General features: G+C 51.1%; 54 protein-coding genes and 3 tRNA genes (1 of these 57 only partly in view). 16 read left to right on the top strand and 41 right to left on the bottom strand.

The window, feature by feature from the left end; all coding sequences use genetic code 11:
• Positions 1–11 precede the first annotated feature (11 nt).
• The 8 genes from cvpA to pdxB all read right to left on the bottom strand — a co-directional run bounded on the left by cvpA (position 12) and on the right by pdxB (position 7,863).
• Positions 12–500, bottom strand: coding sequence for a colicin V production protein (cvpA, locus tag D9736_RS00770; RefSeq protein ID WP_000262113.1), 489 nt, complete (start codon positions 498–500; stop codon positions 12–14).
• 529 nt (positions 501–1,029) lie between these two features.
• Positions 1,030–1,692: a cell division protein DedD gene (dedD, locus tag D9736_RS00765; RefSeq protein ID WP_130207256.1), complete on the bottom strand. Its 663-nt coding sequence runs from the start codon at positions 1,690–1,692 to the stop codon at positions 1,030–1,032.
• Entirely contained in the window at positions 1,682–2,950 is a 1,269-nt protein-coding gene (folC, locus tag D9736_RS00760) for a bifunctional tetrahydrofolate synthase/dihydrofolate synthase (protein ID WP_130257457.1), read from the bottom strand. Before folC ends, dedD begins: the two co-directional genes overlap by 11 nt.
• Positions 2,951–3,023: 73 nt before the next feature.
• Positions 3,024–3,938 carry an acetyl-CoA carboxylase, carboxyltransferase subunit beta gene (gene accD, locus D9736_RS00755; protein ID WP_064526523.1) on the bottom strand — a complete coding sequence of 305 codons (915 nt, stop codon included), beginning with the start codon at positions 3,936–3,938 and terminating at the stop codon, positions 3,024–3,026.
• Positions 3,939–4,093: 155 nt separating this feature from the next.
• On the bottom strand, positions 4,094–4,753 hold the full coding sequence (locus D9736_RS00750) for a DedA family protein (protein ID WP_000364330.1): 660 nt from the start codon (positions 4,751–4,753) through the stop codon (positions 4,094–4,096).
• An 82-nt stretch (positions 4,754–4,835) separates the two neighbouring features.
• Positions 4,836–5,648, bottom strand: a complete 813-nt coding sequence (gene truA / locus D9736_RS00745; RefSeq protein WP_001283597.1) for a tRNA pseudouridine(38-40) synthase TruA — start codon at positions 5,646–5,648, stop codon at positions 4,836–4,838.
• Positions 5,648–6,661, bottom strand: coding sequence for an aspartate-semialdehyde dehydrogenase (locus D9736_RS00740; RefSeq protein WP_130257456.1), 1,014 nt, complete (start codon positions 6,659–6,661; stop codon positions 5,648–5,650). Before D9736_RS00740 ends, truA begins: the two co-directional genes overlap by 1 nt.
• A 65-nt stretch (positions 6,662–6,726) precedes the next feature.
• Complete coding sequence (pdxB, locus tag D9736_RS00735; RefSeq protein ID WP_130257455.1) at positions 6,727–7,863, bottom strand: 4-phosphoerythronate dehydrogenase PdxB; 1,137 nt, start codon at positions 7,861–7,863, stop codon at positions 6,727–6,729.
• A 99-nt stretch (positions 7,864–7,962) separates the two neighbouring features.
• On the opposite strand from pdxB, the gene flk reads away from it, so the two are divergent.
• Positions 7,963–8,955: a flagella biosynthesis regulator Flk gene (flk, locus tag D9736_RS00730; protein ID WP_130216936.1), complete on the top strand. Its 993-nt coding sequence runs from the start codon at positions 7,963–7,965 to the stop codon at positions 8,953–8,955.
• On the opposite strand, the gene D9736_RS00725 is transcribed toward flk, so the two are convergent.
• A complete protein-coding gene (locus D9736_RS00725; RefSeq protein ID WP_130207268.1) occupies positions 8,952–10,130 on the bottom strand; it encodes an MFS transporter in 1,179 nt (392 codons plus the stop codon). The genes flk and D9736_RS00725 overlap by 4 nt on opposite strands.
• A gap of 265 nt (positions 10,131–10,395) precedes the next feature.
• A complete protein-coding gene (fabB, locus tag D9736_RS00720) occupies positions 10,396–11,616 on the bottom strand; it encodes a beta-ketoacyl-ACP synthase I (RefSeq protein ID WP_000817178.1) in 1,221 nt (406 codons plus the stop codon).
• A gap of 158 nt (positions 11,617–11,774) precedes the next feature.
• On the opposite strand from fabB, the gene mnmC reads away from it, so the two are divergent.
• Positions 11,775–13,781, top strand: a complete 2,007-nt coding sequence (mnmC, locus tag D9736_RS00715) for a bifunctional tRNA (5-methylaminomethyl-2-thiouridine)(34)-methyltransferase MnmD/FAD-dependent 5-carboxymethylaminomethyl-2-thiouridine(34) oxidoreductase MnmC (RefSeq protein ID WP_130257454.1) — start codon at positions 11,775–11,777, stop codon at positions 13,779–13,781.
• A 308-nt stretch (positions 13,782–14,089) separates the two neighbouring features.
• Here the strand turns inward: mnmC and D9736_RS00710 are convergent, their stop codons facing one another.
• The 6 genes from D9736_RS00710 to prmB are packed head-to-tail and all read right to left on the bottom strand — an operon-like array spanning position 14,090 to position 18,639.
• Positions 14,090–14,368, bottom strand: coding sequence for a YfcL family protein (locus D9736_RS00710; protein ID WP_000559761.1), 279 nt, complete (start codon positions 14,366–14,368; stop codon positions 14,090–14,092).
• Positions 14,369–14,401: 33 nt separating this feature from the next.
• Positions 14,402–14,950, bottom strand: a complete 549-nt coding sequence (epmC, locus tag D9736_RS00705; RefSeq protein ID WP_130257453.1) for an elongation factor P hydroxylase — start codon at positions 14,948–14,950, stop codon at positions 14,402–14,404.
• A complete protein-coding gene (locus D9736_RS00700; protein ID WP_064526496.1) occupies positions 14,950–15,759 on the bottom strand; it encodes a sulfite exporter TauE/SafE family protein in 810 nt (269 codons plus the stop codon). The genes epmC and D9736_RS00700 overlap by 1 nt, the downstream gene beginning before the upstream one ends.
• Positions 15,759–16,583 carry a penicillin-insensitive murein endopeptidase gene (gene mepA, locus D9736_RS00695; protein ID WP_130207274.1) on the bottom strand — a complete coding sequence of 275 codons (825 nt, stop codon included), beginning with the start codon at positions 16,581–16,583 and terminating at the stop codon, positions 15,759–15,761. Before mepA ends, D9736_RS00700 begins: the two co-directional genes overlap by 1 nt.
• A gap of 3 nt (positions 16,584–16,586) precedes the next feature.
• Complete coding sequence (gene aroC / locus D9736_RS00690; RefSeq protein ID WP_001353064.1) at positions 16,587–17,672, bottom strand: chorismate synthase; 1,086 nt, start codon at positions 17,670–17,672, stop codon at positions 16,587–16,589.
• A gap of 34 nt (positions 17,673–17,706) precedes the next feature.
• Complete coding sequence (gene prmB / locus D9736_RS00685; protein ID WP_130257452.1) at positions 17,707–18,639, bottom strand: 50S ribosomal protein L3 N(5)-glutamine methyltransferase; 933 nt, start codon at positions 18,637–18,639, stop codon at positions 17,707–17,709.
• A gap of 165 nt (positions 18,640–18,804) precedes the next feature.
• On the opposite strand from prmB, the gene smrB reads away from it, so the two are divergent.
• On the top strand, positions 18,805–19,356 hold the full coding sequence (gene smrB, locus D9736_RS00680; protein ID WP_000730816.1) for an endonuclease SmrB: 552 nt from the start codon (positions 18,805–18,807) through the stop codon (positions 19,354–19,356).
• Between the two features lie 44 nt (positions 19,357–19,400).
• Here smrB and D9736_RS00675 read toward each other — a convergent pair whose 3' ends face one another.
• The 11 genes from D9736_RS00675 to D9736_RS00625 form a co-directional block, all read right to left on the bottom strand.
• Entirely contained in the window at positions 19,401–20,222 is an 822-nt protein-coding gene (locus D9736_RS00675) for a StfH/YfcO family fimbrial adhesin (RefSeq protein ID WP_130221954.1), read from the bottom strand.
• Between the two features lies 1 nt (position 20,223).
• Positions 20,224–20,709, bottom strand: coding sequence for a fimbrial protein (locus D9736_RS00670; protein ID WP_240779317.1), 486 nt, complete (start codon positions 20,707–20,709; stop codon positions 20,224–20,226).
• Between the two features lie 41 nt (positions 20,710–20,750).
• The gene (locus D9736_RS00665) at positions 20,751–21,230 is read right to left on the bottom strand and encodes a fimbrial protein (protein WP_130257451.1); all 480 of its coding nucleotides are present in this window, start codon (positions 21,228–21,230) and stop codon (positions 20,751–20,753) included.
• Entirely contained in the window at positions 21,227–21,724 is a 498-nt protein-coding gene (locus D9736_RS00660) for a fimbrial protein (protein WP_130257450.1), read from the bottom strand. The genes D9736_RS00665 and D9736_RS00660 overlap by 4 nt, the downstream gene beginning before the upstream one ends.
• Positions 21,725–21,739: 15 nt before the next feature.
• The gene (locus D9736_RS00655; protein WP_240779316.1) at positions 21,740–22,441 is read right to left on the bottom strand and encodes a fimbria/pilus periplasmic chaperone; all 702 of its coding nucleotides are present in this window, start codon (positions 22,439–22,441) and stop codon (positions 21,740–21,742) included.
• Positions 22,442–22,511: 70 nt separating this feature from the next.
• Positions 22,512–25,148, bottom strand: a complete 2,637-nt coding sequence (locus D9736_RS00650; RefSeq protein ID WP_130257448.1) for a fimbrial biogenesis outer membrane usher protein — start codon at positions 25,146–25,148, stop codon at positions 22,512–22,514.
• 82 nt (positions 25,149–25,230) lie between these two features.
• The gene (locus D9736_RS00645; RefSeq protein WP_130257447.1) at positions 25,231–25,797 is read right to left on the bottom strand and encodes a fimbrial protein; all 567 of its coding nucleotides are present in this window, start codon (positions 25,795–25,797) and stop codon (positions 25,231–25,233) included.
• Between the two features lie 632 nt (positions 25,798–26,429).
• Positions 26,430–26,915, bottom strand: coding sequence for a phosphohistidine phosphatase SixA (gene sixA, locus D9736_RS00640; RefSeq protein WP_130216911.1), 486 nt, complete (start codon positions 26,913–26,915; stop codon positions 26,430–26,432).
• 202 nt (positions 26,916–27,117) lie between these two features.
• Positions 27,118–29,262 (bottom strand): fatty acid oxidation complex subunit alpha FadJ, encoded by a 2,145-nt coding sequence (gene fadJ / locus D9736_RS00635; protein WP_130257446.1) that lies wholly within the window; start codon positions 29,260–29,262, stop codon positions 27,118–27,120.
• A complete protein-coding gene (gene fadI, locus D9736_RS00630) occupies positions 29,262–30,572 on the bottom strand; it encodes an acetyl-CoA C-acyltransferase FadI (RefSeq protein WP_130257445.1) in 1,311 nt (436 codons plus the stop codon). The genes fadJ and fadI overlap by 1 nt, the downstream gene beginning before the upstream one ends.
• A gap of 181 nt (positions 30,573–30,753) precedes the next feature.
• Positions 30,754–31,038, bottom strand: a complete 285-nt coding sequence (locus D9736_RS00625; protein ID WP_130257444.1) for a YfcZ/YiiS family protein — start codon at positions 31,036–31,038, stop codon at positions 30,754–30,756.
• A gap of 371 nt (positions 31,039–31,409) precedes the next feature.
• On the opposite strand from D9736_RS00625, the gene fadL reads away from it, so the two are divergent.
• Complete coding sequence (gene fadL / locus D9736_RS00620) at positions 31,410–32,750, top strand: long-chain fatty acid transporter FadL (RefSeq protein WP_024212665.1); 1,341 nt, start codon at positions 31,410–31,412, stop codon at positions 32,748–32,750.
• A 61-nt stretch (positions 32,751–32,811) separates the two neighbouring features.
• On the opposite strand, the gene mlaA is transcribed toward fadL, so the two are convergent.
• Together mlaA and D9736_RS23445 are read right to left on the bottom strand one after the other, a co-directional pair.
• Entirely contained in the window at positions 32,812–33,567 is a 756-nt protein-coding gene (gene mlaA / locus D9736_RS00615) for a phospholipid-binding lipoprotein MlaA (protein ID WP_130207304.1), read from the bottom strand.
• A gap of 26 nt (positions 33,568–33,593) precedes the next feature.
• Positions 33,594–33,782, bottom strand: coding sequence for a hypothetical protein (locus D9736_RS23445; protein WP_130207306.1), 189 nt, complete (start codon positions 33,780–33,782; stop codon positions 33,594–33,596).
• A 78-nt stretch (positions 33,783–33,860) separates the two neighbouring features.
• Here D9736_RS23445 and D9736_RS00605 point away from each other — a divergent pair, with 78 nt between their 5' ends.
• Both D9736_RS00605 and D9736_RS00600 read left to right on the top strand, forming a co-directional pair.
• A complete protein-coding gene (locus D9736_RS00605; RefSeq protein WP_130207308.1) occupies positions 33,861–34,793 on the top strand; it encodes a formate/nitrite transporter family protein in 933 nt (310 codons plus the stop codon).
• Positions 34,794–34,868: 75 nt separating this feature from the next.
• Positions 34,869–34,943: transfer RNA gene (locus tag D9736_RS00600), tRNA-Arg, on the top strand.
• A gap of 14 nt (positions 34,944–34,957) precedes the next feature.
• Here the strand turns inward: D9736_RS00600 and D9736_RS00595 are convergent.
• The gene (locus D9736_RS00595) at positions 34,958–35,200 is read right to left on the bottom strand and encodes a YfdY family protein (RefSeq protein ID WP_130216891.1); all 243 of its coding nucleotides are present in this window, start codon (positions 35,198–35,200) and stop codon (positions 34,958–34,960) included.
• 351 nt (positions 35,201–35,551) lie between these two features.
• On the opposite strand from D9736_RS00595, the gene lpxP reads away from it, so the two are divergent.
• Together lpxP and ypdK are read left to right on the top strand one after the other, a co-directional pair.
• Complete coding sequence (gene lpxP, locus D9736_RS00590; RefSeq protein WP_064526419.1) at positions 35,552–36,472, top strand: kdo(2)-lipid IV(A) palmitoleoyltransferase; 921 nt, start codon at positions 35,552–35,554, stop codon at positions 36,470–36,472.
• Positions 36,473–36,794: 322 nt separating this feature from the next.
• On the top strand, positions 36,795–36,866 hold the full coding sequence (gene ypdK / locus D9736_RS00585) for a membrane protein YpdK (RefSeq protein ID WP_010723117.1): 72 nt from the start codon (positions 36,795–36,797) through the stop codon (positions 36,864–36,866).
• Positions 36,867–36,930: 64 nt separating this feature from the next.
• Here the strand turns inward: ypdK and alaC are convergent, their stop codons facing one another.
• Entirely contained in the window at positions 36,931–38,169 is a 1,239-nt protein-coding gene (gene alaC / locus D9736_RS00580) for an alanine transaminase (RefSeq protein WP_000785951.1), read from the bottom strand.
• A gap of 375 nt (positions 38,170–38,544) precedes the next feature.
• Here alaC and ypdA point away from each other — a divergent pair, with 375 nt between their 5' ends.
• The 3 genes from ypdA to D9736_RS00565 are packed head-to-tail and all read left to right on the top strand — an operon-like array spanning position 38,545 to position 41,861.
• Positions 38,545–40,242, top strand: coding sequence for a two-component system sensor histidine kinase YpdA (gene ypdA, locus D9736_RS00575; RefSeq protein ID WP_130207334.1), 1,698 nt, complete (start codon positions 38,545–38,547; stop codon positions 40,240–40,242).
• Between the two features lie 14 nt (positions 40,243–40,256).
• Positions 40,257–40,991 carry a two-component system response regulator YpdB gene (ypdB, locus tag D9736_RS00570; RefSeq protein ID WP_130257443.1) on the top strand — a complete coding sequence of 245 codons (735 nt, stop codon included), beginning with the start codon at positions 40,257–40,259 and terminating at the stop codon, positions 40,989–40,991.
• Between the two features lie 12 nt (positions 40,992–41,003).
• Positions 41,004–41,861: an AraC family transcriptional regulator gene (locus tag D9736_RS00565; RefSeq protein WP_130257442.1), complete on the top strand. Its 858-nt coding sequence runs from the start codon at positions 41,004–41,006 to the stop codon at positions 41,859–41,861.
• A 2-nt stretch (positions 41,862–41,863) separates the two neighbouring features.
• Here D9736_RS00565 and ptsP read toward each other — a convergent pair whose 3' ends face one another.
• The 6 genes from ptsP to glk form a co-directional block, all read right to left on the bottom strand.
• Positions 41,864–44,359, bottom strand: coding sequence for a phosphoenolpyruvate--protein phosphotransferase (ptsP, locus tag D9736_RS00560; RefSeq protein WP_130257441.1), 2,496 nt, complete (start codon positions 44,357–44,359; stop codon positions 41,864–41,866).
• A 24-nt stretch (positions 44,360–44,383) separates the two neighbouring features.
• A complete protein-coding gene (ypdE, locus tag D9736_RS00555; protein WP_130257440.1) occupies positions 44,384–45,421 on the bottom strand; it encodes an aminopeptidase in 1,038 nt (345 codons plus the stop codon).
• Positions 45,421–46,506, bottom strand: coding sequence for an aminopeptidase (ypdF, locus tag D9736_RS00550; protein ID WP_130257439.1), 1,086 nt, complete (start codon positions 46,504–46,506; stop codon positions 45,421–45,423). Before ypdF ends, ypdE begins: the two co-directional genes overlap by 1 nt.
• A 15-nt stretch (positions 46,507–46,521) precedes the next feature.
• Positions 46,522–47,769 carry a PTS fructose transporter subunit IIC gene (locus D9736_RS00545; RefSeq protein ID WP_130257438.1) on the bottom strand — a complete coding sequence of 416 codons (1,248 nt, stop codon included), beginning with the start codon at positions 47,767–47,769 and terminating at the stop codon, positions 46,522–46,524.
• 21 nt (positions 47,770–47,790) lie between these two features.
• On the bottom strand, positions 47,791–48,117 hold the full coding sequence (locus D9736_RS00540; RefSeq protein ID WP_000038455.1) for a PTS fructose transporter subunit IIB: 327 nt from the start codon (positions 48,115–48,117) through the stop codon (positions 47,791–47,793).
• A gap of 218 nt (positions 48,118–48,335) precedes the next feature.
• Positions 48,336–49,301 (bottom strand): glucokinase, encoded by a 966-nt coding sequence (gene glk, locus D9736_RS00535; RefSeq protein ID WP_130216883.1) that lies wholly within the window; start codon positions 49,299–49,301, stop codon positions 48,336–48,338.
• Positions 49,302–49,505: 204 nt separating this feature from the next.
• On the opposite strand from glk, the gene D9736_RS00530 reads away from it, so the two are divergent.
• Both D9736_RS00530 and ypeC read left to right on the top strand, forming a co-directional pair.
• Positions 49,506–50,762, top strand: a complete 1,257-nt coding sequence (locus D9736_RS00530; protein ID WP_130257437.1) for an ion channel protein — start codon at positions 49,506–49,508, stop codon at positions 50,760–50,762.
• 114 nt (positions 50,763–50,876) lie between these two features.
• Entirely contained in the window at positions 50,877–51,203 is a 327-nt protein-coding gene (ypeC, locus tag D9736_RS00525) for a DUF2502 domain-containing protein YpeC (RefSeq protein ID WP_130216879.1), read from the top strand.
• Between the two features lie 240 nt (positions 51,204–51,443).
• Here the strand turns inward: ypeC and D9736_RS00520 are convergent, their stop codons facing one another.
• Complete coding sequence (locus D9736_RS00520; RefSeq protein ID WP_130257436.1) at positions 51,444–52,682, bottom strand: Nramp family divalent metal transporter; 1,239 nt, start codon at positions 52,680–52,682, stop codon at positions 51,444–51,446.
• Positions 52,683–53,017: 335 nt separating this feature from the next.
• On the opposite strand from D9736_RS00520, the gene nupC reads away from it, so the two are divergent.
• Positions 53,018–54,220 (top strand): nucleoside permease NupC, encoded by a 1,203-nt coding sequence (gene nupC / locus D9736_RS00515; protein WP_064526382.1) that lies wholly within the window; start codon positions 53,018–53,020, stop codon positions 54,218–54,220.
• Between the two features lie 227 nt (positions 54,221–54,447).
• Here nupC and D9736_RS00510 read toward each other — a convergent pair whose 3' ends face one another.
• The 3 genes from D9736_RS00510 to D9736_RS00495 all read right to left on the bottom strand — a co-directional run bounded on the left by D9736_RS00510 (position 54,448) and on the right by D9736_RS00495 (position 57,036).
• On the bottom strand, positions 54,448–56,637 hold the full coding sequence (locus D9736_RS00510; protein ID WP_130257435.1) for a sensor domain-containing phosphodiesterase: 2,190 nt from the start codon (positions 56,635–56,637) through the stop codon (positions 54,448–54,450).
• 208 nt (positions 56,638–56,845) lie between these two features.
• A tRNA-Ala gene (locus tag D9736_RS00500) sits at positions 56,846–56,921 on the bottom strand.
• A 39-nt stretch (positions 56,922–56,960) separates the two neighbouring features.
• Positions 56,961–57,036, bottom strand: a tRNA-Ala gene (locus tag D9736_RS00495).
• Positions 57,037–57,256: 220 nt separating this feature from the next.
• Here D9736_RS00495 and D9736_RS00490 point away from each other — a divergent pair.
• On the top strand, positions 57,257–57,616 hold the full coding sequence (locus D9736_RS00490) for a YfeC-like transcriptional regulator (protein WP_130207360.1): 360 nt from the start codon (positions 57,257–57,259) through the stop codon (positions 57,614–57,616).
• Position 57,617: 1 nt separating this feature from the next.
• Positions 57,618–57,671, top strand: the 5' end (the start) of a protein-coding gene (locus D9736_RS00485) for a YfeC-like transcriptional regulator (protein ID WP_130257433.1). The gene runs 339 nt beyond the window's last position; the window shows 54 of its 393 coding nt (coding positions 1–54); its start codon is at positions 57,618–57,620; the stop codon falls past the right edge of the window.

The raw sequence follows: 57,671 nt of genomic DNA, 5'->3' as shown, positions 1-57,671 counted from the left end.
TCTCAGAGCACTTACGCCCTGGGCAAGAAACTTGACGAGCTTTGCAGATAATCAAAAAACCATCTGATGATAAAACTGAACTGCGGGATCAGCTGTGATTTGCTCCAGTCTTCGCTTTTCGACACTCCAGTAAAGGAGTCGAGAAAGAAGAGAATGGCAGCAACAATCAACACACCGCGCAACGCACCGAAACAGACGCCCAGCACCCGATCGGTGCCTGACAACCCCGTTTTCTCCACCAGCTGGCCTATCACGAAGTTCACGATAGCACCAACGATCAGGGTAGCGATAAACAGTACCGCGATGGCAATCCCATTTCGAACCAGTTCGTCTTCAAAGCCCGTAAACCAGACTGACAGGTAAGTGTAGTAATGACTGGCGACAAAGAAAGCACAGCCCCATGTCACCAGCGATAACGCTTCACGAACAAAGCCGCGGATCAGGCTAACCAGAGAGGAAAAAGCAATCACCGCGATTATGGCGTAATCAATCCAGACCATATGTGTCCCACGATTTCGCCCTGTCATCCTGTTCGGGGCGCATTCTAACAGAAAAAGAAAACGTTTGCGTAGGGATTTCCTTCCCGCGCATCAATAAAAATGGCGCTGAAAAAAAATTCAACGCCATCGACTTTTTATGCCTTTGCGGCATCGGGCAACCATTGTCGGATGCGGCGTGAACGCCTTATCCGACCTACGGTTCTGCTCCAGCACAGGCCTGATAAGACATACTGGCGTCGCATCAGGCAACGGCTGTCGGATGCGGCGTGAACGCCTTATCCGACCGACAGTTCTACCCCTGCGTAGGCCTGATAAGACGCGCTGGCGTCGCATCAGGTAACGGCTGTCGGATGCGGCGTGAACGCCTTATCCGACCGACAGTTCTACCCCTGCGTAGACCTGATAAGACGCGCTAGCGTCGCATCAGGTAACGGCTGTCGGATGCGGCGTGAACGCCTTATCCGACCTACAGTTCTGCTCCAGCACAGGCCTGATAAGACATGCTGGCGTCGCATCAGGTAAAACCGTATTAATTCGGCGTGTAGCCCATAACCACGCCGCTCAAACCAGAGATCTGCTTCAGTTCGCCAAGCGATCCTTTCAGCTTATCTTTTGAGGCATCTGGCCCAACCAGAATACGGGTGATTTTACCCTGCACTGGCGTCGACGGCGAAGTATAAACCCGATATCCCGCGCCACGCAGCTTACCGACAATCTCATTCACTTTATCGGCATTTTTCAGCGCGCCCAGTTGCACAACATAGGCTTTACCCGTCGGCGCTGCCTTTTCTTCAACAACCGGTTTCGGTTCTGGCTTCGGCGGGGGCGGCACTTCAACCTTCGGCTTAGGCGGATCCACCGGTTTCGGTTTCGGTGGAGCGACCGGTGCAGGCTCAGGTTCAAACACGGTATTATTGGCCGCAATGGTTGTCGGGTCGAGCGAAGGCGCTGCGGCATCACCTGCCCGCACCTCTTCTGCCGCGCCTTCTGGCGGCTGTGTCGGCAACGCCTGAGTGGCGGCTGGCATCATATCTGGTTCGTCACGATCGCCCGCTTTCGGCACCAGCGGGATCGCTGCAAACTCATCCTGATAATGTTTTTTCTGCCCATCAAGCAATCCTGGAAGCACAATAACTCCCAGAGCTACCAGCACAATAGTGCCAACTAACCGATTCTGAAACTTACTCGCCACCGCTTCTCCTCGCGTCAATCACTTCCATGACATGTGCGACCGTATGGAACGAACCACACACCAGCACGGTATCTTCCGGTTTAGCGTCCGCCATTGCGGCTTCCCATGCCTGCGCAACGCTATCGAATGGTTTGCCGTTCCCCAGATGCTCAAGCAGTTGTGCTGCCGTGGCACCGCGCGGCCCTTCCAGTGGCGCACAATACCAGTCATCAACCACGCTTTTCAACCAGGCCAGTGTTCCGGCAATATCTTTATCATGTAGCATACCGATAACCGCCAGCACGCGCCCGTTTTTCGGTAACGCTTTCATGCGTCCGGTAAGATATTCCGCCGCATGAGGATTATGGGCGACATCAAAAATAACGCGTGGCGTCTCGCTCACAATCTGGAAACGTCCAGGCAAAATTGCGCTGGCAATACCGTCGCGAATTGCCTTTTCACTGACTTCCAGGCCGCTGGCACGCAGTGCCGCCAGCGCTGTTGCGGCATTCGGTTGCGGGACAAGTGGCAACGGTAACCCCGCCAACGTGCCGTGAGCGTCGGTAAATGACCAGTTATGGTCAGCGACGGAATAATTCCACTCAACGCCACAACGTTGCAACAGTGCGCCTTTCTCCTGTGCTACATCGGCAATGGTGTAAGGCATTTCCGGTTCACCGACGATTGCCGGTTTTTCGCTGCGGAAGATCCCCGCTTTCTCACGACCAATGCTTTCACGATCTGGCCCCAGCCAGTCGGTATGATCCAGCGCGATACTGGTTACCACGGCAACATCAGCATCGACAATGTTAGTCGCATCCAGACGACCGCCCAGACCTACTTCCAGAATCACCACATCGAGTTGCGCCTCTTTGAACAACCACAATGCCGACAGCGTACCGTATTCAAAATAAGTCAAAGAAATATCGCCGCGCTCGGCCTCAATCTCGGCAAAAGAAGCTGTATGAGCCGACTCCGCCAGTTCTTTGCCCTGTATACGAACGCGCTCGGTATAACGCACCAGATGCGGCGAACTGTAGACCCCCACCCTGTACCCTGCCGCCATCAGAATCGACTCCAGCGTACGGCAGGTCGTGCCTTTGCCATTAGTTCCCGCAACGGTAAACACAAACGGTGCAGGTTTAAGGACGCCAAGACGCGCCGCAACCTGGCTGACGCGATCAAGGCCGAGATCGATAGTTTTACTGTGCAGGTTTTCCAGATAAGAAAGCCACGAAGCCAGAGGCGACGCGGCTTGAGGAGTGCGTTTGATAATCATGGTATCCGCTGATTCGTTACGGGGAGAATAAATAGCAAAAGGGCAGAGCCAGTGGCCCTGCCCTTATCAGTTATCAGGCCTCTGGTTCCTGATCCGGCACCGGTGGCACCACTTCGCCTTCACGCGGCGCATCAGGATTAGGCGCTGGCAGATTCATCAGCTTCGCCAGAATGCTAGCCAGTTTCAGGCGCATTTCCGGTCGACGGACGATCATATCGATGGCGCCTTTCTCGATCAGGAATTCACTGCGCTGGAATCCTGGCGGCAGTTTTTCGCGAACGGTCTGTTCGATAACGCGAGGACCGGCAAAGCCGATTAACGCTTTCGGTTCAGCAATATTGAGATCGCCCAGCATCGCGAAGCTTGCAGAAACACCGCCCATAGTCGGGTCGGTCAGTACAGAAATGTACGGTAACCCGCGCTCCTGCATTTTCGCCAGTGCCGCAGAGGTTTTCGCCATCTGCATCAGCGACATTAACGCTTCCTGCATACGTGCGCCACCAGAAGCGGAGAAGCAGATCAGCGGGCAATTATCTTCCAGCGCTTGCTCAACGGCACGCACGAAACGAGCGCCAACCACTGAACCCATTGAACCGCCCATAAAGGCGAATTCGAATGCCGCAGCGACAACCGGCATACCGTACAGAGTGCCTTTCATCACCACCAGCGCGTCTTTTTCGCCGGTTTCTTTCTGCGCAGAGGCCAGACGGTCTTTATACTTTTTGGAGTCACGGAACTTCAGCACATCTTTCGGCTCAAGCTCGCTACCCAGCTCCACAAGGCTGCCTTCATCTAACAAGCTATGCAGGCGGTTACGCGCCGACATACGCATGTGATGGTCACACTTCGGACAGACCTCAAGATTACGTTCCAGTTCAGCGCGGTATAAAACCTGACCGCAGCTATCACACTTAGTCCACACACCTTCAGGAATGCTCGCCTTGCGGGTGGGAGTAATGTTGCTTTTAATTCGTTCAATCCAGCTCATTAGGGACCTTTCTGTCTGAACCTGGTTCGATGCCAGTTTTATCTTTGGGGACGCATAATGCCATTTTTGCCCCCAACAGACCATGAATGTTGCACATTAAAACATAACAGCCCGAAACTTTGGATAAAAAAGTGGTCGAACCGCGGAGTTACTTTTTATTTTGCGGCGCGTGCCGCTGCGCGTTTGTGACGAATAAATTCGAAAACCCCAGGCAATATTGAAACAAAAATAATGCCAACAATCATCAGTTTAAGGTTACTCTGAATGAAAGGGAGCGTGCCGAAGAAATAACCTGCGTAGGTAAAAATCAGTACCCACAACAGTGCACCAATCACGTTAAAAGCGGCGAAATGACGATACGACATGTGGCCCATTCCCGCAACGAACGGCGCGAACGTTCTGACGATCGGTACAAAACGGGCGAGAATAATTGTTTTGCCGCCATGTCTCTCGTAAAACTGATGAGTCTTATCAAGATAACTACGACGGAAAATTTTCGAATCCGGATTACTGAACAGTTTGTCACCAAATAACCGCCCAATGGTGTAGTTGACCGCATCACCCACAATTGCAGCAATCAACATCAGTACCACCATCATATGGACGTTGAGATCATTAGTCTCCAGAGATGCCAACGCGCCAGCGACAAACAGCAACGAATCACCAGGCAGGAATGGCGTTACCACAAGCCCGGTTTCACAGAACAGAATCAAAAACAGAATGGCATAAACCCAGACGCCGTACTCTGCGACCAGTTCCGCCAGATGCACATCAATATGCAAAATAAAATCGATGAGGAAATAAATCAGGTCCATAATTGCCTATGCCTTGTACTCTTCATTTCTCAGGCTGTAACTGCATTGGCTACAGCCTGAAATTTTTAGAGCATTATTCTCATTAGTCCGCCAGAAACAGCGGGCCCATTGGCGGTTTTGGAAGATCAAATCGGTCAGGGTAATCTACCGCAACCAGATACAGCCCTTCCGCTTTCGCCGTTGCTGCCGCCAACGTTCTGTCCTTTGCCGCTAACAGCTCTGCTATCCAACTCTCTGGCTGGTTGTGGGCGCCTACTTCCATCAGGCTACCGACAATATTCCTCACCATATGATGTACAAAGGCATTCGCTTTGATATCTACCACCACATAAGGACCATGTCGCGTGACGTTAATATGCATAACGTTGCGCCACGGCGTTCGGGACTGGCACTGCACCGCGCGAAATGAGGTGAAATCATTCTCGCCCAACAAGCATTGCGCAGCCCGATGCATCCGTTCGGCATCCAGCGGTTCGTAGAAGTGGGTCACACCTTTACTCAACACCGCCGGGCGCAGCCGATGATTGTAGATGATGTAGCGATAACGGCGAGCCGTGGCGCTAAATCGGGCATGAAAATCATCAGGTACAGCTTTAACCCAACGCACGGCGATGTCACCAGGTAAATTCGCATTTACGCCTAATGTCCACGCGGCGTCTTTGCGCTGCGCGGTGGTTTCGAAATGCACTACCTGCCCGGTGCCATGTACGCCTGCGTCAGTACGCCCGGCGCAGAAGACGGTGATGGGCTCGTTCGCCACCTGGGAGAGCGCCTTTTCCAGCTTCTCCTGCACACTGCGGACTTCGTTCTGCCGTTGCCAGCCGTAATACCTACTGCCGTCGTACTCAATGCCCAGCGCAATTTTATAAACTGGCGGTTGTTGCTGGTCGGACATTAGTACAGATACTCCTGCACCAGTTTCTCGGCGATTTTCACTGCCATCAGTGCGCCGCCAAAACGGACGTTATCGGCCACCGACCAGAACTGGATTTGCTCTGGAATACCGTAATCATTGCGCACGCAGCCCACAGAAAGATGCGGCGTACCCGAAGCATCCCCTACCTGAGTCGGGAATTCGTTCTCTTCAGAGAGCACAATATCTTCGCCCTGAGCAAACGCATCACGCGCTTCTTCTGCCGCCAGCGGACGCAGAGCTTCAAAGTTAACCATCTGAGCGTGACCGTAAAATACCGGTGCCTGCACGACGCTTGCCGAAATCATCAGCCCTTCGTCCTGCATGATTTTGCGCACTTCATCGATGATACGACGTTCTTCGCGCACGCTACCTTCCCTGTCCGGCAGTAACGGCAGCATGTTGAACGCCAGCTGACGTCCGAAGAAATCTTCTTCGTCAATCGGAATGCCGTTGAGCAATTTCGCACTCTGCCCCGCTAACGCATCGACCGCTTTTTTGCCCTGTGCGGAGGCTGAAATCAGGCTGGTAACGCTAATACGCGACAACCCGCCCTGATCGATTAACGGTTTCAGAGAAGCCAGCAGCTGGCTGGTCAGGCTGTCCGGTACGGCGATGACATTACGGTTACGGTAATCAGCAAGTACAAACGGGTTTACTTCCGGCACCACCAGCGGTACGTCGGGTTCGAGAGCAAACAATCCGCTGCTGTCGATAACCAGGCAGCCTGAGTTGGTTGCTTCTTCAACCCAGGTCGCGGTCGCTTCTTTGCCTGCGACAAAAAACGCCAGTTGCGCCTGCGTCCAGTCAAATTCGGCAGCATCCTGCACGGTGATTGTCTTACCACCAAAGCGCAGATGTTCGCCTGCGCTTTCGTTACGTGCCAGTGCATAAATTTCCCCAACCGGGAACTGACGTTCAGCCAGCGTTTCAATCAGGGCTTCGCCCACAGCGCCAGTTGCGCCCAGGACGGCAATGTTCCAGCCTTCAGACATGGTGGTTTACTCCAGAAAATGCAAAGCTCCCTGCCTATGTTACAGCAGAGAGCATGAAGAAGAGATTAACGAGCCGGATGATGAACGGCGTTAAAACCCAGTTTACACAGTAATGATGCCGCACTGGCGTCATTACAAATCACATACAGAGACGACCATTCACGGCGCTCAAGGTAATTTTTGCGCAGTTTATCGAACTCACCCGGTATTCCGGCGACTTTACGCAACGGCGCATCGTCGCGGCGCACATCATACACCAAATGCACCAGCCTTTTTAGCGTCGGCTGATCGATCGGACCATGCAGCGTGATGCGGCCAAACTCCGGCGCGGGCAGTAAAGTATCCAACGCCACGTGCTGTTCATGACCAATAAACTTGCTGTAGGCTTCAAACACTTGCGTTGTGCCACGCGCTTTACCTTCGAGGGTATAGCCCGCGATATGCGGCGTGCCGATATCCACTTTTTGCAGCAGCTCGACGTTGAGTTCTGGCTCGCCTTCCCAGACATCCAGCACCACGCTTAACTTCTGACCTTCATTCAGGCAGGTCAGCAGTGCGGTATTATCGACAACGGCACCACGGCAGGCGTTAATCAGAATTGCCCCCGGCTTCAGGCTGCGAATCAGTTTTTCATCCGCCAGATGCCGCGTTTTGTACGGACCATCTTTAAAGAGTGGCGTATGGAAAGTCAGAATGTCTGCTTGCGCGACCAGTTCATCAAGAGGACGGAAATCCCCCTCATCCCCACGATCGGCGCGTGGTGGATCGCAAAGCAATGTTTTGATCCCCCACGCTTCCAGCCGTGTCTGTAACCGTCGCCCGACGTTGCCGACGCCCACGATCCCCACGGTACGCTCGTGCAGTGAAAATCCATCGCGTTCAGCAAGCATCAGCAGTGACGAGAAAACATATTCCACTACCGCAATCGCATTGCAGCCAGGTGCAGCAGAAAAACCAATTCCCGCCTGCTTTAACCACGCTTCATCGACATGGTCCGTCCCCGCGGTCGCGGTGCCAATAAATTTTACCGGTTTTCCTGCCAGCAAAGATTCATTCACTTTCGTGACCGAACGCACCATCAAAGCATCTGCATCATCCAGTTCAGCAACTGGAATTGGACGCCCCGGAACCGCTTTCACCTCCCCCAGACGACTAAATAATTCGCGGGCATAAGGCATATTTTCATCAACAAGGATTTTCACGTTTGTGGTACCTGTATGAGAACGAGAGTTAACCGGACAAGTGTGCCATAATCTCGCGGCCAGGCATACTTGCGATGATTTCAGGTATAAGGATACGTAATGATACAACCAATTTCCGCCCCTCCTGGGCAACCACCGGGTCAGGGGGATAAACTGTCGTCTGGCGCAGGCAATCAGCCTTTATCCAGCTTACAACGTACAGTGCTGGAAAGTTTGATAACCAAAGTGACTTCGCTGACGCAACAGCAGAGCGCGGAATTGTGGGCCGGTATAAAGCACGACATCGGTCTGCCGGGCGATTCACCGTTACTTTCACGCAATTTCCCCGCCGCAGAACAAAACCTTGCACAACGTTTACTGGCCGCGCAAGAAAGCCATTCTGTCCGCCAGCTTTTGGCGCAATTGAGCGAGTATTTACGGCTGGGGAATAATCGTCAGGCGGTCACAGATTACATTCGTCATAACTTTGGTCAGACGCCGCTGAATCAACTCTCACCGGAGCAATTAAAAACCGTCCTGACGCTGTTACAGGAAGGGAAGATGGTTATCCCGCAGCCGCAACAGCGCCAGGCGACCGATCGCCCTTTGCTACCGGCAGAACACAATACGCTTAAGCAACTGGTGACTAAACTCGCGGCGGCAACAGGAGAACCCAGCAAACAGATTTGGCAATCTATGCTGGAACTTTCTGGGGTAAAAAATGGTGAGTTGATCCCGGCCAAAATGTTTACCCACCTGGTTACCTGGTTGCAGGCACGCCAGGTGTTAAGTCAGCAAAATACACCGACGCTGGAGTCGCTTCAGATGGCGCTAAAACAGCCACTGGATGCCAGCGAGTTGACAGTATTATCGAGCTATGTTGAGCAAAAATATGGCCTTTCTCAGCAATCAGCCCTGACTTCCGCACAGGCCGAGGATATCCTCAACCAGCTTTATCAACGGCGGGTGAATGGGATTGAACCGCGAGATATTCAACCGTTACTCAATCCCTTTACGCCATTCATTAACACGATGCAAGAAATGGCCATGCGCCCCAGCCTGTGGATATTGCTGACCGCCATCATCGTGATGTTGGTCTGGTTATTGAGTTAACCACGACGAAATGACAGTATCGTCACGATAATCCCCAGCACCGCCGATATCGCCCCGGCAAGGAATACCGACGAGTAGCCAAATGTGGTCGCCAGGACACCTGCCAGTGGCCCGGAAACACCGAGGGCGATATCCTGAAACGCCGCATAACCGCCGAGCGCAGTACCGCGAACCTGAGACGGAACGCGCTTAACCACTTCCACACCAAGCGCCGGGAAGATAAGTGAACACCCTGCCCCGGTTAACGCCGCACCAGCTAATGCCACCCACGCGCCAGGCGCTTGCCAGAGCAGCAACAAACCTACCGTTTCGACAAGCAAAGAGACAATCGCCACTTTCACGCCGCCAAAACGGTCTGGCATCCAGCCGAACATCACGCGCATCACGACAAATGCGCCGCCAAATGCGGTGAGTGTAAAACCTGCCATCGCCCATCCTTTGCTGGCAAAGTAGAGCGATACAAAGGTTCCGATAACCGCAAAGCCAACGCCCTGAAGCGCCAGACCAAGACCCGGTTTCCAGATAAGTCCGACAACGCTCCACAGCGATGGACGTTCTCCCGCCATTGCCGGTACTTTGCGGACTGTGCCGTTACAAGCCCACGCCAGTAAAGGCAATGCCATTGTCGTAAGCGCCAGTGCGGCAAAACCGTAATGGCTATGAATCAACAAGCCAAGCGGTGCGCCCACCGCCAGTGCGCCATAAATCGCCATCCCGTTCCACGACATCACTTTGCCTGAGTGTTTCGGCCCGACAATGCCCAATCCCCAGGTCAAAGCGCCCGTCAGCAACTGGCTTTCGCCAAAACCAAGAATCAAACGCCCGACGACCAGCAGAGCAAATTTAATCGGTGCGGAGACAGGCAAAAGCGCCGCCAGCAGCAGCGCGCCGCCAGCCAGACCACAGGCGAACATGCCCTGAAGCGCCGAGCGTTTTGCACCATATTGATCGGCCAGTCGTCCGGCGTAGCCACGCGTCAGCACCGTAGCCAGAAACTGAATGCCGACGGCAATCCCGACCATGGTGTTGCCATAGCCCAGTTCATGATGAACAAACAGCGGGATAACCGGCAACGGCAGCCCTACGGTCATGTAGGTGAGAAAAACCGCAAAAGCGATGCGGAAGAGCGAAAAATTGGCAGAAGATCGTGTTTCTGTTTGGCTTACAGCAGTCATGCATTACTCCAGAATGCAGCGCAAGGCGAGGAGTCTCCCCGTCTCATCTCTCTGGTTTTCAGGGTTACGGTGCGTTGGCAGGATTTAACGCGTACGTCTTTTCAGAAGGAAATCGACAAAGCGGGAAGTTTGCCTGGAACAGGCGGCGATTGTCAATGATGTGAAAAAGGGAACCATCGGGTTCCCTTATTCTTTAGTGCTGGAGGCAGCATTGCCGCGTATCGTCGGATGCGACGCTGACGCGTCCTATCCGACCTACTCCGAATTAATCTTTCAGCTTACGCATTACCAGCGTGGCGTTGGTGCCGCCGAAGCCGAAGCTGTTAGACATCACGGTGGTCAGTTCGCGATCGGTCGTTTCGGTCACGATGTTCAGACCCGCAGCCTGCTCGTCCAGCTCTTCAATGTTGATGCTCGGGGCGATAAAACCGTGTTCCAGCATCAGCAGAGAGTAGATAGCTTCCTGTACGCCAGCAGCACCCAGAGAGTGACCGGTCATTGCTTTGGTTGCAGAAATCGCCGGGCTCTTATCGCCGAACACTTCACGGATAGCCGCCAGCTCTTTCACGTCGCCAACCGGAGTCGAAGTACCGTGGGAGTTCAGGTAGTCGATTGGGGTATCAACACCGTGCATCGCCATCTTCATGCAGCGCACTGCGCCTTCGCCAGACGGAGCAACCATGTCTGCGCCATCAGACGTTGCGCCGTAGCCAACGATTTCAGCGTAGATATGAGCACCACGTGCCAACGCGTGTTCCAGTTCTTCGACCACCACCATACCGCCGCCGCCAGCGATAACGAAACCGTCACGGTGAGCGTCATAAGTACGGGAGGCTTTTTCCGGGGTGTCGTTGTATTTGGTAGACAGCGCGCCCATTGCGTCGAATTCGCAAGCCATTTCCCAGCACAGCTCTTCACCGCCACCAGCAAACACGATGTCTTGTTTGCCCAGTTGGATCTGCTCTACTGCGTTACCGATACAGTGTGCGGAAGTCGCACACGCGGAGCTGATGGAGTAGTTAACGCCGTGGATTTTGAACGGCGTGGCGAGGCAGGCAGAAACGCCAGATGCCATCGCTTTAGTGACCACATACGGGCCAACCGCTTTCAGGCCGCGCGGGCCGCGCATTGCGTCAGCGCCGAACACCTGGAAACGCGGAGAGCCGCCGCCGGAACCTGCAATCAGGCCAACGCGCGGGTTATTCTGGTAAGCTTCCGGGGAGAGGCCAGCATCTGCAATTGCCTGCTCCATAGAAAGGAATGCATAAATGGATGCGTCGCTCATAAAGCGCACAACTTTGCGGTCAATGAGGCCAGTGGTATCCAGTTTTACGTTGCCCCAAACGTGGCTACGCATGCCGGAATCCTTCAGCTCCTGAGAGAAAGTGATCCCTGAGCGTCCTTCACGCAGAGATGCCAGGACTTCCTGCTGGTTATTACCGATGCTGGAAACAATGCCCAGGCCAGTAATCACTGCACGTTTCATTCAATACCTCTGTAAGTCGCACATAGAGTAAGTTTCGAATGCACAATAGCGTACACTTGTACGCCGAACAAGTCCGATCAGCCAATTAATAGAGAAATTTGCGCAGCCTGGCACACATCGCTAAGATCGAGCCACCGCCTGTAAGACGAGTAACTTACGTGAAACACTACTCCATACAACCTGCCAACCTTGAATTTAATGCTGAGGGTACACCTGTTTCCCGAGATTTTGACGATGTCTATTTTTCCAACGATAACGGACTGGAAGAGACGCGTTATGTTTTTCTTGGGGGTAACCAATTAGAGGCACGCTTTCCTGAGCATCCACATCCTCTGTTTGTGGTAGCAGAGAGCGGCTTCGGCACCGGATTAAACTTCCTGACGCTATGGCAGGCATTTGATCAGTTTCGCGAAGCGCATCCACAGGCGCAATTACAACGCTTACATTTCATTAGTTTTGAGAAATTTCCCCTCACTCGTGCTGATTTAGCGTTAGCGCACCAACACTGGCCGGAACTTGCGCCGTGGGCGGAACAGCTTCAGACACAGTGGCCTTTGCCCCTGCCCGGTTGCCATCGTTTATTGCTCGATGAAGGCCGCGTAACGCTAGATTTATGGTTTGGCGATATAAACGAACTGACCAGCCAACTGGACGATTCGCTAAATCAAAAAGTAGATGCCTGGTTTCTGGACGGCTTTGCGCCAGCGAAAAACCCGGATATGTGGACGCAAAATCTGTTTAACGCCATGGCACGACTGGCGCGTCCGAGCGGCACGCTGGCGACATTTACTTCTGCTGGTTTTGTCCGCCGCGGTTTGCAGGAAGCCGGATTCACCATGCAAAAACGTAAGGGCTTTGGGCGCAAACGGGAAATGCTTTGCGGGGTGATGGAACAGACATTACCCCTCCCCTGCTCCACGCCGTGGTTTAATCGTACGGGCAGCCGCAAACGGGAAGCAGCGATTATCGGCGGCGGTATTGCCAGCGCGTTGTTGTCGCTGGCGCTATTACGTCGCGGCTGGCAGGTAACGCTTTATTGTGCGGATGATGCCCCCGCGCTGGGTGCTTCCGGCAATCGTCAGGGGGCGCTGTATCCGCTCTTAAGTAAACACGATGAGGCGCTAAACCGCTTTTTCTCTAATGCGTTTACTTTTGCTCGTCGGCTTTACGACCAATTACCCGTTAAATTTGATCATGACTGGTGCGGCGTAACGCAGTTAGGCTGGGATGAGAAAAGCCAGCATAAAATCGCACAGATGCTGTCGATGGATTTACCCGCAGAGCTGGCTGTAGCCGTTGAGGCTAATGCGGTTGAACAAATTACGGGCGTTGCGACAAATTGCAGCGGTATTACTTATCCGCAAGGTGGTTGGCTGTGTCCAGCAGAACTGACCCGTAATGTGCTGGAACTGGCGCAACAGCAAGGTTTGCAGATTCGTTATCAACATCAGTTACAGGATTTATCCCGTAAGGATGACGGTTGGTTGTTGAATTTTGCAGGTGATCAGCACGCGACGCATAACGTGGTGGTACTGGCGAACGGGCATCAAATCAGCGGTTTCAGCCAAACATCATCTCTGCCAGTATATTCGGTTGCCGGTCAGGTCAGCCATATTCCGACAACGCCGGAACTGGCGAAGCTGAAGCAAGTGCTGTGCTATGACGGTTATCTCACGCCGCAAAATCCGGCGAATCAACACCATTGTATTGGTGCCAGTTACCACCGTGGTAGCGAAGAGACGGCATACAGTGAGGAAGATCAGCTGCAGAATCGCCAGCGATTGATTGATTGTTTCCCCCTGGCACAGTGGGCAAAAGAGGTTGATGTCAGTGATAAAGAGGCGCGCTGCGGTGTGCGTTGTGCCACTCGCGATCATCTGCCAATGGTAGGCAACGTGCCTGATTATGACGCTACACTCGTGGAATATGCGTCGCTGGCGGAGCAGAAAGATGAGGCGGTAAGCGCGCCGATTTATGACGATCTCTTTATGCTTGCTGCTTTGGGTTCGCGTGGTTTGTGTTCTGCCCCACTGTGCGCCGAAATTCTGGCGGCACAGATGAGTGAAGAACCGATTCCGATGGATGCCAGTACGCTGGCGGCGTTAAATCCGAATAGGTTATGGGTGCGGAAGTTGTTGAAAGGTAAAGCGGTTAAGGCGGGGTAATCTGCTTTGGCATTGTTTGTCGGATGCGGCGTAAACGCCTTATCCGACCTACGTGTGACGTGTAGGCCTGATAAGACACTGTAAGCGTCGCATCAGGCATGGTGCTCCCAATGTCGGATGCGACGTGAACGCCTTATCCGACCTACGTGTGACGTGTAGACCTGATAAGACGCGATAAGCGTCGCATCAGGCATGGTGCTCCCAATGTCGGATGCGGCGTAAACGCCTTATCCGACCTCGTGTGACCTGTAGGCCTGATAAGACGCGATAAGCGTCGCATCAGGCATGGTGCTCCAGACGCCAACAACTTACTGCTGTGACGCCTGCTGAAACAGGTGTTCCCACATATCGGTTACCAGCGCCTGGTCACGCGGCGACAATTCACCAGCACCAATGGCTTTTTCCAGACTCTGGCTAACGGTCGTATGCACCGCCTGAGCGGAGTGGTCATCACCACTTTCCAGTTCTGCGATGGCTAATGTCAGGTGGCCACGCAAATACCCACTGGCAAACAACTCATCATCACTGGCATGGTCAACCATACCGTCGATTAATGCCAGAATGCGTGATTCAAACTCCGCGATCATCTTCTTTCCTCATTGTAAAACGTGGCGCCGGCTTCAGTTGAGCGCTTCCGGCCACGGGAATTGTTCCGCCGTAAGTTCCGGCGTGTGATAATAATTTTGTAATGCTTTAATTAAGCGTGCCGGACGTTCTGGAATACCGTTAGCCAGATAATCCATCACCTGCGCATGTACTCGCCGTTGAAACACCACGCGATCCGGTTCGAAATCCCCTTCCAGATTGTCGCAACTGACGTTAAACGGATATCCCGCCGCCACGCAGAACAACCAGTCGAGCGCCTGCGGCTTCACTTCAACATCTTCAAACTGACTTTGCGTTTGGGCATCGCGACCGTCCGGGCAATACCAGTAGCCGAAATCAACCAGCTCACGGCGCGCTTTCCCGGCAATACACCAGTGCGAAATCTCATGAATTGCGCTGGCATAAAAGCCATGAGCAAAGACGATTCGGTTATACGGTACTTCCGCATCAGCAGGAAGATAGATCGGTTCGTCGTCGCCTTTAATCAGACGGGTATTAAATTCATCGGCAAAGCAGCTATTAAAAATTTCAATCAACTGCTCATAGTGGTGTGTACTGTTCATTAGTTCATCCCCAACCAGTGGAGGATCTCCTGTCCGTGGCTATCATAAAGTAATTTGGCACTCATCACCGCCGAGACGATAACGATCATCGGGCGGATCAGCTTTTGTCCTTTGCTCAACACCAGTCGTGAACCCATGCGCGCGCCGAGGAACTGCCCCACCAGCATCACAAATCCCGTCGCCCAAATCACTTTGCCGCCGAGAATAAACAGCAGCAAACCGCCGATGTTTGACGTTGCATTAAGTAATTTGGCGTGAGCCGTGGCTTTGGCGAGGTTGAATCCGCACAGCGTAACGAAGGCCAGCGCGTAAAACGATCCGGCAGCTGGCCCAAAGAATCCATCGTAAAAACCGACACAGCCACCGGCAATTAACGCGAAGGGTAAACCGTACATCCGGCGCTGGCGATCTTCTTCACCCAGCTTTGGCATCAGCAAGAAATAGAGGCCGATGCAAATCACGAGGATGGGCAATATCTGCCGTAATATATCGGCCTGAACATATTGCACCAGCAGTGCGCCACTCATTGAGCCGACAAAGGTCATGGCGATATTGAGTTTCTGATCGCTTAAACTAACCACTTTGCGGCGAATAAAGTAGATAGTGGCGGAAATAGAGCCACCGCAGGCTTGCAGCTTATTGGTTGCCAGCGCGTTAGCGGGAGACATCCCCGCCGCCATCAATGCCGGAATGGTGAGTAACCCACCGCCACCGGCAATCGAGTCGATAAATCCCGCCAGCATGGCGACAAAAAAGAGGACGCCCAGCAGCAGCGGGGAAACCATAAACAGGCTATTAAACGTTTCCATTAGATCACGTGCTCATCCAGTAGCGCCTGGCAGGAAGGCGGCAACGGAGGCGGTGTCTTCTTCTCAGGCTTTGTTGTTCCCGGTTTTGGAGGTTCAAACCAGCTTTGCAGTTCTGCCCCGCAACCATCGCCTGGTGGCGGTAAAGGTTGATCTTCACACTCCAGACTATCGGCAGGACAACGTAATCGTACATGCATATGCGCACGATGCTGGAACCAGGGTCGCACTTTGCGCAACCAGTCGCGATCGGTGCCCGCATCAAGGCAAAGTTGTTGTTTAATCGCCGGATTAACAAAAATGCGCGTGACGTCTTTGTCCTGGGCGGCGAGCTTGATCAAGCTGAAAATTTCTGGCTTCCACAACGTGGGGACAACGTGTTTACCGTCGCGGGAAACCAAATCTAACGCTTGCGGGCGCAAGAGTTGCGCGGAGGTCCAGCGTGTTTTCGGCAGTTGCAGGAAGATATCGACATCCAGTCCGGTCTGGTGGCTGGCGTGACCGCCGTTGAAACGCCCACCAGCGGGCATTCCCATATCGCCAATCAACACCGTACCCATGCCCAGATTGCTCACCTGGCTACTCAGACGCTGGATAAACATCACCAGGTCCGGGTGACCGAAGTAGCGACGCTGATCGGTACGCATGACCTGATAATGTTCGGACTGTATCGGCAGCGTGTCAGCGCCGACGATACAACCATTGGAGAAACTACCTATCGATTGTGCGCTACCCGGCACAGGTTGGGTTATTTTTTGCCACGGCGTAGCTGCCTGGCTGACGCTACTGGCAAGCAGGGCCAGCAGCGCAATCGCAGTTTTGTTCATTTTTTACCAGCGTGGAATATCAGTCTTCACATCGGCATTTTGCGCCCGCTGCCGTAACAGGTGATCCATTAAAACGATCGCCAGCATCGCTTCAGCGATCGGCACCGCGCGGATCCCGACACAAGGATCGTGACGGCCTTTGGTGATCATCTCAACTTCTTCGCCAAAGCGGTTAATGGTGCGCCCCGGCACGGTAATGCTGGAGGTCGGTTTCAGCGCCATATGGGCAATGATTTGCTGCCCGCTGCTGATACCGCCAAGAATGCCGCCCGCATGGTTGCTCTGGAAACCGTCTTTGGTGATTTCGTCACGGTTCTGGCTGCCGCGCAGCGCCACCACGTCAAAACCATCACCGATTTCCACGCCTTTCACCGCGTTGATGCTCATCAGCGCATGGGCGATGTCGGCATCCAGGCGGTCAAAGACCGGCTCGCCAAGTCCGGCGGGGACGCCACTGGCAACAACGGTGACTTTCGCGCCGATGGAGTCGCCCTCTTTTTTCAGTGCGCGCATCAGTTCATCTAAGGCTTCGATTTTGTCCGGGTCCGGGCAGAAGAACGGATTTTGCTCGACCTGCGACCAGTCTTTGATTTCCAGCGGAATGTCGCCCATCTGGGTCAGGCAGCCGCGGATTTCAATGCCAAATTTCTCGGCGAGATATTTTTTGGCAATAGCCCCTGCCGCCACGCGCATGGCGGTTTCACGGGCGGAAGAGCGTCCACCGCCGCGATAGTCGCGCAAACCGTATTTTTGTTCGTAGGTGTAATCGGCATGGCCTGGACGGAAAACGTCCTTAATTGCGCTGTAATCCTGAGAACGCTGGTCGGTATTTTCTATGAGTAGGCCAATGCTGGTGCCGGTGGTCACACCTTCAAAAACACCGGAGAGAATTTTGACCTGATCCGGCTCGCGGCGCTGGGTGGTATAGCGCGATGTCCCAGGGCGGCGGCGGTCAAGATCGTGTTGCAGATCCGCTTCCGTCAGCGGAATGCCTGGCGGAACACCATCGACGATGCAACCGAGCGCCAGCCCGTGCGATTCGCCGAAGGTGGTTACGCGAAAGAGTTGTCCAATTGTGTTTCCAGCCATCACGGCTCCGTTATTGTTGTGTTTGCGTGTTTATTTAATCTTTATAAATCGCGAAATGTTCACGTGCGGCAATAAGCTGCGCTTTGGTGAGCATAAACACACCGTCGCCGCCGTTATCAAACTCCAGCCAGGTGAACGGAACATCCGGATATTGTTCCATAAGATGTACCATGCTGTTGCCGACTTCACAAATCAGCACACCATCATCAGCAAGATAATCTGCCGCGTTACCGAGAATGCGGCGCGTCAGTTTCAGGCCGTCGGTACCAGACGCCAGGCCCAGTTCCGGCTCGTGACGGTATTCATTTGGCAGGTCGGACATATCTTCCGCATCGACATACGGCGGGTTGGTGACGATCAGGCCGTACTGCACTTTCGGTAAATCACGGAACAGATCGGAACGAATCGGGATGACGTTGTGGATCAGACCGTGTTCTTCGATGTTCTGTTCGGCAACCGCCAGCGCGTCTGGAGAGATGTCCACCGCGTCGACTTCCGCTTCCGGGAAAGCATAAGCGCAAGCAATAGCGATGCAGCCGCTCCCGGTACACATATCTAAAATATGCTGCGGTTGTTTACTGATGAGTCCGGCAAATTTATTGTTGATCAGTTCACCAATCGGCGAGCGCGGCACCAGCACGCGTTCATCGACGTAAAATTCATGGCCGCAGAACCACGCTTTGTTGGTCAGGTAAGCCACCGGAATGCGCTCGTTGACGCGGCGGATCACGCGCTCAACAATGCGGTGTTTTTCGCTGGAGGTCAGACGCGCATTGCGCATATCTTCCGGAATATCCAGCGGCAGGTAGAGCGACGGCAACACCAGCTGTACGGCTTCATCCCACGGGTTATCGGTGCCGTGACCGTACCAGATATTTGCCGCGCTGAAGCGGCTAACCGACCAGCGCAACATGTCCTGAATGGTTTGCAGCTCATTTACTGCTTCATCAACGAAAATTTTATCCACGTATTCCTCCAGGGCATGATCGCAATAATTTCGGCGGCTAGTTTGCCATGAAGATGACGATAAATCAGCATTCACGCGCGGTGAGTGAGGAAAAATACGTTTAAAACGATCGATTGCGCGACGAGTCGGGTAAACTGTAGGGAAATTAGAAATAGAGACACATCAATGAAAAAGAAAACAACACTTAGCGAGGAGGACCAGGCTCTGTTTCGCCAGTTGATGGCGGGGACTCGCAAGATAAAGCAAGATACGATTGTCCATCGACCACAGCGTAAAAAAGTCAGCGAAGTGCCGGTGAAACGGTTGATTCAGGAGCAGGCCGATGCCAGCCATTATTTCTCAGATGAGTTTCAGCCGTTATTGAATACCGAAGGTCCGGTGAAATATGTCCGCCCGGATGTGAGTCATTTTGAGGCGAAGAAGTTGCGCCGCGGTGATTATTCGCCGGAGTTGTTTCTTGATTTGCATGGTCTGACGCAGCTACAAGCCAAACAGGAACTGGGCGCGTTGATTGCCGCCTGCCGCCGTGAACATGTGTTTTGCGCCTGTGTGATGCATGGGCATGGTAAGCATATTTTGAAGCAACAAACACCGCTGTGGCTTGCGCAACATCCGCATGTGATGGCGTTTCACCAGGCCCCCAAAGAGTACGGTGGTGATGCGGCGTTATTGGTGTTGATTGAGGTGGAAGAGTGGCTGCCGCCTGAGTTGCCCTGAACGCAAAACCGGATACGGCATAAACGCCGTATCCGGTTTGGTCGCTACAACATATTCAGCACATACTGGAATCGGCAAGTGGAATCTATAGGTTGCGGTGTAGTGGTATCGACACGTACCACAATATCGTGCAGTTGCTTGTCAGTTATCGCATGTCGGTTTGGTATGGTTGTCACTTTGTTATCGGTACAACCATATGACGTAAAAGTGATCATTTGCGATACAAAGCGACAATATGCGCCACGATCGTCAAATTGGCTACCATCACACAACTTGCCATCCTTCATCAAAAAGGTGGGGAGTGTATTTTCGATTACCCCTCCAGTGGATTTCAATGATAATAGCTTGCTACGTACTACCGAATTTGGGCTCCATGAAACATCATAAGGGTCTAAAGGAATCGGCGGACATGTGGAGTTAAAAGTCGAAGGTCCCATATAAACAACACCACTTCTTCTTGATTGTGATTTGATATTACTGGTCACTATCCAGGGACAGCCACCAGGATCTCCTTCAACGATGATGTCCATGATCACCTTGTTACAAGTAAATTCTCCCGATGCCGGCAGCCCTGGACAATTCGATGAATCAATAGATTCCCCACTTTTCACATTAATTTTGGGTGCTGGCCCTGGCCCATTCCAGGATATATTCGGAATATCTCCGGCCAGAAGAATATAACCATCCCGGTGATATTCTCCCTGATATACACCTGATGAGGTTTGAACATTAAGTTCATACCAGATTGAGGTATTAAAGTTACCGGCATAACCCATGTCGGTGTGCATATCACGAAACGTTATTGATGCCATCGCGGTAGGTAACATCAATACAAATAAGCAAAAAAAATAGCGTAATTTTTTCATTTTAAAGGTACTCAAACGTTGCGGTTAGCTGAGCGGTAAAATTACCGGGAGTCACATCACGACCGCTTTTTGCCTGTAACCAGGCGCGAAAATTTAAGCTATTGCTGCCATTATTAAGTACAAAGGTCGCACCAATAGTACTGTTGATGGCGACAGGTGTGCCGTCGTTTTTTTCCATACCTATACCTACTCCCTGCGCACCCGATGACGCATCCAGCGCCAGAATACCCGGCTGTTCGCTATCTTCCGTGCCGGTCAAGGTTACCTTTACGTTGTATGAGGTTGGCCCCTTACAGTCTTTCAGTTGAAAAACTACAGGCTGGCGGGCCGACTGCCCGGCGACCATTAAATCTTGTGTACTCACCGTAGGAAACTGCACTTCTGCCAGCAATCCTTGTGTCTCTACTGGCGTACAGGTTTTATTCAATAGATTACCGTAAAAATGCAGGTTATCAGTCGCCTGCACCGTCGTCGCCCAGGTCAGCATTAAACTCCCCAGCAGTGTTGCGAGAACATATTCTGGTGTTTTCATTGGTAATCCACCTGTAGCGTGGCATAAGCGGAAAATGCTCCGTCTCCCAACGCCGCGTCGCTGGCTTTCACCGGTACCGCCTTGAGCGTTGGGGGGCTGGCAGGATCAATACTCAGAGGCTTATCCAGCTCAAACGGACTGCCGTTTTGTTGCATTTCAATGCCCAGGTCAGTAACGCTGGTCTGGACCGCCGACGTATTGTAATTGGTAGGTGTCCCCTTCCAGGTCAGTGTCATTTCCCAAACCGCATCTCGAACACCAGAATCACAGGTGATCTCATAGGGTACAGTCTGAAGAAAGTTAACGCCGTCAATGTCATTAATAAGGATGTCGCCAAAATCCACTTCAATGGTTTTCCCGCCGCTAATGGTACAAACTGGCGGTGATACCAAAGTTCCGTGAAAAGTAATGTCTGGTGTCGCCGCCTGTACCACGCAACAGCAACCACAAATCACAAAAAAAACGAGTCGTTTCATTGGTAATCCACCACCATCGTCATACTGGCGTTAAATTCCGATGCCGCGAGTGATACACCGCTCTCTTTTACTGGCACCGCTTTCAGCTTCGGTTGGTTGTTGATGTTGAAAGGCGTCCAGTTGTTTTCGCCAATCGGAAATAGCGAATTATCAGACGCACTTTCAATTCGAATCCCAAATCCAGAAATTCCTGTACTCAACACTGTTTCGCCATTAATCGTGGTAGTCGTTCCCTTAAACTGCATTTGCAGGTCGTCACTTAGACTTCCCTTACAGTCCAATTTGTACTCAGCATTCATGCGATAGTTGGTGCCATTGATCTTTTTGATGATCACATCACCAAACTCCACAGCACTACCCGTTACTGAACAAGGTGGCGGAGCATCGACCAGCACCCGCAATATCAGATCAACGGATTTCGAACCTCCACCTACCGCAGGATGGCTCACCACGCAAAAAACCAGCAGCAATTTAACCAGAAACATCTTTCTCATCGGATTCTCCTGGAATCAGCCTTTGCTACTTCGTTCTTCATCAACCTGACAACTGTTGCCATTACAGGTAAAAAAGAGCGGCATACGCGCGCCATAGTCGTTGACATAGGTCAGCACTGGTGTGCTATCCATTTTCACGTTTAACGGGGCGTTGGTTTTGGGCGGCATGACCAACGGCGAGAAACCCGCCGCTGGATTGCCATTTTTCTGCGTACTGGCATTGCTGATGATGACGTAATACGCCGTTGGGTTATTGACGGTAAATTCCTGGCCGCTGCGGGTTAGGGTCACTTTATGCTGCCAGGGAGTTTGTGTGCTGCTTTTTTCCAGTGCCTTAGGACGCCAGAAAAGTTTGATTCGTGTCTGCAGAGCGATTTGCAGCGTGTTAGCTTTGTTCGATTTAGGCGGAATCTCGCGAACGTTAAAGTAGAACATCGTTTCGCGATCGGCAGGCAATTTGTGGATATCTGGCAATCCCTGAATTTTCACCTGACCGTTCATCATCGCATCAATACGCTGTACAGGAGGTAAAACAGCTAATGGTGAACTCACCTTGTTACCCTTTTCATCTTCAATCCAGCTTTGCGCCAGGTAAGGAAGTTTAGGATCGTTATTACGCAAGGTAACACTAATAGATTTCTCACTTTCGTTAAAAATCAAACGTGTACGATCGGGCGTCACTGAAGCCTGTGCGTAAAAACTTGCAGCCACCGCCATCAACGTCAATGCAGTGACGATCTTTTTTGAAGAGATATGTTTAGACATGGATCATTCCTTAATCACGTTATTAATTCGATGAAACAGACATTGGCGGCTCCATTGGTGCCACCTGTTGTGTCTGCACCTGAATGACGGGCTGAATATCATGTGATATTGCGGGAGCACTTCCCCCAATTTGCTGGCATGGCAACAGCAAACCATTGAAGAGATCATCCGGTAGCGGGTCCGGCAGACTGATATCGCAGTGGGATTCTCCCTCCCAGGATACCGTCATGCGTTCACCCGGTTTAACGCCCGCCAGATAGACATTCCCTTCATCATCAACCAGACCAACTTGCTGTTTATTAACATTTTTCACTTCCGCACCAAATGGCGGATGACTACCATCCTGCAATCGCAATACCGCCATTGCTTTCTGCCCACTGATCACTGCAAATTTACGATAACCAATGGCACCTTCCGTTAGCGTTGCCTGGACCACCGACTGGGTGGCCTCAGCATTTTCTGGCAGGTTATTCAAATCGATATAAGCCTGATTACGGTAGTAGTCGTTAACATCGGCCACCACGGCTTTACCAAACATGTTGGTATAAACAGCAGCACCATTGCCTTCTACTGGTACATTGGCAACGCCATCGGCATCAATCAGCAGACGCGTACCGCCCATATTCTGCGTGCGATGCAGCGCGCCGCCGTGAGCAGTCAGCGTTGCCCCGCCCTGTAAAGAGATACCCGCGGAAGTGTATTGCCCTTCATGATAGTTGGCACTCAGGTCAACTTTTGCCATCGTGCCATCATGGCTGTAATAGCCATCCACACTGGCGTGGTTTTCACTGGTGCCTGCACTCAGCGTATAGTGGCTGGCATCATCAATTCGATGGTACAAACTCGCCTGACTGCTGTCGGCACCGCTGCCATAGTTGCCGTTGTAACTGATGGTGCTGCTGTCGCCCCACGGCAGACTTAAGGAAAGATAAATACCTTTATCGGCGTTGTTATCGTATTCATAGCGATAACCGGTCAGAGAAACGCTCATGTTTCTGATGCTTCCCATATTGAAATAATGAGAAAGCATCATGTTGTAGTTGGTTTGATCCTCGCGGTCCCAGTAGGTGTGATGGGAATAGTTGAGATAGACCGAAACACGCGCATCCCTGAAGTTCTGGTTGTAAGTGACCGTATACATCTCTTTGTCGTTACCCGTGCGCGCCCGATCGGCGTTGTTGGCATCCAGGTATTCGCTCATGGTCATGTAGTTTTTTTCAGAGAAGCGATATCCGGCAAAGGTCACACGGCTGTTGAGTTCATCAAAATCTTTGGCATAACTGACACGATAAGAGTTACCGTCCAGCGTTTTGTTGCCGTATACGCTGTTGTCGTCAAAACGAGTACGGGAGTGGGTAACATCAAACGCTAACGCGCCGAACAGCGCCAAATCGCGCCCAAGCCCAATTGCTGCTGATTGATAGTTTTCATCCGCTAACGCGCCGCCGTAAAGTGACCAGCCATTGGCGATCCCCCATGACGCTTCGCCTCCTGAGAAGAAACTCCCTTCGACGTGATGATCCCAGTTTTGCGGGCGCCCCATCGACACTTTATATCGCACCTGACCCGGTCGGGTCAGAAACGGCATGGAAGCCGTGCTGACGTCATATTCCTGCACCTGACCGTTTTGTTCTTCGATGCGGACATGCAGCGTGCCAGATACCGAATCACCAATATCCTGAATACGGAACGGGCCTGCGGGGACCTGGGTTTCATAAAGGACGCGTCCCATTTGCGTTACGGTCACTTTCGCAGAGGTATGTGCGACGCCGGAAATATCCGGAGCGTAGCCGCGAAGGTTTGGCGGCAACATTTGATCGTCGGTGCTGATGCTACCGCCAATGTAGCTAAAGCCATCAAAAATATCGGAGTTGAGGTAATCTTCACCCAGCGAAAGTTTGGCTTTTAATGACGGCAAGGCGCGCCAGGCGTAATAACGGCTCCACTCCCAGTTTTTTTGCGTGCCGCTATCGTTAGCATCACCATCATCGTTACTGCGGGTATGCTGATAGTCGCTCTGCCAGTCGGCACGCAGGCGCCACGGGCCAACGTTAACGCCAACCGTACCATTACCACTAATATCGTTAGTATCATCCCCACCCTCTTCATGCCGGGTCTGGGCGTTGATACTGTAATCGGCAATAAGACCGGGAATACCTTCATCCCAACGTGAAGGTGGATCCCATTCACTGTCGGTATATTCAAGATAAGCCTGTGGCAAAGAAATCACGAGAACTGACTGGCTTAAATCACCAGTCATTTCCATGCCATTTAACGGTTCAGTATTCAGACACTGACCATCACGAATCCATTGCAAGTTTTTCGTGATATCTTCTTTAAAGCCTAACTGAGCAACCAGTTCAGGCGGTAAGCAGGCATACGATTTATCAGGATTGTTTTCGACTGCGTACCAGTAGATATCGTATTCATCAGGTAAGGATTGGTTATTTACATGAACCTGCAAATTATATTTACCCGGTTCAACATAACCTTTTTGGGAAAAACGCCCCAAATCAATTTTGGTATTCCCTTTTAACTCCAGAAATCGGGCATCAAACTGAATGGTATCATCTGCCAGGGCATAAAATGGACTTCCGGAAATTGCCAGAGCAATCCACCACGAAAGCCCCCGTAAACGGAGAAAAGAATGTTCGGGCATTTACGTATCCATCCGTAATTATTATATTTTAATTATCTTTTATTTAAAAACCCCATAACTTTACAGTTATGGGGGAATCACATTAGAGATACGTGATCTGGAACGTTGTTAGCGTTTCAAACGGAGCTGGGGTTGGTGTTACCGCAGCAGTTTCACCTACTAACCAGGCTTTAAATTTCAGCGTTTGTTTCTGTTTGCCTTTACCCGTTGAACTGTCCATTGCGATGGCCTGATCGATACCTTTGCCCAGGTCATAGCCTTTACCACGCTGGTCGCCAATCACCAGACTTACGTTTGGAACTTCGGCGCCATTATCCAGGTTAGACAGGGAGTAATTATTTGGATTACCGGAATATGGATTACCGGTAAATGTCGTGGTCATCGTTGTTTCAGTATTGAAATTGCAATCCTGTAAACGAATCTGGAAATCCTTTGGTGTGGTAGTTTTGCCACCCGTTAAAGAACCGGTACCGATGCTCCCCATATCCACTTCCAGCTTATGGTCATCAGGAACAATTGAGCACGGAGAGTCTTCAATTATACCGAAAAATCTCACTGTACCGTTGTTCCCTGCGGCTACGACCGATGCTGAAGTCAGCGCCCCCATAAGCATTGCTGTGGCGACGGCTGCTTTTACAAACTTACTCATTATTTGTCCTTAAATCATAAATAATTAAAATGTCAGCCAACTGACATATTAATACTGAATATAATAACTTTCAGTGTAATTTGCAGTGGCTTATAACCCACCATTGAATAGGATTTCTGAGGTCACGTGAGATGATATTCTTTGGCGTGGCGAGCATGTTGATATTATAGAGCGCGTGACACAATTTAAATTTACTAACAACAATATTTAGAAATATTTAAATGATTAACAAAACAAATAACATTTTGAGAATTTCCCTGGAATTACGTGATAAATGACTAAAATATGGTATAAACACATCATGGAGTGAATGATTAAAGAGCAAAAAACAACCAACAACAAATAACACGATTGTATTTTTATTTTTTGCCGATACAATATTAAAACACTATAATTAATATAAAATCAAGACCAAAAAATATCTCTTTTCTACTCTCTTATTCTGCGTTCACAGTGGTTAACTCTGGAAATAAAATACAAGAAAAGGTAATGAATATTTCTAGATGTAACTTTATGCAAATCGGCGATTAAACGCTAAAAAGATGCCATTTGCATCGTTATTGGGAGAATTTCAATAAGGTATGAACAATTCAGGCCCGATAGCTTGCGCCATCGGGCACTTTACGATCACATCAGATTGCTTTTGCCATTTTCAAATTACACGGGCTCATCTGCCAGTTGAACTCGCCTTTTCCGCTTTCATCAAGCGTTACGCTGGCAATAGCCGAAGTGGTAAACATAGGCGGCGTTTCGCCCGGACATAACTCGGCAACCAGATACCCGACTAACGGTAAGTGGGAGATAACCAGTACCGAAGCAACACCTTCGTTGGTCAGCGCCTGTAAATATGCACTGACCAGCCCTACATCGCCGCAGGGCGTCAACTCCGGCAGAACTTCCACGTTGGAAGGCAGGTTCATACAATCCCCTACTTCCTCCAGTGTTTGCTCGGCTCGCAGGAACGGGCTCACCAGAACACGTTCGACTTCCACTTTTTGACCTTTCAACCAGTTCGCCATCAGGCGAGATTCGTCACAACCGTTAGTGGTCAGAGGACGAACCGAATCACTGGCGGCATCGAGGGCTGCGTCGCCGTGACGCATGATAAAAACTTGCATATTGCACCGCTTTTGTTAACCAGATTCGCCCGCCTTGTTTCATCTGAAACCAGAGAAACAAGGCGGTGGCCGGCATTGTGCCTTATCCATTCACCGAATGAAACGCTGTTTTTTACCTCAATGGCGCAAGTATAGTCAACATGCGTTTACATTTTGACCAACCCTCCGCCATTCAGCGCGGATTCATATAGCTTTGACCCTTTTATTGAGGGTCAGTTGCACTTGTTTTCCAAAAACTTTCCCCGCGCTCGCTCATCTCTAATAAACGCTCGCAAGGGGTAAAACGAGAACCATACTGCGTGGCCAGTCGTTGCATTGTTGCAACGACTTCCCCCGCGCCGAGAGCATCGATATATCGGAACGGGCCACCAAGAAACGGTGGGAAGCCTATTCCAAATACCGCGCCAATATCCCCGTCACGCACACTTCGGATAACCTGCTCGTCCAGACAACGTACTGCTTCATTCAGCATCAACATCACACACCGTTCAGCAACCTGCGGTGCGGAGAGTCGCCCCTGCCCTTGTACACCAATTAGCGGGTAAATGGCGGGATCGACCTGTTTTTTGCTTTTACGCCCTTTTTGGCCATAAAGATAGAAACCTCGGCCATTTTTTCTACCTTTGCGATCATCATTCAAAATTGAAGAAACAACATTTGCAGGCGCGCTAAAACGTTCTCCATAAGTTGCTTCCAGTACAGGAATAATTTTAGTCCCGGTATCAATTCCTACCTCATCCAAAAGTTGGATTGGCCCCACCGGAAAACCAAATTTCACCAGCGCGGCATCAATATGCTCAACACGTTCGCCTTCGGTCAACATGCGGATAGCTTCATTAATATACGGCGCCAGGATGCGATTGACATAAAACCCAGCTTTATCCTTTACCACAATCGGCGTTTTGCCCTGTTTTTTCGCCAGTTTTACCGTGGTGGTGATGGTTTTCGCCGATGTCCCCGTATGAGGAATGATTTCCACCAGCGGCATTTTTTCCACCGGGCTGAAGAAATGCAGGCCGATAACTTGCTCTGGTCGCGTGGCGTGCGCGGCAATATCGCTAATCGGTAAAGAGGACGTGTTCGATGCAAAAATGGTATGAGAAGCGCAGTTTTGCTCAACTTCTGCCACCATCTGCTGTTTTAATTCGAGATTTTCAAACACCGCTTCAATAATCAGATCTCGATGGGCAAAGCCACGGTAATCCGTCGTCCCCGAAATTAAAGCCAGTTGCTTGTCGCGTTCGCTGGCTTTGAGATGACGACGGCGCACTTTACCCTCCAGCTGCTCCCAACTGTATTTCAGCGCATGATTTATGCCCTGGGCATTGATATCTTTAATTCTTACCGGCAGACCCGCTTTACAGGCAGTAACGTAGGCAATTCCACCGCCCATCAACCCGCCGCCTAAAATCCCCACGCTGTTTAATGGCGCAAGAGGAGCATCACTGCCGGGATCTTTCTTCACTTCAGTACTGGCAAAAAAGATATTGCGCAGCGCCTGCGATTGCGGCGTCATCGCCAGTTCACCAAACGCCCGAGCTTCGGCGTCATAGCCACTGCTGGTTCCCTGCGCTAAACCGGTTTCAATAACGTCAAGAATGCGTTTTGTCGCTGGATAGTTACCCTGAGTTTTTTGCTCTGTTTTCTTGCCTACCATTTTGAACAACAATGCACGACCTAACGGCCCCGCCAGAATACGCTCGCGTACAGGTAGAGGGCGGGAAGATGGACGATCCTGCTTTGCCAGCTCAACAGCGGCTTCCAGCAAAATGGAGTGCGGAACGACGTCATCCACCAGCCCCAACTTTAATGCCTGTTTCGCCCGAAGTTGTTTTCCGGTGAGGATCATCTCTAATGCTGTGCTGACACCTGTCAGACGTGGCAAACGCTGAGTTCCGCCTGAACCGGGCAATAATCCAAGCTGAACTTCCGGCAAGCCGAGCACAGTTTTAGGATCGTCAGTACACACGCGGCCATGACATGCCAGCGCCAGCTCCAGCCCGCCACCCAGGCAAGCGCCGTGAATAGCGGCAATAACCGGAACAGGCAGAGCATGAATCTCCGCCATCAACTGTTGGCCCTGCCGCGCCAATGCTTCCGCTTCTTGCGCCGTTTTGCAGTTGCCGATCATGTTGATGTCTGCGCCAGCGATGAAGTTGTCTGGTTTAGCGGAGACAAACACCACGCCGCGCAACTCTTTGTTTTCACGGAGTTGCTTAATAATGGCGCGCACCTGCGAAGCAAATTCCGCCTTCAGGGTATTCATTTTCTCGCCGGGAACATCAATGGTGATAACGGCAATGTTGTCCAGACGGACGCTGAGGGTAAACGCTGATGCCATTTCCATTATTCCGCCTCCACAACCATTGCCGCGCCAAGCCCACCTGCGGCACAGGCAGTCACCAAACCAAACCCACCGCCGCGACGCCGCAGTTCATGTAAGGTCTGGGTAATCATCCGTGCGCCGGTAGCCGCAAAGGGATGACCATAAGCAATCGAGCCGCCAAGCACGTTAAATTTGCTATCGTCCACTTCGCCAGTGGCATGTGCTCGCCCCAGTACGTCGCGAGCAAAACGTTCGCTGCCAAGCAACTGAATATTGGCCAGCGTCTGGGCGGCAAACGCTTCGTGCATATCAATCAACGTCAGATCGGCCATTGTCAAACCAGCACGTTCCAGCGCCAGCGGTGTTGACCAGGCCGGACCGAGCAGCATGTCCTGCCAGACATCTATAGCGGTAAATGCGTAGCTGCGCAGATATCCCAGCGGCACCAGCCCTAATTCTTTCGCCCGGGATTCAGTCATCAGGATCACCGCTGCCGCGCCATCGGTCAGCGGCGTACTGTTTGCCGCCGTTACCGTCCCGTGTTTGCGATCAAACGCCGGGCGCAGCTTTGCGTAATCGGCAAGCGTGGAATTGCCGCGAATATTATTATCTTCCGCAAGAGGCTGTTTATAAGGCGGGATATAAGCGGTCATGACTTCTTCTTTTAATTTACCGTCTGACCACGCCTGGGCGGCACGTTGATGCGAACGGTGGGCCAACGCATCTTGCTGTTCACGGGTGATGCCGTACGTTTTCGCCATTTGTTCGGCGGTGTCGCCCATCCGTAATCCAGTGGAGTATTCCGCCACTGCCGGAGGCACCGGCATTAAGTCACGCAAACGTAAGCGAGAAAAAAGTTTCAGGCGCTGGCTCATGGTTCGAGCTTTGTTGACATCAACCAGCACGCGCGCCAGTTTTTTACTGACGCCAATTGGCAATACGGAAGAGGAATCTGCCCCGCCGGCAATCCCCGCTCGAATAGTTCCCGCCATCAGGCTTTCTGCAACGTTTGCAACCGCCTGGAAACTGGTAGCGCAAGCGCGGCTGACGCTGTAAGCATCGGTATGCACATTCATTCCAGTACCGAGAACAATTTCACGCGCAATGTTGGGCGCTTCCGGCATTTGCACAACCTGACCAAATACCAGTTGTTCAATCACTTCGGCGGGGATCTCACTACGAGCAAGCAGTTCTCCGACAACCATCTTCCCCAAATCAACTGCGGGAATGCCATGAAAAGCCGTCGCCTGGCGAGCAAAAGGCGTGCGTAATCCGCTAACAATGGCGATACGATCGCCCTGGCGGGTAACCAGCGGTAAAACCTGACCCATAACACTCCCCTGTAAAAAAATATATAAAGTGGTCTGACCTGATCATAGTCTTAACCATTTTTTTACATTTAGCCAAGTGGAGAAAAGGGAAAGTGGGAGCTATGACACAGAGAGAAAAGAAGAAGAGAAAACAAAACGCCCCTGCCAGCAAACTGGCAGGGGCGTGCGTACCTGAGAGGAATTAACGCAGACCCAGCTGGAAGATCAGCATTTCAGCTTCGCAGGCAAAAGTGAAATCGATATCCAGGCGAACACCGTCAGACTCTTCAGTGAAAGTCGGGGTGATTTTGCACGGTTCGGATTCCACGCCACGGGCTTTTTCAGTCAGCGCCGCCAGCGTTTGTTCTGCTTCTGCGCGGTTTGCAAACACGCGGCTGTAAGACGCGGTGCAGTCGGAGTTGTCCATAATGGTGCCAACATCCATACAGCAGCAAACCGGGGTTTCATCAGCACTACATTTACTCATCGTTGATTTCCTCTGTATGTGCACCTAAGGTGCCAGATAAACGTTGCGGATATTTTACGCTTCTGAAAAGTGCCACTCCAGTTGTTAATTCTGCAAAATCGGATAAGTGACCGAAATCACACTTAAAAATGATCTAAAACAAAATTCACCCGAATCCATGAGTGCGTCACCTCTAAATTTTGCCAGCTGGATCGCGTTTCTTAGATCATATTTGAAAAAACATAGAAACATACTTGCAACATTCCATCTGGTCCGACCTATACTCTCGCCACTGGTCTGATTTCTAAGATGTACATCAGACCCTACACTTCGCGCTCCTGTTACAGCACGTAACATAGTTTGTATAAAAATAAATTATTGAGGTTATGGTCATGAGCCAGAAAACCCTGTTTACAAAGTCTGCTCTCGCAGTCGCAGTGGCACTTATCTCCACCCAGGCCTGGTCGGCAGGCTTTCAGCTAAACGAATTTTCTTCCTCAGGCCTGGGCCGGGCTTATTCAGGGGAAGGCGCAATTGCCGATGATGCCGGTAACGTCAGCCGTAACCCCGCGTTGATTACCATGTTTGACCGCCCAACTTTTTCAGCAGGCGCGGTTTATATTGACCCGGATGTAGATATTACCGGACATTCTAATTTAACCGGTCAGAGTGCAAATGCTAAAAATATCGCGCCGACAGCGTGGGTACCTAACCTGCACTTTGTCGCGCCTATTAACGATCAGTTTGGTTGGGGAGCGTCAATAACTTCCAACTACGGCCTGGCTACGGAATTTACCGATAACTACGCAGCTGGTATCTATGGCGGTAAAACCGATCTGCAGACAATCAACCTTAACCTTAGCGGGGCTTATCGCCTTAACAATAGCTGGAGTTTTGGTCTTGGTTTTGATGCTGTTTACGCCAAGGCAAAAATTGAGCGTTACGCAGGTTCGCTGGGACCTTTGTTGTCTCAACAGCTGATTGCCCAAGGTGTACCCGCTTCATTAACCAATGGTATTAATACTCCGGACTCTCAAATTGCTCATCTGAAAGGTGACGAATGGGGCTTTGGCTGGAACGCGGGTATTCTTTATGAACTGGATAAAGATAACCGTTGGGGCCTGACATATCGTTCAGAAGTTAAAATCGACTTCGAAGGGGATTACAAAAGCTCCATTAACCCAAATCTGAACAATATTTTGGGTAACATGGGCTTACCATATGGCACGATGGGTGCAACCCAAAATGGGTCCCTGACGCTGAATTTACCTGAGATGTGGGAGATTTCTGGTTATAACCGTGTTGCGCCGCAGTGGGCAATTCACTACAGCATGGCCTATACCAGTTGGAGCCAGTTCCAGGAACTGAAAGCGAAAGGCGATAGTGGTCAGACTCTGTTCTACAAAGATGAAGGATTCCGGGACGCATATCGTATCGCGTTGGGTACAACCTACTATTACGATAAAAACTGGACCTTCCGTACCGGTATCGCTTATGACGACAGCCCGGTTCCGGCAGATAAACGTTCTATTTCCATTCCTGACCAGGATCGTTTGTGGTTAAGTGCTGGGTTAACCTACGCATTTAATGAAGATGCATCCATTGACGTTGGCGCATCTTATATGCATGGTCAGAAAGTGAAATTCACCGAAGGTGAAGGAGCGGCAGCTTATTCCTTCGAATCTGAAGGTAAAGCCTGGCTGTTCGGTACTAACTTTAACTACGCGTTCTAATAACACGTTAGTTTAATAACAAAAAAGGTGAGTTTTTCAACTCACCTTTTTTATTGGCTTCTTATTCAGAATCGATATCTTTTAAATCATCCTGAATCGCTTGCGCGTTCGGGTTTTCCTGCGGTTTGAGCTCTCCGCCATTGGCGATGAAATCATGACGCTGGAAGTACGCCTCGCGCACCATGACGTAAGGATCGGACGACTGACGAAGCAGGCCATCAGAATCCAGCAGTTGCGCACGCGTTTCGATACCTTCAAGCGTCCATTTACCTACCGACATCGGCCAGGTCAACCACGAAAGCACTGGATAGAGGCCATCAGCCATATCACCGCCGTCATCTCGCAGCGTGAAGCTACCGTAGAACGGTAACTGAACATAAGGCCCATACCCCACGCCATAGTGACCGAGCGTGCTACCAAAACGGTGAGGTTCCGTTCGTTGCAGTTTCGGATTCGCCATCCCAGCAACATCAATAAAACCCCCCATCCCCAAAATAGTGTTCAGGAAAAAGCGGGTAAAGTGGACCATCCCCTGATAAGGGTCGCCCTGCAGGAAGTAGTTAACCATCACTGCAGGTTCTTCAAGGTTGCCAGTAAAGTTGCTTAACCCATTACGTGCCGGTTGCGGAACATAATCACGCCACACGACAGCCACCGGTCGAACCACATACGGGTCTAACACATTGAAGTTAAAATTGTACATGGTGCGGTTGAACCCTTCTAACGGGTCAGAACGCCCTTGCTGATCTGTTCCGGAACTCGCACACCCCACCAGAAGCGTAGTTCCCAGAGCAAGCGCCGACAGGCGAAGCTTCATAAATGTCTCCCTGTTTTTTTTATGGCTTATGCAGTTTGCCATCCATGACGGAACGATACCGTATCCGCCTGTTTAGGTGTGGGCGATTGTAACAGCACGTCAAATGATGTCCATACGCCCTGTTTTGCTGATTTGATCATAGCCTGGTAATCACCGCCCTGTAGGCTACTTGATTCTATAGAAACAGAAAAAGGCAAACGTTGCCTTTTATTCATTTTCAGAGTAACTCCCGCCAGTTGCGAGCAAAAAAGCCGCTACGCTTTAGCTATACGTGCTAATCAAGAGAACTCACCATGGATAACGATAAAATTGATAAACACAGCGACGAAATTGAAGTCGAGAGTGAAGAAAAAGAGCGCGGAAAAAAAATTGAAATAGATGAAGATCGGCTCCCTTCCCGGGCAATGGCTATCCACGAGCATATCCGTCAGGACGGCGAAAAAGAGCTGGAACGCGACGCAATGGCGCTACTGTGGTCAGCTATTGCAGCAGGTCTGTCGATGGGTGCATCGCTACTGGCAAAAGGGATATTTCATGTCGAACTGGAAGGCGTGCCAGGGAGTTTCTTGCTGGAGAATCTCGGTTATACCTTTGGTTTTATTATCGTTATTATGGCGCGCCAGCAATTATTCACCGAGAATACAGTTACTGCGGTACTGCCCGTAATGCAAAAACCGACAATGGGCAATGTTGGTTTATTGCTGCGACTTTGGGGCGTTGTTCTGTTAGGTAATATTCTGGGAACGGGTATTGCGGCGTGGGCTTTTGAGTATATGCCTATTTTTGATGAAGAAACCCGCGATGCGTTTGTCAAAATCGGCATGGATGTGATGAAGAACTCGCCCAGCGAGATGTTTGCCAATGCGATCATTTCCGGCTGGCTAATAGCTACTATGGTATGGATGTTTCCGGCGGCGGGTGCGGCAAAAATAGTAGTGATTATTTTGATGACCTGGCTTATCGCCCTGGGAGACACCACTCATATCGTTGTCGGTTCCGTAGAGATCCTCTATCTGGTATTTAACGGCACACTACACTGGAGCGATTTTGTCTGGCCATTTGCGCTTCCCACTCTGGCGGGAAACATCTGTGGCGGCACCTTTATCTTCGCGTTGATGAGTCATGCGCAAATTCGCAACGACATGAGCAATAAGCGAAAAGAAGAAGCACGTCAGAAAGCAGAACGTGCGGAAAACATTAAGAAAAATGATAAAAATCCGGCATGAGTGGCGAGCGTTTAAGCAATCGAGCGGCAGTGTACTTACCCCGCAGTCCATTAGCGGGTATACTCATGCCGCGCTGTCCTCTTAGTTAAATGGATATAACGAGCCCCTCCTAAGGGCTAATTGCAGGTTCGATTCCTGCAGGGGACACCACGTTAACGTCTTGATTACCGCCTTCCATACCCCACCATAAAGCGAATCATCAATCCGCAGGCTGGTGCAAGAAACATAAATATTCCCGTGACCAACTCATTGCCACTGGTTAACCACATCGTGGAGTAATAAATGAGTGCGGCAAGGATGACCATGCCGAAGAATGAAGAGACAGCAGAAACTACATTTAATACCTGACCGATATATCCGCTAACGCAGACGATACACAGGGCGAGAAACATCCATAAATAAATCATAGCTCAACCTCCTGCCGTGCTAAAAAACGTGTTACTTCAATTGCTCCAATAGTAAGACAATTCTTAACCACTGGCAATTTCAGCAAAATATTAATAAAAACAATATATTATCGACATGACTGTAAATCACTGAAAAATATTCACTTGAGCAATAAATAATCACTAGCTGAAAATAATCAGCTAGTGATAAAATAGAAATACCGTATTCATGCTCCTCGTGGTTATGTCCTGACTAGTCTTTACACTCTTTACAGGAACCATTGTCGTACATGATGGCCCAATCAATTGAGTGTACCGCTGTAGACATGGAATCTTCTGCGATACAACAATTCGTATCTACAGAAGGTAACTATGTTTCCACAATGCAAATTTTCCCGCGAGTTCCTGCATCCTCGCTACTGGCTGACGTGGTTTGGTCTTGGCGTACTCTGGCTTTGGGTACAACTTCCTTACCCTGTTCTGTGCTTCCTTGGCACGCGTATCGGCACAATGGCCAGACCGTTCTTGAAACGTCGCGAATCCATCGCCCGCAAAAACCTTGAGCTTTGTTTCCCGCAGCTTTCCTCCGAAGAGCGCGAGAAGATGATTACCGACAACTTTCGCTCGCTCGGAATGGCGTTGGTAGAAACCGGAATGGCGTGGTTCTGGCCAGATCGTCGCGTGCGTAAATGGTTTGATGTCGAAGGGCTGGATAACCTGCAACGCGCGCAAATGCAAAATCGTGGCGTGATGGTTGTCGGTGTGCACTTTATGTCGCTGGAGTTGGGTGGCCGCGTAATGGGGCTTTGCCAACCGATGATGGCAACTTACCGTCCGCATAATAATCAACTGATGGAATGGGTACAAACCCGTGGTCGCATGCGTTCCAATAAAGCGATGATCGGTAGAAATAATCTGCGCGGCATTGTCAGTGCGCTGAAAAAAGGTGAAGCCGTATGGTTTGCACCTGACCAGGATTATGGTCGTAAAGGTAGCTCCTTCGCGCCGTTCTTTGCGGTAGAAAATGTTGCTACAACCAATGGCACCTACGTTCTCTCTCGCCTCTCTGGCGCAGCTATGCTAACTGTGACGATGGTACGAAAAACCGATTATAGCGGTTACCGTCTGTTTATTACGCCAGAAATGGAAGGCTATCCGGCTGATGAAATTCAGGCCGCCGCCTATATGAACAAAATTATTGAGAAAGAGATTATGCGCGCACCAGAGCAGTATCTCTGGATCCATCGCCGCTTCAAAACGCGTCCGGTGGGTGAAGCCTCGTTATACGTTTAACAAATAACCCAGGCTTTTTCCCTCCTCAGATAAGCCATAATAACATCATGGTTTTTATGGCTTTTTTCTTAAGATTTTTCCCTTCGCTGAGTCGTGAATTATTACTTCCAGAAATCAATCTGTCGCCGATATGCGACACTCGTAAGTTACTAAAAGTAAATAAGAAAATGCCACTTGTTTCGATTTAGTTTTAGGCGTACATTAGCGCCGTCTCGAGCCAATATGCTCAGAATTCTGAGGTGATGCCCGCGGGTGTCAGCTCACTGTAACAGGTGTAATGAAGTCATTCAGGCGTAACAGTAATTACGCGGAGAGATGTAAAGTGAAATATTTCTTTATGGGCATTTCTTTTATGGTCATCGTTTGGGCCGGTACTTTTGCCCTGATGATCTAAAAGTAAACTGCGAAACGAAAAACAGGAGCCATCAGGCTCCTGTTTGCATTTCTGGCGATGGTGTTTATTCCGCGTTTTCGTGAATATGTTTGCTGCTGGCGGGCAGTAAACCGTCGGCACGGAACATCGCTTTAATCCCTCTGATGGCCTGACGAATACGATCACGGTTTTCAATCAGTGCAAAGCGTACATGCGTGTCGCCGTAGTCGCCAAAGCCGATGCCGGGTGAGACACACACTTTCGCTTCGTTAAGCAGCTTCTTGGCAAATTCCAGCGAGCCCATTGCCGCATACGGTTCCGGGATTTTCGCCCAGACATACATCGAGGCTTTCGGCATTTCAACCATCCAGCCCGCTTCATGCAGCCCTTTTACCAGCACATCGCGGCGACGCTTATACTGTTCAGCAATATCACGCACACACTGCTGATCGCCTTCCAGCGCCGCGATGGCGGCAACCTGTAATGGCGTAAAGGTGCCGTAATCGTGATAGCTTTTGATGCGCGCCAACGCGCTGACCAGTGTTTTATTGCCGACCATAAAGCCGATACGCCAGCCCGCCATATTGTAGCTTTTCGACAGCGTAAAGAACTCGACCGCTACGTCACGTGCGCCCGGCACCTGCATGATTGACGGCGCTTTCCAGCCATCGTAGACGATATCCGCATAGGCCAGGTCATGGACCACCAGTACATCGTAGCGTTTCGCCAGCGCCACTACTTTTTCGAAAAACTCCAGTTCCACGCATTGCGCGGTTGGGTTTGACGGGAAGCCAAGGATCATCATCTTTGGTTTCGGATAACTTTCACGAATAGCGCGTTCCAGTTCGTTGAAAAAATCGACACCTTCCACCAGCGGCACTGAACGTACCTGAGCACCAGCAATCACCGCGCCATAAATATGAATGGGGTAGCTTGGATTCGGCACCAGCACCGTGTCACCGTGATCGAGCGTCGCCAGCATCAGGTGCGCCAGCCCCTCTTTCGAACCGATGGTGACGATGGCTTCTGATTCCGGGTCGATTTCAACGTCGTAACGTTCCTGATACCAGCGGGAAATCGCGCGACGTAACCGAGGAATACCGCGTGAGGTGGAGTAACCGTGTGTGTCCGGTCGCTGCGCCACAGTACATAATTTTTCGACAATATGCGGCGGAGTCGCACCGTCTGGGTTACCCATGCTGAAATCGATAATATCTTCGCCGCGCCGACGCGCAGCCATCTTCAGTTCAGCGGTAATGTTAAAAACGTAGGGCGGGAGACGATCAATGCGCGTAAAGCGACGTTCAGGGCGAGTGTCAGCCATAATTTCCTCAGATTAACGTTAGCGCCCGGACCGTCCGAGCGACGCTGCCACGATGGTGGCTGTTTTGAAAATAGCCTGATTAATTTCTGTCTGTCCAGCGTTTTGGAAAATTTTTATCAATGCGAAAAAAGAGGAACAAAACCTTAAAAACAGGAAAGTCAGATTCGCCAACAAGAAAATTATCACCCATTACATTAACAATATAATTTCAATAAATTTACTAATTGGCTTGATGCTGACAAGAGATGTATTGCCAGTACACCATTTATCTTTCAATCCCCTTTTAAATTTGTGGTTTTTCCTCAAAAGTAGCGCACTGGTCATCAGCCTTCAGGTTACCTATCATAGAGGTTTAAACCTTATTCAGAGTCACCCGTGCACGAAATATTCAACATGCTGCTGGCGGTCTTCGATCGGGCAGCGCTAATGCTTATCTGCCTGTTTTTCCTCATTCGTATCCGCCTGTTTCGCGAGCTGTTGCACAAGTCGGCGCACTCAGCGAAAGAGCTACTCGCTGTTACCGCCATTTTCTCGATGTTCGCCTTGTTCAGCACCTGGTCCGGCGTACCGGTGGAAGGTTCGCTGGTTAACGTGCGTATTATTGCGGTGATGTCAGGCGGGATTCTGTTTGGCCCATGGGTAGGCATTATTACCGGGGTAATCGCAGGTATTCATCGTTATTTAATTGATATCGGCGGCGTGACGGCTATCCCCTGCTTTATCACCAGTATTCTGGCGGGATGCATCTCTGGTTGGATCAACCTGAAAATCCCTAAAGCGCAGCGTTGGCGCGTCGGTATTCTCGGCGGCATGCTCTGTGAAACGTTGACCATGATTCTGGTGATTGTCTGGGCGCCGACCACTGAGCTGGGGCTGGATATCGTCTCCAAAATCGGTATCCCGATGATCCTCGGCAGTGTCTGTATCGGCTTTATTGTGCTGCTGGTACAAAGCGTTGAGGGAGAAAAAGAAGCCAGTGCCGCGCGCCAGGCCAAGCTGGCGCTGGATATCGCCAATAAAACCCTGCCGCTGTTTCGCCATGTGAATAGCGAATCATTACGTAAAGTTTGCGAAATTATCCGCGATGACATTCACGCTGACGCGGTAGCAATCACCAATACCGATCATGTGCTGGCGTATGTCGGCGTGGGCGAACACAACTATCAGAATGGCGATGACTTCATTAGCCCGACTACCCGCCAGGCGATGAATTACGGGAAAATCATTATTAAAAACAATGATGAAGCCCACCGCACACCAGAGATTCATTCCATGCTGGTGATCCCATTGTGGGAGAAAGGCGTGGTGACCGGAACACTGAAAATTTACTACTGCCACGCGCACCAGATTACGTCATCATTACAGGAAATGGCGGTCGGTTTGTCGCAAATCATCTCTACCCAACTGGAGGTTTCTCGCGCCGAGCAGCTACGGGAAATGGCAAATAAGGCAGAGCTTCGCGCCCTGCAAAGCAAAATTAATCCCCATTTTCTGTTTAACGCTCTGAACGCTATTTCATCGTCGATTCGTCTGAATCCAGACACTGCTCGCCAGCTAATCTTTAATTTGTCGCGCTATCTGCGCTATAACATTGAATTAAAAGACGATGAGCAAATTGATATCAAAAAAGAGCTGTACCAAATTAAAGACTATATCGCCATTGAGCAGGCCCGCTTTGGCGACAAGCTGACGGTTATCTATGATATTGATGAAGAGGTGAATTGCTGTATTCCCAGTCTGCTGATCCAGCCGTTAGTGGAGAACGCCATTGTCCACGGTATTCAGCCTTGCAAGGGAAAAGGGGTTGTCACCATCAGCGTTGCGGAGTGCGGTAATCGGGTCCGTATTGCGGTAAGAGATACCGGGCATGGCATCGATCCAAAGGTGATTGAGCGGGTCGAAGCGAATGAAATGCCGGGCAATAAAATCGGCCTGCTGAATGTGCATCATCGCGTGAAGTTGTTATATGGCGAGGGGCTGCATATCCGCCGCCTGGAACCAGGAACGGAAATTGCGTTTTACATTCCTAACCAACGCACCCCTGTCGCCTCACAGGCTACGTTATTGCTTTGAGCCGGAGTGATATTGTGAAAGTCATCATTGTTGAAGACGAATTCCTGGCACAACAGGAACTTAGCTGGCTTATTAAAGAGCACAGCCAGATGGAGATTGTCGGCACCTTTGACGACGGTCTGGACGTGTTGAAGTTTTTGCAGCATAACCGCGTCGACGCCATTTTTCTGGATATTAATATTCCGTCGCTGGATGGAGTGCTGCTGGCACAAAACATCAGCCAGTTCGCCCATAAGCCGTTTATTGTGTTTATCACCGCGTGGAAAGAACATGCGGTGGAAGCGTTTGAACTGGAGGCGTTTGACTACATTCTCAAACCGTATCAGGAGTCACGGATTACCGGGATGCTGCAAAAGCTGGAAGCCGCCTGGCAGCAACAGCAAACCAGCAGCATGCCCACTGTGCCGTTAACGCGTGAGAATGACACCATCAATCTGGTGAAAGATGAACGCCTCATCGTGACGCCGGTTAATGATATCTACTATGCCGAAGCGCACGAGAAAATGACCTTTGTCTATACGCGGCGTGAATCTTATGTGATGCCAATGAACATCACCGAGTTTTGCAGCAAACTGCCGTCGTCGCACTTTTTCCGCTGCCATCGCTCGTTTTGCGTCAACCTGAACAAAATCCGCGAGATAGAACCGTGGTTTAATAATACCTATATTCTGCGGCTGAAAGATCTGGATTTTGAAGTGCCAGTCAGCCGCAGCAAAGTTAAAGAATTCCGCCAGTTAATGCATCTGTAATCGGGAACTTTCATGAAAGCAGCAGGCTTGCCCGCCGATCAACAATTTTTCGCCGATCTGTTCAGCGGCCTGGTGCTTAACCCGCAACTGCTTGGGCGCGTCTGGTTTGCCTGCCAGCCCGCCTCGCTGCCGGTAGGCAGTTTGTGTATTGATTTTCCCCGACTGGATATTGTGCTGCGCGGCGAATATGGCAATCTGCTGGAAGCAAAGCAGCAGCGTATGGTGGAAGGAGAAATGCTGTTTATTCCGGCGCGCGCGGCTAATTTACCGGTCAACCACAAACCGGTAATGCTGTTAAGCCTGGTGTTTGCGCCGACCTGGCTGGGGTTATCGTTTTACGATAGCCGCACCACGTCGTTGTTGCATCCTGTTCGCCAGATCCAACTTCCCAGCCTGCAACGCGGCGAAGGTGAAGCAATGCTTACCGCCCTCACCCATCTCAGCCGTTCGCCACTGGAGCAGAGTATCATTCAACCGTTGGTGTTAAGTTTGCTGCATCTTTGCCGCAACGTGGTCAACATGCCACCGGGCAATTCGCAACCGCGCGGCGATTTTCTCTACCACAGCATTTGTAACTGGGTTCAGGATAACTACGCCCAACCACTCACCCGCGAGAGTGTGGCGCAGTTTTTTAATATCACGCCCAATCATCTGTCAAAACTGTTTGCGCAGCATGGAACAATGCGTTTTATCGAGTATGTGCGTTGGGTGCGAATGGCGAAGGCGAGGATGATATTACAGAAATATCATCTGTCGATTCATGAAGTGGCACAGCGTTGCGGTTTTCCGGATAGCGACTATTTTTGTCGCGTTTTCCGGCGTCAGTTTGGTCTGACGCCGGGAGAGTACAGCGCACGTTTTCAGGGCTAACTTCAGAAGGTTAATTCCGTTTCCAGCAACGTCAGAATACTTTGTGCATCTTGCGCGGCAAACAGCGACTGGCGGAAGTTTTTATTCACCAGTTTACGCGCCAGCTGCGAGAAGACTTTCACATGATTCATCCCTTCGTTAGCGCCCAGCGTCAGCATGATCACCAGTTCGACTTCGCCCATTTCTGACTGCCAGTCAACCGGTTTCACCAGCCGGGCAATGCTGATACTGGAATGACGGATCCACTGAGATTTAGTGTGCGGGATCGCCACGCCAAAACCGACGCCAGTAGTAACAATCTCTTCTCGCTGCCAGACATCTTCTTCCAGCTCGAACGGATGTTCAGTGCGCCCGTTAACGCCGAGGTTACCGCACAGGAACTGAATCGCCTGCTCTTTATTGCTAAAGTCCTGATCAACGAAGATATTCTCCAGCGCCAGCAGTGGGCGAACGTCTTCTTCCGGCGTAAACGCGGTGAGTAACGCTTCAATTTCCTGCGCGCTGCGGCATTCACATGCCTGACGTGCCAGTTCCCGACACGCCTCGCTATCCAGTTGACGAAGCAGGCTTTTCACCGCCGGAATGCGTGGGCTACTCATGCTTAACTCGTCCAGGTCCAGCCCAAACAGAAGCGGCAGATAACGGCTTTCACCGCCCAGTTCACCGCAAATACCTACCCATTTGCCCCGCTGATGCGCAGTGGTAACTATCTGCTGCAACATGCGTAGAAACGATGGCGTAATCGGGTTATACAGCGGCGATACGCGCGGGTTATTACGATCGACCGCATACAGATACTGGGTCATATCGTTGGAGCCGATACTGAAGAAATCGACCTCATCGCAGAAGTGATCGATGATGTAGCACACCGACGGCACTTCCACCATGATCCCAAGCGTAATCGTCTCTGCATGACGCAGGCCATCGCGCTTAAGCTCAACGATCGCTTTTTGGATCTCGCCCTTCACCCATAAGATCTGATCGAGACTGTGGACCATCGGGATCATCAACTGGGCGTTGCCGTAACTGGCGGCGCGCAAAATGGCCCGCAGTTGAGTGCGGAACAGGCCCGCAAATTCCGGGTAAATACGTACCGCACGATAGCCGAGGAACGGGTTCTCTTCCTGGGGAATGTTGAGGTAAGGAATGCTTTTATCACCGCCGATGTCCATCGTACGGAAGATAATCGGCTTGTCACCCGCCGCCAGTAGCACCTGCTGGTAGGCTTCAAATTGCTCCTGTTCGTCCGGCGCGCTGTCACGATCCATATAGAGCATTTCGGTACGGAACAGCCCGACGCCTTCCGCGCCGTTAGCAAACGCGCCAGGTGCTTCCAGAGCAGTGCCAATATTCGCCGCAATATCAATACGCTTGTTATCACGGGAATAGGCCAGCTGCGCGGCGGCCTGCGCCTGTTGCTGCTGGCGTTTATCCGCCAGTGTCTGCGCAACCTGATAATAACCACTCACCGCGTCATCAGGATTTACCGCCAGTACGCCGCACTGGGCGTCAAGCACCGCCGGTTGCCCAGCATAACGGGCAATCGCATCCAGCGGCAGGCCGCTAAGAACGGGGATCGCCGAGGCGCGGGCCAGAATCAGAGTATGCGAGGTGCGCCCGGTTTTCTCCAGAATCATGCCTGCGAGATTTTTCAAATCGAGGCTCAAAAACTGGCTTGGGGTTAAATCTTCAGCCACCAGAATGGTCGGTTTTTCAAGCACCAGATTGTTGCGCGGCTTCAGTTCCGGCCAGATGATATGCAGCAACTGTTCGCTGATATCGCGAATGTCGCTAACACGTTCGCGCAGATAATCGCTGGCAGAAGCAGAAAGCTTGTCGCAAACCTGCTCCATATTGTTGATGATCGCCGCCCCCAGCCCCTGATGCTGTTCTGTCATCAGGCGACGGATATTGCCCGCAAACTCATCATCCTGAATCAGCGACAAATGGGCGCTGAGAATGGTTTTGCTTTCGCCGTCACGCTCGCGCAGTTGCTGATTCAGTTGCTCGGCAAGCGTTGCCAGGCTGTGCTCCAGCCAGGTGGAGTCTTGCGCACTGGCCGGGATCGCCCGGTAACTGTCGAGGCTGTTGCTCTGTAACAGGGTCAGCGTACCCACGCCGACGCCGCTTGCCAGCACATTGCCGTACAGTAAATCAGGGTTCAGGCGGCTTAATGAACGCGGCAGCGGGTGCGCCGTCAGTTCTGCCTGCGTCGGCTGGACGCTGTCGCTGTCGATAAAGCGCACCTGGATGTACTCTTCCAGCACGCGCCGCGCCTGCTCTTCATCGCTGCCGCTAATGTTCAGGCTGCAACTGTCATTAAATAAGGTGCCGGTGCCAATCAGCGCCAGCGAGCTTTTAGCATCGGCCTTTGCGTTCTGGCGATGGTTGATAAAGGTGATTTCGCTTTGCCACTGGCTGCACTGTTCTTTAAGTTCCCACGCCGGACGAGCATGTAGACCGTTAGGCAAAGGACAGAGAAATTGAATTGTTAGCATAACCGCTCCGGGTTAATCAGGAGATCATCTGAAATCCGTCAGTTGAACAACCGTCTCACGGGTAAGACGTTGAATAAGGGCAGATAAAAGCTGCTGCATCTGCAAAATGTCGCGGCAGTCGACAATCGATGCGGCGCAATGTCCATGGCGGGTTGCTGGCCCCATCACCACTGTGGGTATGCCAGTACCGGTTAAGTGCACCGCTCCACCGTCCGTGCCGCCGTTACTGAACATATCCACCTGTAACGGCACGCCAATTTCTGCCGCCACAGTTTCGATCCACGCGGTAAGTTTTGGCGGCGCAATCAGTGACTTATCGCTTAACACCAGCATCGGTCCGTAACCTATCTGGCGATGGTTAGCCGCGCCATAATCAAAGTTTTTCGCCCAGCAGGCGGTATCGAGCACAATAGCGACATCCGGCGACACCGCGCGGGTGGCAGTTTGCCCGCCGCGTAATCCCACCTCTTCGCTGGAACTTGCCACCAGCCACACTTCCGCAGGCAATTCGGCGTCGTGCAGTTCGCGCAGTAACGTCACCAGCAGATAGCAACCGAGGCGGTCATCAAAGGCTTTCCCCATCACCCGCTGGTGGGGGAGAACCTGAAAAGTAGTATCAAACGTGACGCGATCGCCTGGACGAATTCCCGCCTGCATCACGTCGTCATACGAGCGCGCGCCAATGTCCACGCGCATGGCGCTGACATCATTCCCCTGCCGCTCGCCATCAAGCAGACCGGGAATTTTGCACTCTTCACGGGTAGTGATCCGCACCGACTGCAGCTGGCGGGCAGCCATGCGCACATTGCCAACCGGCAGCACATCAATCGCCCCTTCGCGGGAGATGCTGCGCACCATAAATCCCACTTCGTCCATATGCGCGCAGATCATCACCTTCGGACCTGTCGATTCATTGAGGCGGATCAGCACCGATCCCAGACCATCAAATCGCACTTCTTTTTGCAGGCGATCCGCTTCATCCAGCAGGATCTGCCGTACTTCCTGTTCCGAGGAGGCGATCGCATCTGCCTCACTCAACGCTTTTAATAGCGATAAATCCATTATGCCTCTCCCGTGAGCAACACTGTTTTCGGCATGGCGTAGAGCACTTCTGCGCCTTGCGGGGTGACCAGCACGACATCCTCGATGCGCACGCCCCCTTGCCCTGGCAAATAAATTCCCGGCTCCACGGTCAGTAACATGCCTGGCTGTAGCGTCGTGGTGTCCCGCGGTGAAAAACGCGGATCTTCATGGACTTCAATGCCGATAGCATGACCGGTGTTATGACCGAAATAGTCGCCATAACCGGCTTCTGTAATCACCCGGCGCGCGGCATCGTCAACCTGCTGGCAGCGCACACCGGGGCGAATCGCGGAGATTGCCGCGAGCTGTGCCTGCAGGACAATGTTATACACATCAAACAGCGGGTGAGATTCGGCGCTCACCCCTTCGCCATTCACCAGCAAGGTGCGCGTCATATCAGAGCAGTAGCCCTGATACAGCGCACCAAAATCAAGAGTGACAAACTCGCCCGCTGCAACAATCTTGTCGCTGGCTTTGCCGTGCGGCAGCGCCCCACGCCAGCCACTGGCGACAATGGTGTCAAAAGAGGCTTTTTCTGCGCCCTGCTGGCGCATAAACCACTCCAGTTCAGCGGCTATCTCGCATTCGCTCATTCCCGCCTGAATAAAGCGGCGAATATGCTCTGCACCGCGATCGGCAATCCCACAGGCGAGGCGGATTTTCTCCACCTCCTCTGGCGTTTTGATTTGCCGCAGCACATCCGGCGTGGCACTTACCAGTTTCGCATTGAGTTCAGACTGCCAGCGGTGCGCGGTTTCCCAACTCACCTGCTGGCCTTCAAAACCGAGCGTTTGCAATTGCTCATCGGCAATGATTTGCCTGACGATGGTGGCAAGCGTGTGCATCGCGTCGAGCAAATGCAGCTGGTAACCTTGCGTGCGGGCTTCTACATCCGCGTAATAGCGCGAGTCCACCAGAATGTGCGCACTTTCACGGCTAATCACCACATAACCTGATCCGGTGGAGATCCCCAGATGCGGCTGTTTGTTCTGCCGTGAGGAGATAAGCACCGCATCCAGTTGTTGCGTCTTAAGCCAGTTGCGCAGCGAAGCGAGTAATGTCATCTGGATTTTTCCTTCTTACAGGCTATCGATTAACAATTTGCCTTTGCGGAACATCATCAGACGCAGGAACACCACCATCAGCGCAGTAATGATTGCTCCCAGCGCGATCCCCGCCATATAGACGCCCAGATTAGTGACCAGCGGCCACGCCCAGATAGCGGATTCCGGGAACCATTGCACTGCACCCAGCCAGACAGCAGCAGTGGAACCGACAATCGCGCCAACCATATAGGACGGAATGGCGGTGATGGGGCTTTCCAGCGCAAACGGAATCGCACCTTCACTGATCCCCATAAACGCCAGGAACATCGCGGTTTTACCCTGCGGATAAAGCTGGGCGTTGAACAGGCGTTTGCCGGTTAAACGACGGTCGATAATGGTCGCCAGACCCAGACCAATCGGCGGAATAACGATAGCGATAGAACGCGCGGTGACTGGTAATACATGGTCGGTGGTAAAGCTGAAGGCGACGAAACCAGCTGCTTTGTTGATTGGACCACCCAAGTCGATTGCGGTCGCCGCAGCAATGCCCATTGCGTACATCAGCGCGCCCTTCTCACCAGCAGCGGTCAGCACGGTACGGATACCGCCGTTGATCCAGCCACCAAACGGCGTGATCACGTAGTACATCGCCAGCATGACAAAAATGGCGGAAAGAATCGGTAGCAAAAATGTGGTTTTGAACGCTAACAGGAAATCCGGTAACTGGATTTTCTGGTTCATCCACTTCACGAGGTAACCCGCAACGATAGATATAATCAGCGCACCAATGAAGGTGGACGGCACCGGCGAAGAGGTCGCCCATTGCATAGTGCTGGGATCGAAGTTCAGCAGTTGCGTCGGCTGGGTAGACATCAAGCCGCCGATAAAACCAGCCGGGAACGCCAGTTTGCCACCGATAGAGTTCGCCACAAAAGCAGCAAACATCGGAATGGCAAAGCCAAACAGCACGCCGCCAAAGGACTGCGACAGCCAGGCAAATTTCAGTAAGGAGAGGTCGAAACCGGAAAATTTCCCGCTATTAAGAGCATCCATGATGCCGATCTCAGCAGGAATTTTAAGCCAGCTATAAGCAATCAGCTGGCTGAAAGCGAGGATCACGCCGCCCATAATTAAGGTCGGCACCATGCGTGAAATCCCTGACATCACATGCTGCGGGAGTTCACCCCAGAAGCTGGTTTTAGAGGCCTGCGGATTCTTAACTGCCGCTGCCGCACCGGATGCGCCAGGCACAACGGTTGCACTGCGTTTTTTAATGGCCATAATAATTATCCCTGTCGAATATTACTGTTGTTCAGCGGCAATCATCTCTTCGATTTCTTTGATGATGCCCGCAGCGTTTTTAATTGCGTCCTGCAAAGTGATTTCATAAACGTCGCGTGATTCGAAACGTTCGTTATCTTCTGGTGTTACTGCCACGGAATGAATGATGATGGTCGCTTCGGCGATATCCTGCGCCGTCAGGCGGTTCTGGATACCATCCGCGCCCTGAGTTTCAATTTTCACTTCATAGCCGGCTTCCACCGCCGCTTCTTCCAGTGCCTGGGCGGCCATAAAGGTGTGAGCTAGGCCCATTGGGCAGGCACATAAGGCAATCAGTTTCTTACTCATCGTTATTTCCTCGTTCGTTTATAGTTGACGAATGAAATTATGAACGTGCAAAACAAATTGCCGTTACCAGATAAATAATGCATTTACTGGAGAATTAATCCCGTAGTGCGGAAGTGTGACGCAGGTCGGCCTTGTGAAGAGACACAAAGAAAAATTGAATTAACTGTTTGATTTAAAAGATTATCGGGAGAGTCACCTCCCGATATGACAGGAAGGATTTACAGAATGTGGCCTAAGGTCTGGCGTAAATGTGCACCGGAACCGAGAAGCCCAGGGTTATCGTGCACAATTAAATAGACCGGAATATCATGAACATAATCTTTAAAGCGCCCTTTGTCTTCAAAAGCGGCACGGAAACCGGAGGCTTTGAAGAACTCAAGGAAGCGCGGCACGATACCGCCCGCAATATAGACGCCGCCAAATGTTCCGAGATTGAGCGCCAGATTGCCGCCAAAACGCCCCATAATGACGCAGAACAGTGACAACGCACGACGGCAATCAGTGCAGCTGTCAGCCAACGCGCGTTCGGTAATATCTTTTGGCTTGAGATTTTCCGGCAGGCGGTTGTCGGCTTTCACAATCGCGCGATACAGATTTACCAGACCAGGGCCAGAGAGCACGCGTTCAGCCGAGACATGGCCAATTTCCGCGCGCAGTATTTCAAGGATAATGGCTTCTTCTTCACTGTTTGGCGCAAAATCAACGTGACCACCTTCACCAGGCAGGCTTACCCAGCGTTTATCGACATGGACCAGATGTGCAACCCCAAGCCCTGTCCCGGCACCGTACACCGCGACAGGTTTACCTTCAACCGGTTCTGCGCCGCCAAACTGAATCAGATGCTCTTTTTTCAGCATCGGGATCGCCATCGATACAGCGGTAAAATCGTTAATAATTTCCAGATGGCTAAAACCGAGATTCTTTTTCATTTCGGCAATCGAAAACGCCCAGGTGTGGTTGGTCATTGCCACCCAGTCACCGGTAATTGGGCAAGCGATGGCGATGCAGCCATCTTTCACCTCGACTTTATGCTCTTCAAGATAAACGCGAATGACCGCTTCAAGGCTGGGATAATCAAGCCCTGAATAGGTTTTAGCCTGCGAGATTTCACCACTGGCAATATCACACAGAGCAAGACGTGCGTTAGTACCGCCCACATCACCGACTAATGCATACTTTGTCATTCTTCAACTGCTCCGCTAAAGTCAAAATAATTCTTTCTCACACTGTAAGTTCATGGGGGCATAACAACAACGCCGTAGAGGCGGGCTCCCTGTAAATATCGATCTGGGTCACACATTTACTTTATCGTTTCAGCACCAATTGCAGCGATGTCTTTATGCAAGCTGGGCAAACTAAATATCTGAACCCGCATAAAGGAATAGAACATGCTCCATCCGCGAGCCAGAACCATGTTGTTATTATCGCTCCCCGCTCTGGCAATTGGGATTGCGTCCAGTCTTATTCTGATGGTGGTAATGAAAATCGCCTCGGTATTACAGAATCTGCTCTGGCAACGACTGCCGGGAAGTCTGGGGATAGCCCAGGATTCACCGCTCTGGATCATCGGAATTTTAACGCTGACAGGGGCTGCTGTTGGGCTAGTCATCCGTTTCAGCCGGGGTCATGCCGGGCCGGATCCTGCCTGTGAAGCGCTGATTGGCGCGCCAGTCCCCCCCTCTGCGCTACCAGGACTGATCGTAGCATTAATTCTCGGTCTTGCGGGCGGCGTCAGTCTTGGGCCGGAACATCCCATTATGACCGTCAATATCGCCCTCGCGGTGGCGATTGGCGCGCGTCTGTTACCACGAGTGAACCGGATGGAGTGGACTATTTTAGCCTCTGCGGGCACCATCGGCGCACTGTTTGGCACTCCTGTTGCGGCGGCGTTGATATTTTCGCAAACCTTAAATGGCAGCCACGACGTTCCACTTTGGGATCGTCTCTTTGCGCCGTTAATGGCAGCGGCGGCTGGCGCACTAACCACCGGATTGTTTATCCATCCTCATTTTTCGCTGCCCATTGCTCATTACGGACAGATGCAGTTAGCAGACATTATCAGTGGTGCAATTGTGACGGCGATCGCCATTGCGGCAGGTATGGTTGCAGTGTGGTGTTTCCCACGGGTGCACGCGATGATGCATCAGATTAAAAATCCGGTCCTCATGCTGGGGATTGGCGGCTTTATTCTCGGTATTCTGGGTGTTATTGGTGGGCCTGTTTCGCTATTTAAAGGGCTGGACGAGATGCAGCAGATGGTGACAAATCAGGCTTTCAGCACCAGCGATTACTTATTGCTGGCGGTAATCAAACTTGCCGCCCTGGTCATTGCCGCCGCCAGCGGGTTTCGCGGCGGGCGAATCTTCCCGGCGGTATTTGTCGGCGTAGCGTTAGGTTTGATGCTGCATGCGCACGTTCCCGCCGTTCCAGCGGCCATTACCGTTTCCTGCGCGATTCTCGGCCTCGTACTGGTGGTAACGCGCGATGGCTGGCTAAGTTTGTTTATGGCGGCGGTCGTTGTACCTGATTCCACATTGTTACCGCTACTGTGTATCGTCATGCTTCCGGCATGGTTATTACTGGCAGGTAAACCGATGATGATGGTGAATCGTCCAAAACAACAGCCACCCCACGATAACCTTTAGCAAAAAATGCTCTCCCTTATGATTTAAGAGTTATGGCGATGAAACGGGGCTTTACCTCCCCGTAATATTGCGTTAACAGGCCGCTGACGGCTTCGATCGTGAAGGAGAATAACAATGTTCAGGTCACTGTTTCTGGCGGCCGCCCTGATGGCATTTATCCCGCTTGCAGCAAACGCAGGTGAAATTACCTTACTGCCATCAATTAAATTACAAATTGGCGATCGCGATAATTATGGTAACTACTGGGACGGCGGCCACTGGCGCGATCGTGACTACTGGCACCGTAATTATGAATGGCGTAAAAACCGCTGGTGGCGTCATGATAATGGCTATCACCGTGGCTGGGATAAGCGTAAAGCGTATGAGCGTGGCTATCGCGAAGGCTGGCGCGACCGTGATGATCATCGCGGAAAAGGCCGTGGACATGGGCATCGTCATTAAACACATTCGCTAATGGAGCGCAATGCCTGATGCGACGCTTGCGCGTCTTAGCAGGCCTACAAACCCACTTCATTTAACGCGTAGGGCGGATAAGGCGTTTTACGCCGCATCCGCCAGTGGTGCCTGATGCGACGCTTGCGCGTCTTATTAGGCCTACAAACCCGCTCCATTTAACGCGTAGGGCGGATAAGGCGTTTTACGCCGCATCCGCCAGTGGTGCCTGATGCGACACTCATTCAACTACAGCCCCAATGCCGTTCCCACCAACAACCAGATATTCAGCGTTACCACCAGCACCACAATCATCCAGCCGATTTGTTTAACCCATTTGCTATTCACCAGATCGCCCATCAACTTGCTGTCACTGGTGAAAATCAGCAGCGGCACCAGCGCCAGAGCAATACCAAAACTGAGCAGCACCTGGCTCATAACCAGAATCCGTGTCGGATCTAATCCCATCAGAATGACAATAAATGACGGCAGCATGGTTACCGTACGGCGTACCCACAGCGGAATATGAAAGCGAATGAACCCCTGCATCACCACCTGCCCTGCCAACGTACCCACTACCGTTGACGAAAGCCCCGCCGCCACCAGACTTAAACCAAAAACCGTTGCCGCTGCATTACTTAACAGCGGTTGCAGCGTCAGGTAAGCCTCATCAAGGTCGGCAACACCAGTATGACCAGAAAAGTGAAACGCGGCGGCAGCCGTTGCCATCATCGCCAGATTGACAAAGCCAGCGATGGTCATGGCAATCGCCACATCCCATTTGGTCGCAGAGTAACGTTGCTGGCGTGAACCACCGTGTAGATGCTGGGTAAGCGAAGAGTGAAGATAAATCACATGCGGCATAATCGTCGCCCCTAACACGCCAGCCGCCAGGAAGACCGCTTCCGAGGTCGGTAAACTCGGTATCGCCATACCTTTGCTCAACTGCACCAGATTCGGTTGGGAGAAAATCAGCTCAACAATGTAGGCCGCCGCGACAAACAACAGAAGCCCACCAATCACTTTCTCCAGCGGTTTTTGCCCGCGACGTTGCAGCATTAAAATCAGGAAAGTGGCGATACCTGTCAGCACCGCCCCCTGCAATAAAGAAACACCAAGAATGAGTTTGAAACCGATCGCCGCACCAATAAATTCCGCCAGATCGGTCGCCATCGCAATAATTTCCGCCTGGACCCAATAGAACCAGACTAGCGGACGTGGGTAGTGGTCGCGAATTTGCTCCGCCAGATTTTTACCAGTGGCAATCCCGAGTTTGGCCGAGAGGATCTGAATCAGCATCGCCATCAGGTTGGCCCAGACAACCACCCACAGCAGTTGATAGCCGAAGCTGGCGCCCGCCTGAATATTGGTCGCAAAGTTACCGGGATCGATATAACCAATTGCCGCAATGAACGCAGGTCCCATTAATGCGAGCCTCATCTTGCGCGCTGCCCGACCGCTGCTACTCTCAACGCGATAGTTCGTCATCTTGTGCCTCTAAAACATAGCCTTTGCTATGTTTCATGCTATGTCAAACGAGAATGATTATCAAATTCATTTAAATGGATTATGGTGATTTCTCTGATAGACCAGGATTATGACTACGAAAAGATTGATGATTTGAATGTTATAATTATGTTTAATGTTAGCACATTTACATAACTTTCAGCTTCCATACACAACATAGAAAAAATGTATGACAGGTCACTATTTTTGAAGCTTGTCACAGGACGTCATTATAGTGTGTGTCAGATCTCGTTTTCCTTACCCATGTTACATAGAATGTGCACGGAAATTTAACCTGCCTCATATTTGGAGCAAATATGGACCGCGTCCTTCATTTTGTACTGGCACTTGCCGTTGTTGCGATTCTCGCACTGCTGGTAAGCAGCGACCGCAAAAAAATTCGTATCCGTTATGTTATTCAACTGCTTGTTATCGAAGTGTTACTGGCGTGGTTCTTCCTGAACTCCGACGTTGGTCTGGGCTTCGTGAAAGGCTTCTCCGAAATGTTCGAAAAACTGCTCGGATTTGCCAACGAAGGGACTAACTTCGTCTTTGGTAGCATGAATGATCAAGGCCTGGCATTCTTCTTCCTGAAAGTGCTATGCCCAATCGTCTTTATCTCTGCGCTGATCGGTATTCTCCAGCACATTCGCGTGTTGCCGGTGATTATCCGTGCAATTGGTTTCCTGCTCTCCAAAGTCAACGGCATGGGCAAACTGGAATCCTTTAACGCCGTCAGCTCCCTGATTCTGGGTCAGTCCGAGAACTTTATCGCCTATAAAGATATCCTCGGCAAAATCTCCCGTAATCGTATGTACACCATGGCAGCCACGGCGATGTCCACCGTTTCTATGTCCATCGTTGGTGCATACATGACCATGCTGGAACCGAAATACGTAGTTGCTGCGCTGGTACTGAACATGTTCAGCACCTTTATCGTGCTGTCGCTGATCAACCCTTACCGTGTTGATGCCAGCGAAGAAAACATTCAGATGTCCGACCTGCACGAAGGCCAGAGCTTCTTCGAAATGCTGGGTGAATACATTCTGGCAGGCTTCAAAGTAGCCATTATCGTTGCCGCAATGCTGATCGGCTTTATCGCCCTGATCGCTGCACTGAACGCTCTGTTTGCTACCGTGACTGGCTGGTTTGGCTACAGCATCTCCTTCCAGGGTATTCTGGGCTACATCTTCTATCCAATTGCATGGGTGATGGGTGTTCCTTCCAGTGAAGCACTGCAAGTAGGCAGCATCATGGCAACCAAACTGGTTTCCAACGAGTTCGTTGCAATGATGGATCTGCAGAAAATTGCTTCCACGCTCTCTCCGCGTGCCGAAGGTATCCTCTCTGTGTTCCTGGTATCCTTCGCTAACTTCTCTTCTATCGGGATTATCGCGGGTGCCGTTAAAGGCCTGAACGAAGAGCAAGGTAACGTGGTTTCTCGCTTCGGTCTGAAACTGGTTTACGGCTCTACGCTGGTGAGTGTGCTGTCTGCGTCAATCGCAGCACTGGTACTGTAAGCGAATCCATTAAAAAAGCCGGGGATAATTCCCCGGCTTCAGTTTGTTGACAACGTGCGCTTTGTTTATGCCGGATGCGGCGTAAATGCCCTACCAAGCTGACAAAACAACGCAAATTCAATAGATTGTGTTTCCATGCAGACCCGATAAGCGCAGCGCATCAGGCAATTGTCCGTTTGTCATCAACCTCAAATGCCGGGGATAATTCCCCGGCTTTTTTACGCCTGTTAATCAACTAATGGTTGCGGGCGACCAATTAAATACCCTTGCAGATATTGCACCCCGAGCTTATGCAATAGCGCCTGCTGCTGTTGCGTCTCGACAAACTCCGCGACCACACTCAATGACTTCGCTTTCGCCAGATCGGTAATTGATCTCACTATCATCGCATCCAGTGTATTAGTGACGATATCCTTAACGAAGACGCCATCAATCTTGATGATATCAGCCTGCAAACGTTTTAACCGTTCGTAGTTGGCATAGCCTGTGCCAAAGTCATCAATCGCAATCCGGAAACCAAACTTATGCAGCTGCTCGATGTTGTACATGCTGCTTTCTGCGTTAGAAAACGCCTGCTCCTCGGTGATCTCAATAATCACAGCCTCCGGGGAGACACGGTAACGTTTAAACAGACGAATAATTCGCCCGGCGATATTCTTTTGCAGCAGAGTGAGCGGCATTAAATTGACTGAAAAGCGCGGGCCTTTCTTGTCGCAAGGGTGGGTTGCCAGCCACTTCAGCAGGGATTCCAGCACCTGTAAATCGAATCGCGCGCTAAGGTTAAATTGGGCAATAAGCGGCAAAAATTTATCAGGCGTCATTATGCCGCCGTCGTATTTCAGACGCGCAAGGATTTCATCGTAACCTTCTCCATCCTTGTTGCGAATTGGCTGGGCATAGAGCAGCAAATCACCCTTATCTAACGCCTTACGGATTGTATTGAGTAACAACACCTGTTTGGTTGTCTGCCCGGATGCAATCTCTTCTCGATTATCCAACGCCAGCACGTGATGATGAACGCAGGATTGTTCTGCCAGCCAGCTTAACTGCCCCAGCATTGGCTGCAGGGTATCCTGATTACCGTCAAAACGTCCCCAGGCAGCACCATAGCCCATATCCAGCCCGGTGTTGTTCCAGTGGATTTGCCGACTGTTGAGAACGTTAACCATATGCTGTAGCCGCCCTTCCGTTTCCGGCCCAGTCAGTACCAACAGCAATTCGCTCCCCGGCAATTGATACAACTTTTCGTTTTCCTGCATCAATGGCAGCAATGTACGGTAAATTGAGCGGATACAATGAACGCGCATTACTAACCCGTAATGGCGACTCATAAACTCAAGATTATCAATGCGCAGACAGCAAAAACTCTTACCAGCCTCTTGCTCCTGCGATTGCTCCAGCGCACGAAAGTTGGGTAATAGCGTTAACGGATCGGTCAGTGCCTGCAAATGCCAGCGACGGTTAAGCCATTCGCTACGATAATAAATGCGTACCATGTAAAGCAGGCAAACGCTAAAGGAAATCAGCACCGCGAGAATAAATGCCAGCGAATATTCTGTTTCCACCCCTTGTAAAAAATTCTGGTTGTAATTCAGGAGGAAAAGCGTCGATACAGCCCAGGTAAGATTTAAAAACGGATAACGAAGTTTACCGACACCAAGGGTAAAGATGATAAAGAAAACAGGTACCAGATAACCGGCGATAAAGTCGTTTTCATAAGGCGTGCACATCAAAAGTAGCAGAACGCTAAGAGCCGCCAGCCAACTTAAGGTAAATGTGCGTTTTTCTTTACTCAGTGACGGTGCGATATCTCTGCGCCACAATATCTGCGCAAAGTGAGGACTTACAATCATGCGAGTGAGATAGTAAAAGAGCATGTTGTAAATCAACACGGCGGTGAAAAGGCTTAGTAAATCAACGACCGTGAAAATCGCGTCGGCATCGCCGAAAAAGGTCGATATCTTTAGTGGGAAATCAAAGAACCTGCCCACGAGATACATGCTGCCTTTGATGCCGAACGGCGTCACCAAACCAAGCCAGAAGAGACGTTTCCATACGTTTCGGGTGGTTAATCCATAGCGCCAACGCGTTCCCAACTGCCAGCGTAATATTGCGCAGGCACACAGCACAGCAAACGTCTGGCTGCCAAGCATGACGGCGGTTTGCAGAAATGAGAGATGAAAATTCCACAGATTGGTGCAAAACATTCCACATAAAACGGGAACGACACCGCGCCAGCCGAAGATAAAGAATATTGATAGCATTACGCACAGTGGCATCCACGCCAGGAAAATATAGCTGGAATGGATAACAGCAAGTGGCGAGATAAAACGGGATAGCTGAATAAGTACCACGGTGAGCGTAAACGCTAGTGCAAATATCTTGATATTTTTTATCAGGTTATGCTCCACAAACATGAGTACACTACTCTCACTGATCGGGGTTTTAAGGCACACAAATAATAAGTTTATTCGCATCGCGAAGCAAACAGGGACCGACCTGTTGCCGATATTTCATCCAATGATGTTTCCAACAGGCAACACTAGCCTGGGAGGTAGACTGTATTACAAAAGCGGCAAAAAGCAGAGACAAAAAACCCCCGCTTTGCAGCGAGGGTTTGAAATTTGGTGGAGCTAAGCGGGATCGAACCGCTGACCTCTTGCATGCCATGCAAGCGCTCTCCCAGCTGAGCTATAGCCCCACGAGTCGTTTACGTACCAAATTTGCTGGGTGCAAAATTTGGTGGAGCTATGCGGGATCGAACCGCAGACCTCCTGCGTGCAAAGCAGGCGCTCTCCCAGCTGAGCTATAGCCCCATCACGTAAAGCTTGTCGAGTTGACGGGCGGCATCATATGAATTCCGCCCGAATGTGTCAACGGCAAATTGCAAGGCGTAGTTTCAATCGCTGAAAAATCAGGCAAATGAACTATTTTGGATAGTCGCTCGCATTCAGTAGTTATTCCTGTCACGGTTTCTTGTAAAGTGGTGTTATAAAATGAACCACTAATAGACCCGCAATCATTCAGGGAATTGTTATGTTCAAGGAGAGGATGACGCCAGATGAACTTGCCAGGCTGACCGGTTATAGCCGCCAGACCATTAATAAATGGGTACGCAAGCAAGGCTGGACGACATCACCAAAACCAGGTGTCCAGGGTGGCAAGGCCCGACTGATTCACGTCAATAAACAAGTTCGTGAATATATTCGTAATGCAGAACGTCCGGACGATCAAAGAGAAGCTCCTGAACTGTCTGCCGATACGCCGCTTGAAGTGCTGCTGGTGACGCTGGCGAAAGAGATGACGCCTCTTGAACAAAAACAGTTTACATCCTTGCTTCTGCGGGAAGGGATTATCGGATTATTACAACGCTTAGGGATTCGCGACAGCAAATAATATGAAAAGATTACGTAATAAAATGACCACCGAAGAGCTGGCGGAATGCCTGGGT

It is taken from the genome of Escherichia sp. E10V10, from assembly GCF_004211985.1.
Lineage (GTDB): Bacteria > Pseudomonadota > Gammaproteobacteria > Enterobacterales > Enterobacteriaceae > Escherichia.
Note: the sequence above shows the minus strand (reverse complement) of the source record. Positions and strands in the feature narration are given on the sequence as shown.

What these genes read in the sequence shown, in the direction of transcription:
- cvpA (WP_000262113.1), bottom strand. Translation starts at nt 500, where the DNA reads ATGGTCTGGATTGATTACGCCATAATCGCGGTGATTGCTTTTTCCTCT.
- folC (WP_130257457.1), bottom strand. Translation starts at nt 2,950, where the DNA reads ATGATTATCAAACGCACTCCTCAAGCCGCGTCGCCTCTGGCTTCGTGG.
- accD (WP_064526523.1), bottom strand. Translation starts at nt 3,938, where the DNA reads ATGAGCTGGATTGAACGAATTAAAAGCAACATTACTCCCACCCGCAAG.
- D9736_RS00750 (WP_000364330.1), bottom strand. Translation starts at nt 4,753, where the DNA reads ATGGACCTGATTTATTTCCTCATCGATTTTATTTTGCATATTGATGTG.
- truA (WP_001283597.1), bottom strand. Translation starts at nt 5,648, where the DNA reads ATGTCCGACCAGCAACAACCGCCAGTTTATAAAATTGCGCTGGGCATT.
- D9736_RS00740 (WP_130257456.1), bottom strand. Translation starts at nt 6,661, where the DNA reads ATGTCTGAAGGCTGGAACATTGCCGTCCTGGGCGCAACTGGCGCTGTG.
- flk (WP_130216936.1), top strand. Translation starts at nt 7,963, where the DNA reads ATGATACAACCAATTTCCGCCCCTCCTGGGCAACCACCGGGTCAGGGG.
- D9736_RS00725 (WP_130207268.1), bottom strand. Translation starts at nt 10,130, where the DNA reads ATGACTGCTGTAAGCCAAACAGAAACACGATCTTCTGCCAATTTTTCG.
- fabB (WP_000817178.1), bottom strand. Translation starts at nt 11,616, where the DNA reads ATGAAACGTGCAGTGATTACTGGCCTGGGCATTGTTTCCAGCATCGGT.
- D9736_RS00710 (WP_000559761.1), bottom strand. Translation starts at nt 14,368, where the DNA reads ATGATCGCGGAGTTTGAATCACGCATTCTGGCATTAATCGACGGTATG.
- epmC (WP_130257453.1), bottom strand. Translation starts at nt 14,950, where the DNA reads ATGAACAGTACACACCACTATGAGCAGTTGATTGAAATTTTTAATAGC.
- D9736_RS00700 (WP_064526496.1), bottom strand. Translation starts at nt 15,759, where the DNA reads ATGGAAACGTTTAATAGCCTGTTTATGGTTTCCCCGCTGCTGCTGGGC.
- mepA (WP_130207274.1), bottom strand. Translation starts at nt 16,583, where the DNA reads ATGAACAAAACTGCGATTGCGCTGCTGGCCCTGCTTGCCAGTAGCGTC.
- aroC (WP_001353064.1), bottom strand. Translation starts at nt 17,672, where the DNA reads ATGGCTGGAAACACAATTGGACAACTCTTTCGCGTAACCACCTTCGGC.
- smrB (WP_000730816.1), top strand. Translation starts at nt 18,805, where the DNA reads ATGAAAAAGAAAACAACACTTAGCGAGGAGGACCAGGCTCTGTTTCGC.
- D9736_RS00675 (WP_130221954.1), bottom strand. Translation starts at nt 20,222, where the DNA reads ATGAAAAAATTACGCTATTTTTTTTGCTTATTTGTATTGATGTTACCT.
- D9736_RS00670 (WP_240779317.1), bottom strand. Translation starts at nt 20,709, where the DNA reads ATGCTGACCTGGGCGACGACGGTGCAGGCGACTGATAACCTGCATTTT.
- D9736_RS00665 (WP_130257451.1), bottom strand. Translation starts at nt 21,230, where the DNA reads ATGAAACGACTCGTTTTTTTTGTGATTTGTGGTTGCTGTTGCGTGGTA.
- D9736_RS00660 (WP_130257450.1), bottom strand. Translation starts at nt 21,724, where the DNA reads ATGAGAAAGATGTTTCTGGTTAAATTGCTGCTGGTTTTTTGCGTGGTG.
- D9736_RS00655 (WP_240779316.1), bottom strand. Translation starts at nt 22,441, where the DNA reads ATGGCGGTGGCTGCAAGTTTTTACGCACAGGCTTCAGTGACGCCCGAT.
- D9736_RS00650 (WP_130257448.1), bottom strand. Translation starts at nt 25,148, where the DNA reads ATGCCCGAACATTCTTTTCTCCGTTTACGGGGGCTTTCGTGGTGGATT.
- D9736_RS00645 (WP_130257447.1), bottom strand. Translation starts at nt 25,797, where the DNA reads ATGAGTAAGTTTGTAAAAGCAGCCGTCGCCACAGCAATGCTTATGGGG.
- sixA (WP_130216911.1), bottom strand. Translation starts at nt 26,915, where the DNA reads ATGCAAGTTTTTATCATGCGTCACGGCGACGCAGCCCTCGATGCCGCC.
- fadJ (WP_130257446.1), bottom strand. Translation starts at nt 29,262, where the DNA reads ATGGAAATGGCATCAGCGTTTACCCTCAGCGTCCGTCTGGACAACATT.
- fadI (WP_130257445.1), bottom strand. Translation starts at nt 30,572, where the DNA reads ATGGGTCAGGTTTTACCGCTGGTTACCCGCCAGGGCGATCGTATCGCC.
- D9736_RS00625 (WP_130257444.1), bottom strand. Translation starts at nt 31,038, where the DNA reads ATGAGTAAATGTAGTGCTGATGAAACCCCGGTTTGCTGCTGTATGGAT.
- fadL (WP_024212665.1), top strand. Translation starts at nt 31,410, where the DNA reads ATGAGCCAGAAAACCCTGTTTACAAAGTCTGCTCTCGCAGTCGCAGTG.
- mlaA (WP_130207304.1), bottom strand. Translation starts at nt 33,567, where the DNA reads ATGAAGCTTCGCCTGTCGGCGCTTGCTCTGGGAACTACGCTTCTGGTG.
- D9736_RS23445 (WP_130207306.1), bottom strand. Translation starts at nt 33,782, where the DNA reads ATGAATAAAAGGCAACGTTTGCCTTTTTCTGTTTCTATAGAATCAAGT.
- D9736_RS00605 (WP_130207308.1), top strand. Translation starts at nt 33,861, where the DNA reads ATGGATAACGATAAAATTGATAAACACAGCGACGAAATTGAAGTCGAG.
- D9736_RS00595 (WP_130216891.1), bottom strand. Translation starts at nt 35,200, where the DNA reads ATGATTTATTTATGGATGTTTCTCGCCCTGTGTATCGTCTGCGTTAGC.
- lpxP (WP_064526419.1), top strand. Translation starts at nt 35,552, where the DNA reads ATGTTTCCACAATGCAAATTTTCCCGCGAGTTCCTGCATCCTCGCTAC.
- alaC (WP_000785951.1), bottom strand. Translation starts at nt 38,169, where the DNA reads ATGGCTGACACTCGCCCTGAACGTCGCTTTACGCGCATTGATCGTCTC.
- D9736_RS00565 (WP_130257442.1), top strand. Translation starts at nt 41,004, where the DNA reads ATGAAAGCAGCAGGCTTGCCCGCCGATCAACAATTTTTCGCCGATCTG.
- ptsP (WP_130257441.1), bottom strand. Translation starts at nt 44,359, where the DNA reads ATGCTAACAATTCAATTTCTCTGTCCTTTGCCTAACGGTCTACATGCT.
- ypdE (WP_130257440.1), bottom strand. Translation starts at nt 45,421, where the DNA reads ATGGATTTATCGCTATTAAAAGCGTTGAGTGAGGCAGATGCGATCGCC.
- ypdF (WP_130257439.1), bottom strand. Translation starts at nt 46,506, where the DNA reads ATGACATTACTCGCTTCGCTGCGCAACTGGCTTAAGACGCAACAACTG.
- D9736_RS00545 (WP_130257438.1), bottom strand. Translation starts at nt 47,769, where the DNA reads ATGGCCATTAAAAAACGCAGTGCAACCGTTGTGCCTGGCGCATCCGGT.
- D9736_RS00540 (WP_000038455.1), bottom strand. Translation starts at nt 48,117, where the DNA reads ATGAGTAAGAAACTGATTGCCTTATGTGCCTGCCCAATGGGCCTAGCT.
- glk (WP_130216883.1), bottom strand. Translation starts at nt 49,301, where the DNA reads ATGACAAAGTATGCATTAGTCGGTGATGTGGGCGGTACTAACGCACGT.
- D9736_RS00530 (WP_130257437.1), top strand. Translation starts at nt 49,506, where the DNA reads ATGCTCCATCCGCGAGCCAGAACCATGTTGTTATTATCGCTCCCCGCT.
- ypeC (WP_130216879.1), top strand. Translation starts at nt 50,877, where the DNA reads ATGTTCAGGTCACTGTTTCTGGCGGCCGCCCTGATGGCATTTATCCCG.
- D9736_RS00520 (WP_130257436.1), bottom strand. Translation starts at nt 52,682, where the DNA reads ATGACGAACTATCGCGTTGAGAGTAGCAGCGGTCGGGCAGCGCGCAAG.
- nupC (WP_064526382.1), top strand. Translation starts at nt 53,018, where the DNA reads ATGGACCGCGTCCTTCATTTTGTACTGGCACTTGCCGTTGTTGCGATT.
- D9736_RS00510 (WP_130257435.1), bottom strand. Translation starts at nt 56,637, where the DNA reads ATGTTTGTGGAGCATAACCTGATAAAAAATATCAAGATATTTGCACTA.
- D9736_RS00490 (WP_130207360.1), top strand. Translation starts at nt 57,257, where the DNA reads ATGTTCAAGGAGAGGATGACGCCAGATGAACTTGCCAGGCTGACCGGT.